This is a genomic window from Blautia sp. OF03-15BH, from assembly GCF_003463065.1.
Lineage (GTDB): Bacteria > Bacillota > Clostridia > Lachnospirales > Lachnospiraceae > Limivivens.
In genome coordinates this window covers 173,015-230,685 of record NZ_QSCM01000005.1, presented here as the reverse complement: position 1 = coordinate 230,685, position 57,671 = coordinate 173,015, and the positions used below count along the sequence as shown (strand labels likewise).

At 49.4% G+C, this 57,671-nt stretch carries 42 protein-coding genes and 1 pseudogene (2 of these 43 running past the window's edge); 8 read left to right on the top strand and 35 right to left on the bottom strand.

Going from position 1 to position 57,671, the window contains the following annotated elements; genetic code table 11:
- Positions 1-1,378 carry the 3' portion of a hypothetical protein gene (locus tag DXA57_RS07975; protein WP_117766346.1) on the top strand. The gene continues 239 nt to the left of window position 1, outside the view, so the window shows 1,378 of its 1,617 coding nt (coding positions 240-1,617); its start codon lies beyond the left edge, outside the window; its stop codon occupies positions 1,376-1,378.
- 69 nt (positions 1,379-1,447) lie between these two features.
- On the top strand, positions 1,448-3,970 hold the full coding sequence (locus DXA57_RS07970; protein WP_117766344.1) for a LuxR C-terminal-related transcriptional regulator: 2,523 nt from the start codon (positions 1,448-1,450) through the stop codon (positions 3,968-3,970).
- Between the two features lie 3 nt (positions 3,971-3,973).
- Here DXA57_RS07970 and DXA57_RS07965 read toward each other — a convergent pair whose 3' ends face one another.
- The 12 genes from DXA57_RS07965 to DXA57_RS07910 form a co-directional block, all read right to left on the bottom strand.
- A complete protein-coding gene (locus DXA57_RS07965; protein WP_117766342.1) occupies positions 3,974-4,774 on the bottom strand; it encodes a hypothetical protein in 801 nt (266 codons plus the stop codon).
- Between the two features lie 96 nt (positions 4,775-4,870).
- A complete protein-coding gene (locus DXA57_RS07960) occupies positions 4,871-7,357 on the bottom strand; it encodes a C40 family peptidase (protein ID WP_117766340.1) in 2,487 nt (828 codons plus the stop codon).
- 200 nt (positions 7,358-7,557) lie between these two features.
- Positions 7,558-7,890: a GNAT family N-acetyltransferase gene (locus DXA57_RS07955; RefSeq protein ID WP_199612699.1), complete on the bottom strand. Its 333-nt coding sequence runs from the start codon at positions 7,888-7,890 to the stop codon at positions 7,558-7,560.
- Positions 7,891-8,910: 1,020 nt separating this feature from the next.
- On the bottom strand, positions 8,911-9,531 hold the full coding sequence (locus tag DXA57_RS07950; RefSeq protein WP_117766336.1) for a V-type ATP synthase subunit D: 621 nt from the start codon (positions 9,529-9,531) through the stop codon (positions 8,911-8,913).
- Positions 9,532-9,546: 15 nt separating this feature from the next.
- Positions 9,547-10,950 carry a V-type ATP synthase subunit B gene (locus DXA57_RS07945; protein ID WP_117766334.1) on the bottom strand — a complete coding sequence of 468 codons (1,404 nt, stop codon included), beginning with the start codon at positions 10,948-10,950 and terminating at the stop codon, positions 9,547-9,549.
- A 16-nt stretch (positions 10,951-10,966) separates the two neighbouring features.
- Positions 10,967-12,733, bottom strand: a complete 1,767-nt coding sequence (locus DXA57_RS07940) for a V-type ATP synthase subunit A (protein WP_117766332.1) — start codon at positions 12,731-12,733, stop codon at positions 10,967-10,969.
- Positions 12,726-13,313, bottom strand: coding sequence for a V-type ATP synthase subunit E (locus tag DXA57_RS07935; protein WP_117766330.1), 588 nt, complete (start codon positions 13,311-13,313; stop codon positions 12,726-12,728). Before DXA57_RS07935 ends, DXA57_RS07940 begins: the two co-directional genes overlap by 8 nt.
- Before the next feature lie 17 nt (positions 13,314-13,330).
- On the bottom strand, positions 13,331-13,639 hold the full coding sequence (locus DXA57_RS07930; protein WP_117766328.1) for a V-type ATP synthase subunit F: 309 nt from the start codon (positions 13,637-13,639) through the stop codon (positions 13,331-13,333).
- 3 nt (positions 13,640-13,642) lie between these two features.
- Positions 13,643-14,083 carry an ATP synthase subunit C gene (locus DXA57_RS07925; protein ID WP_117766326.1) on the bottom strand — a complete coding sequence of 147 codons (441 nt, stop codon included), beginning with the start codon at positions 14,081-14,083 and terminating at the stop codon, positions 13,643-13,645.
- Positions 14,084-14,108: 25 nt separating this feature from the next.
- A complete protein-coding gene (locus DXA57_RS07920; RefSeq protein WP_117766324.1) occupies positions 14,109-16,046 on the bottom strand; it encodes a V-type ATP synthase subunit I in 1,938 nt (645 codons plus the stop codon).
- 16 nt (positions 16,047-16,062) lie between these two features.
- Entirely contained in the window at positions 16,063-17,103 is a 1,041-nt protein-coding gene (locus DXA57_RS07915) for a V-type ATPase subunit (protein WP_117766322.1), read from the bottom strand.
- 3 nt (positions 17,104-17,106) lie between these two features.
- Positions 17,107-17,418 carry a hypothetical protein gene (locus DXA57_RS07910; protein WP_117766320.1) on the bottom strand — a complete coding sequence of 104 codons (312 nt, stop codon included), beginning with the start codon at positions 17,416-17,418 and terminating at the stop codon, positions 17,107-17,109.
- A gap of 340 nt (positions 17,419-17,758) precedes the next feature.
- On the opposite strand from DXA57_RS07910, the gene DXA57_RS07905 reads away from it, so the two are divergent.
- The 3 genes from DXA57_RS07905 (at position 17,759) to DXA57_RS07895 (ending at position 21,560) form a co-directional block, all read left to right on the top strand.
- Positions 17,759-18,655, top strand: coding sequence for a LysR family transcriptional regulator (locus tag DXA57_RS07905; protein ID WP_117766318.1), 897 nt, complete (start codon positions 17,759-17,761; stop codon positions 18,653-18,655).
- Positions 18,656-18,740: 85 nt separating this feature from the next.
- Positions 18,741-19,415, top strand: a complete 675-nt coding sequence (gene trmB / locus DXA57_RS07900; protein WP_117766316.1) for a tRNA (guanosine(46)-N7)-methyltransferase TrmB — start codon at positions 18,741-18,743, stop codon at positions 19,413-19,415.
- A 321-nt stretch (positions 19,416-19,736) separates the two neighbouring features.
- Positions 19,737-21,560, top strand: a complete 1,824-nt coding sequence (locus DXA57_RS07895; protein ID WP_117766314.1) for a DUF885 domain-containing protein — start codon at positions 19,737-19,739, stop codon at positions 21,558-21,560.
- 3 nt (positions 21,561-21,563) lie between these two features.
- Here DXA57_RS07895 and DXA57_RS07890 read toward each other — a convergent pair whose 3' ends face one another.
- The 7 genes from DXA57_RS07890 to DXA57_RS07860 form a co-directional block, all read right to left on the bottom strand.
- Positions 21,564-22,835, bottom strand: coding sequence for an ABC transporter permease (locus DXA57_RS07890; protein ID WP_117766312.1), 1,272 nt, complete (start codon positions 22,833-22,835; stop codon positions 21,564-21,566).
- Positions 22,832-23,749, bottom strand: coding sequence for an ABC transporter ATP-binding protein (locus DXA57_RS07885; protein ID WP_117766310.1), 918 nt, complete (start codon positions 23,747-23,749; stop codon positions 22,832-22,834). Before DXA57_RS07885 ends, DXA57_RS07890 begins: the two co-directional genes overlap by 4 nt.
- Before the next feature lie 12 nt (positions 23,750-23,761).
- Positions 23,762-24,490: a hypothetical protein gene (locus DXA57_RS07880; protein ID WP_117766308.1), complete on the bottom strand. Its 729-nt coding sequence runs from the start codon at positions 24,488-24,490 to the stop codon at positions 23,762-23,764.
- Between the two features lie 13 nt (positions 24,491-24,503).
- Complete coding sequence (locus DXA57_RS07875) at positions 24,504-25,178, bottom strand: hypothetical protein (protein ID WP_117766306.1); 675 nt, start codon at positions 25,176-25,178, stop codon at positions 24,504-24,506.
- Between the two features lies 1 nt (position 25,179).
- Positions 25,180-26,061, bottom strand: coding sequence for an ABC transporter ATP-binding protein (locus tag DXA57_RS07870; protein ID WP_330423229.1), 882 nt, complete (start codon positions 26,059-26,061; stop codon positions 25,180-25,182).
- 26 nt (positions 26,062-26,087) lie between these two features.
- A complete protein-coding gene (locus DXA57_RS07865) occupies positions 26,088-26,480 on the bottom strand; it encodes a GntR family transcriptional regulator (protein ID WP_117766301.1) in 393 nt (130 codons plus the stop codon).
- 314 nt (positions 26,481-26,794) lie between these two features.
- A complete protein-coding gene (locus DXA57_RS07860) occupies positions 26,795-28,108 on the bottom strand; it encodes a M18 family aminopeptidase (RefSeq protein WP_117766299.1) in 1,314 nt (437 codons plus the stop codon).
- 457 nt (positions 28,109-28,565) lie between these two features.
- Between DXA57_RS07860 and DXA57_RS07855 the strand changes: the two genes are divergently transcribed.
- Positions 28,566-29,942 (top strand): MATE family efflux transporter, encoded by a 1,377-nt coding sequence (locus tag DXA57_RS07855; RefSeq protein WP_117766297.1) that lies wholly within the window; start codon positions 28,566-28,568, stop codon positions 29,940-29,942.
- 286 nt (positions 29,943-30,228) lie between these two features.
- Here the strand turns inward: DXA57_RS07855 and DXA57_RS07850 are convergent, their stop codons facing one another.
- The 7 genes and pseudogenes from DXA57_RS07850 to DXA57_RS07825 all read right to left on the bottom strand — a co-directional run bounded on the left by DXA57_RS07850 (position 30,229) and on the right by DXA57_RS07825 (position 39,433).
- Positions 30,229-31,242 carry a glycoside hydrolase family 18 protein gene (locus DXA57_RS07850; protein ID WP_117766295.1) on the bottom strand — a complete coding sequence of 338 codons (1,014 nt, stop codon included), beginning with the start codon at positions 31,240-31,242 and terminating at the stop codon, positions 30,229-30,231.
- 85 nt (positions 31,243-31,327) lie between these two features.
- Complete coding sequence (locus tag DXA57_RS07845; protein WP_117766293.1) at positions 31,328-32,617, bottom strand: alpha-L-fucosidase; 1,290 nt, start codon at positions 32,615-32,617, stop codon at positions 31,328-31,330.
- A 402-nt stretch (positions 32,618-33,019) separates the two neighbouring features.
- Entirely contained in the window at positions 33,020-34,696 is a 1,677-nt protein-coding gene (locus DXA57_RS07840) for an extracellular solute-binding protein (RefSeq protein WP_158571263.1), read from the bottom strand.
- 122 nt (positions 34,697-34,818) lie between these two features.
- Positions 34,819-35,748 (bottom strand): carbohydrate ABC transporter permease, encoded by a 930-nt coding sequence (locus tag DXA57_RS07835; RefSeq protein ID WP_117766289.1) that lies wholly within the window; start codon positions 35,746-35,748, stop codon positions 34,819-34,821.
- A 13-nt stretch (positions 35,749-35,761) separates the two neighbouring features.
- Positions 35,762-36,136: pseudogene (locus DXA57_RS17720) on the bottom strand (ABC transporter permease subunit); the annotation flags it as partial.
- A 15-nt stretch (positions 36,137-36,151) separates the two neighbouring features.
- Entirely contained in the window at positions 36,152-36,697 is a 546-nt protein-coding gene (locus DXA57_RS17715; RefSeq protein ID WP_330423228.1) for a hypothetical protein, read from the bottom strand.
- Positions 36,698-37,153: 456 nt separating this feature from the next.
- Positions 37,154-39,433: a beta-glucosidase family protein gene (locus DXA57_RS07825; RefSeq protein WP_117766287.1), complete on the bottom strand. Its 2,280-nt coding sequence runs from the start codon at positions 39,431-39,433 to the stop codon at positions 37,154-37,156.
- Positions 39,434-39,660: 227 nt separating this feature from the next.
- Here DXA57_RS07825 and DXA57_RS07820 point away from each other — a divergent pair, with 227 nt between their 5' ends.
- Positions 39,661-40,737 carry a carbohydrate-binding family 9-like protein gene (locus DXA57_RS07820; protein ID WP_117766285.1) on the top strand — a complete coding sequence of 359 codons (1,077 nt, stop codon included), beginning with the start codon at positions 39,661-39,663 and terminating at the stop codon, positions 40,735-40,737.
- Positions 40,734-41,756 (top strand): LacI family DNA-binding transcriptional regulator, encoded by a 1,023-nt coding sequence (locus DXA57_RS07815; protein WP_158571262.1) that lies wholly within the window; start codon positions 40,734-40,736, stop codon positions 41,754-41,756. Before DXA57_RS07820 ends, DXA57_RS07815 begins: the two co-directional genes overlap by 4 nt.
- 81 nt (positions 41,757-41,837) lie before the next feature.
- Here the strand turns inward: DXA57_RS07815 and DXA57_RS07810 are convergent, their stop codons facing one another.
- The 9 genes from DXA57_RS07810 to DXA57_RS07770 form a co-directional block, all read right to left on the bottom strand.
- Positions 41,838-44,975, bottom strand: a complete 3,138-nt coding sequence (locus tag DXA57_RS07810; protein ID WP_330423227.1) for an alpha-mannosidase — start codon at positions 44,973-44,975, stop codon at positions 41,838-41,840.
- Between the two features lie 83 nt (positions 44,976-45,058).
- Positions 45,059-46,048, bottom strand: coding sequence for a glycoside hydrolase family 130 protein (locus tag DXA57_RS07805; protein ID WP_117766281.1), 990 nt, complete (start codon positions 46,046-46,048; stop codon positions 45,059-45,061).
- Positions 46,049-46,517: 469 nt separating this feature from the next.
- Complete coding sequence (locus DXA57_RS07800) at positions 46,518-48,926, bottom strand: glycoside hydrolase family 3 protein (RefSeq protein ID WP_117766279.1); 2,409 nt, start codon at positions 48,924-48,926, stop codon at positions 46,518-46,520.
- Positions 48,927-49,147: 221 nt separating this feature from the next.
- Positions 49,148-50,527, bottom strand: a complete 1,380-nt coding sequence (locus tag DXA57_RS07795; RefSeq protein ID WP_117766277.1) for an MATE family efflux transporter — start codon at positions 50,525-50,527, stop codon at positions 49,148-49,150.
- A gap of 377 nt (positions 50,528-50,904) precedes the next feature.
- On the bottom strand, positions 50,905-51,849 hold the full coding sequence (locus DXA57_RS07790; RefSeq protein ID WP_117766275.1) for a MetQ/NlpA family ABC transporter substrate-binding protein: 945 nt from the start codon (positions 51,847-51,849) through the stop codon (positions 50,905-50,907).
- A 34-nt stretch (positions 51,850-51,883) separates the two neighbouring features.
- On the bottom strand, positions 51,884-52,519 hold the full coding sequence (locus DXA57_RS07785; protein ID WP_442857673.1) for a methionine ABC transporter permease: 636 nt from the start codon (positions 52,517-52,519) through the stop codon (positions 51,884-51,886).
- Positions 52,520-52,532: 13 nt separating this feature from the next.
- The gene (locus tag DXA57_RS07780) at positions 52,533-53,552 is read right to left on the bottom strand and encodes a methionine ABC transporter ATP-binding protein (RefSeq protein WP_117766271.1); all 1,020 of its coding nucleotides are present in this window, start codon (positions 53,550-53,552) and stop codon (positions 52,533-52,535) included.
- Between the two features lie 134 nt (positions 53,553-53,686).
- Complete coding sequence (locus tag DXA57_RS07775; RefSeq protein ID WP_117766269.1) at positions 53,687-56,281, bottom strand: glycoside hydrolase family 3 protein; 2,595 nt, start codon at positions 56,279-56,281, stop codon at positions 53,687-53,689.
- 25 nt (positions 56,282-56,306) lie between these two features.
- Positions 56,307-57,671, bottom strand: partial view of a carboxylesterase/lipase family protein gene (locus tag DXA57_RS07770; protein WP_199612698.1) — the 3' portion only. Its footprint extends 180 nt past the window's final position; 1,365 of the gene's 1,545 nt are visible here — the last part of the coding sequence; its start codon lies beyond the right edge, outside the window; its stop codon occupies positions 56,307-56,309.

The following is a 57,671-nucleotide window of genomic DNA, read 5'->3' as shown; positions in this document are numbered from 1 at the left end:
TGTTTACAACAGCATCTGGATCTCTTCCGATGACGAACGGGCGAATCTGGCTGCGGAACCGGCGATCGTAAACCTGATCAACAGCAGGCTCAACGCAAGGATCGATACTTCCACCGGAGGCGAATTTCAGCCGGACTACGGAAGTGACGGCATGATCCGTTCCTTCCGCTATTCCAGGTCTGATCTTCTTTCCGAGGATCTTACTTATGCCAATTTTACGGTCACGCTCCCTGACGAGTACGCCATCGAATCCCTGTTTTACCAGTACGGAGAGGATCTCGAGATCGACGATGTCCAGTACTCTGTGAAATTTAAGGTCAAGGTCTCCATCTATGGAAATGCCCCCGGGATCAAGCTGAAAAAGAAAGTTCTCTACGGTTATATCAATGATATCTGGTATTTTATCGATGTGGCTGAATTAAAAGGCGGCAACGAAAAAATCGTAAAAGCCACCTCCAGCAATCCTTCGGTTGCTGTTGTTTCTGCCTCCACCCAGCGGATCCGCCTGAAAAAGGTCGGCACCAGCAAGATCACCCTGACAAACGGATACGGGCGCTCTGCCACCTTCACCGTCAAAGTCCAGCATTCTACCATCAAGAGACGGGTTTCTTCCGTCAGCTGCATCCTGGGTACGGAAATGGATCTGGACAATAACGGCATCGTCGGGATCCTCGGCACACCCCGGTATACGGTAAAGTCTTCAGACAGCAGCATCATCAGCGTGCGGAAAAGCCTGAACCATCCGATCATCCGCGGTAAAAAAGCCGGTTCTGCCAGAATCTCCTTTACCTGTGGCAAGAAGAAGTTTTCTGTTCTGGTACGGGTGAAAAAGGCTTCCGTGGTCTTCAGCAATTCCATCACACTCACGGAAGGCTCCAGCCGCTCCCTTTCTGCCGCAGGCAGCTCCAGCGGTATCTACATCAGAAAAGCGGTAAGTCTTAACGGTCTTCTCTCCCTGAAACTCTCCGCCGATTCCAAGACTCTGACGCTCACAGCCAACAAAAGTTTTTCCGGCAAGACAGCCACAGAAAAGGTACTCGTGACCTTCAACAACGGAACGAAAAAGACCGTCACTGTAAAGATCAATAAAAAACCGGCCGCCACAAAGCCGTTCTCTCTGAAGGATATCAAGATCAAACTGATCCGCTCCTACTGGAATGGTTCCAAAGCCTGCATTGAATACTCGATCACCAACAATTCTTCCAAGAATCTGAATAAGATCCGGATTTTCTACAGCGGAACCATCAGCGAAACGGTCAGCGGCTATACCACCATCAATAGTTCCATTCCAAAAGGAACCACCAAAACCTTCATCACCAGGGTCGGTGCCTACGATTATCTGGAAGGAGTCACTTTAAAAGTCACCTCCGCTTCCTGAAACCGCGATTGAAAAAAATCCCTGTTCGGAGTATGATAAGAGAAAAGAACCGAACAAGGACGCGATGCCATGAAAACACGACCTCATTTAAACGTCACTTATATTTCAGAGCGCCTCCAGGAGGCGCTCTGTGACATTTTCCAGTATTCTGTTACCACTGTGACTGCCCCGATGGGCTATGGAAAAACTACTGCTGTCTCCGCTTTTCTGAAACAGGCAGAAAAAGACGGGATCCTCATCCGCCGCCAGAGTATTTACAGCAGCAGCACTTCTTCCTTCTGGAAGGGTTTTTGCCGGCTTTTTTCCGGAACGGCCGTCTATGAAGAACTGACAGCACTTCCCTTTCCCGTAGATGAAAACTCTAGGGCTTTTTTTCTCGAACTTCTGGATCAGGGCTTTCAGACCGATGATGCACCCGTCTGCTTTTTCATTGATGACCTGCATCTTCTGAGCGAGCCTTCTGTTTTTGCCCTCCTTCTGGCTCTGGCAAGACTTTCCCTTCCCGGTCTGCATCTGATCCTGGCCAGCCGCAACCCTGTTTTCTCTCCCAGCGAAAAGCTTCTCCTGGGGAAAAATCTGTTGGAGATCGATGCCGGGATCTTAAGTCTCCGGCCGGAAGAGCTGAAAAATTACTGTTCTCTCTGCGATCTGAAGCTGGATACCTCTTCTCTTTCGACTCTCCACCATCTCACGGAGGGCTGGTTTTCCTGTGTTTATCTGAATCTGACAGCCTACCTCTCGGAAGGAAGGTTCATCGAAGACAACGCCAGCATTTATGACATGATCTTTCATATCCTTCTGGATCCGCTTCCTGCCGATCACCGGAAGCTTCTGACGATCCTCGGTCTGGCAGATGAATTTACCGGCAGCCAGGCTGTCTATCTCTGGGGAGATGACAGGGCCAGGGATATGCTGAAGACACTCACGGAAAACAATGCCTTTATCAGCCGCCTTACAGAGGCGGACACCTTCCGCTGTCATCATATGCTGAAAAGCTGTACCAGAAAAATGTTCGCCCAGCTTCCTCCTGCGGAGCAGAACCGTTACAGAGCCCGCATGGGAAAATGGTATCAGAGCAGAGGATACTATGAAGATGCCATCCACTGGCTCTCCCTTTCCGATGATTATGAGGCGCTTCTGGCCGCTGTGGAGGAAAACCGCGGGTATGCGCTGAACATCCAGCATCAGGAAGAAGTGCTGCGGTGGCTGGAGCAGTGCCCGAAGGAAATCCTGGCACGGCATTCCTATGCACTCCTTATCTTTATGCGCCGCCTTTATACCTTCCGTCGAATCCCGGAGATGCTGCAGCTGAAGGAGTTTTTTCTCCGGAGTGTATCGGAAAATCCTTCTCTTTCCGAAGAGGAACGAGGCAATCTTCTGGGGGAATGTGAAGTGATCTTAAGCTTTCTGAGCTACAATGACATTCAGGGCATGAGCCTTCATCACCGGAAAGCACTGGATCTTATGACGAAAAAGACCACCTCCGTGGGCGGCTCCGGCTCCTGGACCTTCGGTTCTCCAAGCGTCCTCACCATGTATTACCGGACTCCGGGCAGTCTTGATCGCATAGTGGCAGATATGAAGGAATGTATGCCTTATTATTACCGTCTCACCGACGGGCACGGAAGCGGTGCCGAAGATCTGACGGAGGCAGAAAGTCTTTTTCTTCAGGGAAATTTTGCAGCTGTCTCTCTTCCGCTCAAACGGGCAGAGCTCGCTGCTCTTGAGAAAAAACAATGGGGCATGCTTCTCTGTAAGGATTTTCTTGAAATGCGGCTGGCTCTTTTTTCCGGAGACCGGGAGCGGATCCGGGAACGGATGGAGGCACAGAAAAAAACTCTGAAACGCGAGCTTCAGAGCATGTTTTTGAATACACTGGACGTATGCAGTGCTTTTCTTTCTGCAATTCTCGGATGTAAAGACAAGATCCCGGAATGGATCGCATCCGGGCGGCTTGACAGTGCTCTGGTGCTCCATCCCGCCACCCCCATGCTTTTTATGACCTATGGGGAGGTTCTTCTGGCAGAGGGGGACTATTCCCGGCTTATTGCCATGGAACAGGAGCTCCGCAGGCGTTTTTCCATCTATCCCAACCTGCTCTGCACCCTTTATCTGGAGATTCAGCTGGCCGGAGCTTTTCATCAGCTGGGAGACAATGACAAAGCCCTCTCCCATCTCCAGGCGGCCTTTGTTATCGGCGAAGAAGACCGCCTGGCCGTTCCCTTTGCAGAAAATGCGGCCTGGATCCGCCCGTTGCTGGGGCAGATCCTTTTCATGGCACACCGGCCTTTTATCGAACAGATCCTGAAGCTTGCAGACGAGCTGGAAGAGACGATGCTTGCCAAAGCAGAAGACACCCAACGGCCGGAAGGCTTCACAGACAACGAGTGGACCGTAGCCCAGTTCGCCGCCTCCCGGCTCAGCAACCGGGAAATTGCTGAAGAAATGGGGTTTTCTGAGGGCACCGTAAAGCAATACCTGAACCGTATCTACGGAAAACTCCATCTGGATGGCGACGCCCGGAATAAGCGCCGCCGTCTGGAAGAGCTTCTGAAACAGAGTCCCCCCGCCGCCGTTTCAAAGCTCCCCTGACTGTCAGCGGTATGCAACACTCTGAAGGCCGGAGATGATGCTTTCCAGAACAGTTATATAGAGTTCTCCCCCGCCGAGAAGGTCAAACGCCAGATAGAGTACACTGTCCCCGGCATCCTGGTCATAGAGGTCATTGATAGCCTGAGCCAGTGTATTTCCGGTGTAACCTCCGGTATCTTCGCCTGCGTTCTCAAGCACTTCCAGGATCTGCTCCGCCAGAGCGATCCTTTCATCATCCGTACGGTCCCCGTACCAGTCATTCTTATACATCAGTGCCATTTCCGGATATTCCGCATCTACCAGAAGGAGTGCTTCTTCATCCAGATTTTCCATCGCCTGCTGCTCAAAAACATGCAGGATCGCCTCCCGGTAAATTTCATAATCATCTCCAAAGCAGACGGAGGCAAGCTCCAGTGTATTTGCGGAGATTCCGGACTCATAGGCCGTATCGATCAGTTCCCGCAGAGTCTCCGCATCCATTTCTTCCGGATCCACGCCTTCGCTTTCATAATAATCCAGTAAGATCTGCGGCAGATCTTCTTTTATATCTTCAAAGTTTTTCTCGTCATTCCAGAAGCTTTTTCCGATAAAAGCAGTCTCCAGGATATCCGTATCACACATTTTTTCGATGAGCTTTTCTTCCTCTGTCCGTTCCCGTTCTGTCTCGTTTTCCTCTTCAACCCTTTCCGGAGCCAGACTGCTGCTTTCCTCCGTCACTTCTTCCATGCTCTCTGCCAGAACCGGAAGCACGGGCTGGCTTCCCATAAGCACTGCCAGAAACATCACAAATATTCTTTTTTTCATAGAAAAATCCCCCTTCTTCTCTGTTGTTTATATCTTTATTCAAACAGAAAAGAAGAGGGATTTCTATTAACCTCTGGTTATCTTTGTAGTTTTGAATCAGTCACTCGTGTACCAGTAGCGCACGCAGCCGTAAATATAGGCAGAATCATAGCTGGAAATCTTGATGCCGCCCTGCGGATAGGGTGCGCGGTTGGAAGCGTGGACGATCTTTCCATCTCCAATATAAATCCCCACATGACTATTACCCGCATAGTAAAAGATCAAGTCACCGGGCTTCAGATCTTCAACCGCAATCTTGACCGGTTTCTTATAACCAGAAGCACCGTCATACTGGGTCCAGGTGGTACGGGGAATATTGATGTTAAAATGTCTCATCACCAGCATGGTAAAGCCGGAGCAGTCCACGCCTTGCGTCAGATCCGTAGCTCCTCCAAAGACATAGGGATAGCCGATAAACTGCTGGGCATAAGCCGCGATCTGTTTTCCCAGTGCGTCATTTTCTGTCAGCGGTGTCTTCGTCGTCATCTGTCCGTTGGCATTGAAGATATAGTAAACGCCATCGATCTGCAGATCGGTGTTCACTGCCATGGCTCCGCCTTTGGACGGATTGAAATAGTAGGTAATGCCATCAATCACCTTAAAGCCTGTCTGCATGGCACCGTTGGTCGTACTGAAATAATATTTGTTTTCATTGTATTCTGCCAGACCACGGGCCTTCGTACCATCTGCCAGGAAGAGGTATGTATCGCTTCCTACCTTCAGAAGAGCACCGGCTGCCCGCTGTCCTTTATCTGTCAGATAATAACCGTCCACCCAGGTCTCTTTTGCCATCACACCGGTAGTCGTATCAAAGTAATACCAGATGTCATCCAGCTCCTGCCAGCCGGTCATCGGCTGATAGGAAGAATCCAGAAAGTAGGTCTTTCCATCCTTATCGGTAAAAAGTCCAGGACTTCTGGTCTCACCGGTCTTCACGCCATCGCTTCCCACATATTCAGAACCGATCCAGGTACTCTTGGCCATGGTCCCGTCAGAGGTGAGATAACACTTGTCCACCCAGGCATCCTTCTGCATGACACCGGATTTATCAAAGTAATACTTCGCTCCGTCAATGGTCTTCCAGCCTTTGGCACGGGCTCCCGTACTGGGATTCAGATAATATTTGTTCTCTCCCACAGTGATCCAGCCGTACTGCCTCTGTCCGTTCTCGTTGACATAGTAGGTATTTCCGACAAAGCGGTTCTTCGCCAGCTGTCCATAAGCATTCAGATAATATTTCTGACCGTCAATGGTCCGCCAGCCTGTCAGCATCCGTCCGGTTTTCGGACTGAAATAATAATCATTGACCCCATAATGGATCCAGCCGGTGAGCATTTCTCCGCTAGCCGGATCAAAATAGTAACGGAGACCGCCGGAGGTCTTACAGATACCGGAAAGCTTCTTCAGAATGCCGTCACTTCCAAAATACCAGACTTTACTGTCGATCCTCTTCCAGCCGGTCACTTTTTTATAATTGACCTTGCTGAAATAATATTTTTTTCCATCGATCTCTTTCCAGCCAACGGCATAAGAACCGTTTTCGTCCAGATACTGTGAGTCGTTGATCCAGGTACCTCTGGCAAGTGTCCCGTCCGCATTGAAATAATAACGTTTGCCATCAATGGTATGCCAGCCGTTTTTCACTGCTTCTCCCGTTTTCGTATCCAGATAATAGGTCTTATCCCCATTTGTATACCAGCCGTAGACCTTTTCTCCCTTGTCGTTCACATAGTAGGTTTTCCCTACCATGCGGTTTTTCGCCAGCTGACCATATTTATTGAAGAAATATTCCTTCCCGCCAATGGTCTGCCAGCCCGTCACGGCCCTGCCGGTCCGGGTGCTGAAATAATAGTCATTGACTCCATAATGGACCCAGCCGGTCGTCATCTCACCACTGGCCGGATCATAATAATAACGGTTGCTTCCGTTTTTTACCAGTCCGGTCATTTTCTTTAAGGTGCCGTCTGTATTGAAACAGTAAACTTTTCCGCCGATCCGCCGCCAGCCCGTCACAGCCGCATAATTGGTGTAACTGAAGTAATAGGTATCACTTCCGATGGTGACCCAGCCTTTGGTCAGGCGGCCTCTTGGTCCCGCATAGTATTTTCCACGGACCAGTGTATTCTTCTGCAGTTCTCCCAGTCCGTTGAAATAATAGCGATAAGAGCCCAGCTTGTAGAGTCCTTTCAGCGCATAGCCTTTTTTACCAAAGTAGTAGGTTTTCCCATTGATCCCGGCCCAGCCAAATACCTGTGTTCCGGTCTTCGGACTGAAGTAATACTTTTTTCCTCGATAGACCACGAAGCCTGTCTGCTGCGCTCCGGTCTTGGTATCAAAAAAATAAGTTTTTCCGGAGATCTTCGTAAAACCGGTGGCTTTCTTTCCATCTGTATAATAATATCTGGCATTTCCCTCTGTTACCCAGCCATCTTTGACCTTCGCCTTCTCCGTAACGGTGTCCGCTCTGGCAGGGACAGTATTTTCTGCCGGAACACACACCAGAAGTCCGGCAAAAAACAATGCCATGAGAAATTTCTTTTTCATACTAATCCCCTTTTATGTACGTTTCTTCAAAACTTCCGAACACAGGCCACAGACCCGCAATTCGAACTATTACAGAATTGTTACATCATTATGAAAAGTTTATCGGATTTTCATGGAAAAGTCAAGAGAAGATGGGATTTTTAAGAAAAAATATGGGATGTTCCCATACACTTCCATCAGGCCGCTAAAAAACAAGAAGCTTACGTCTGACTGGAAGTGCGTAAAATCTTCACCTCAAAATTTTGCTCAAAGATCTTTTCTTCCCGGAGGATTTCAAATTTTTCCGGTTTGAAATCCTTTCTTACTGTAATCGTATTCAGACAGTCATAGCCCAGCTTCCGGTAGAGTTCAATCGCTCTTATATTTCTGGCGGAAGCTTCGATATAGAGCGATTCCGAATATGTCTTTACGATCTCTTCCGTCAGCCGGATCGCTTCTGACCCGATCCCTCTGCCCTGGTATTCCGGCAGGCCAGGGTCTTTTTTTCTTTTTCGTATGGTTCCAGTTTTAAATTCATGATTTATTCTCCTCATTTGTTTATAAAATTTCATCCGTCCGAGCAGCCATTTTCACTATCACTGGCTGCGCTGAGGCTTTTTCAACCGTGCAATCAGATCTGCAGACAAGTCAAAGGTGGCAATTACTTAATATTCGCTGTACTAGACGCTTTTGGGAAAGCATGAGGGGCAGTATGCAAAAGAGGGGTACTTTAGATCTTAGCACTTCGATTTCGTTGACTCTATTTGCATTTTGGGGATTTTCAGGCAACTTATCTCTCCGTTTTCGTTGACTCTATTTGGCTTTTTGAGATTTTCAGGCAACTTATCTCTCCGTTTTCATTGACTCTATTTGCATTTTGGGGATTTTCAGGCAACTTATCTCTCCGTTTTCGTTGACTCTATTTACATTTTGGGGATTTTCAGGCAACTTATCTCTCCGTTTTCGTTGACTCTATTTGGCCTTTTGAGATTTTCAGGCAACTTAGCTCTCCGTTTTCGTTGACTCTATTTAGCTTTTTGGGATTTTCAGGCAATTGACTCCTCTATTTTTGCTTGCTCATTTCGGTATTTTACAATATGCAGTCAAGGCGATTTAGCAGGGTGCGAAAGACAAGGATGAACTCTGCAGGCGTGCTGACGCACGGCAAAGATTTCTGACACAGTATTTCACACTCTGATGAATCGGATTGGATGCAGTATTTTGCAGAATTGCTATAGTACAGTGAACATTAAGTTTCTGCTACATTGACAAAAGATGATTTTTTATATGCATGGCGAGGAATGAGGCGTAGCGGTGGCTATGTCGATTGACGACAACGCAACAGATGAAAAATCAGACAAGTCAATGGTCTGGTTGTTTCAAAAACGCTGTACCAGTCTGACGTAAGCCCCCCTATTTTCTAAAGCGGGCCCAGATGGGGGAGTTTGAGGGGGCCTGCGGGCTCGCGACTCGGAGCGGGCCCCCTCAAATTCAGTTTCATGGCGGCTTTCTAAAGCCCCCATAAATAAAAAAATCCCATGCAATGTATATTCTACACATCGCATGGAACTTTTTTATTTACTGGTCTGCATCCTCTTGATCACTTTCAGCCTCGTGAACTCTTCTCTTTCTTTTTCCTCCAGAGCATTCTGGATATTCTTCGTAAGAGCTTCGTACATCGGAATCGTGATGTTTTTCAGTGCATTGGCCCGTTTCTGGGTTTTCTTGATGTTGGCAGCCAGACGGTAGGCGGAATTTTCGATCATGGAAAGACGGATGGTAAGGTCTTTCACCTTCTCGAAAGCGAGCCTTGCCTGATCCAGCGCCTGCGTGGTGCTGTAATAAGCGTAGGTCGGTTCGTCGGCCTGCGGTTTATACTCCACCAGTGGAATCTCCGTACCCATGACGCTGCGGGTCTTGATCCTTATGGAATCCTCCACGGGGACAGAAAAGGAAATCTCCTCCACCTCATGGATACCCATCTCGATGTTGGCCCGCTGCAGGAGGCTGTAGGCTTCCCGGAATGTGGTATCGATCTCTGTCTGGATCTCCGAAGCCTGACTGATCAGGTTCATGATCTCACGCATCAGAATGTTACGCTTCTTATCCATCAGATCGAAGCCCTGTCTGGCAAGTGCCAGAGAATTCTTGGCCAGGATCAGATTTCCCTTGGTGGGAAAGGTGTTTGGATTCATACGCTCACCTCGAATTTACATTTCTGAAGCTTCTGCCGTCTCCGGCACTTTGTAGTATTTATCAAGGATCTTGGTATCGATACGGTCAAGTTCTTCTCTGGGCAGCATCCGTAAGAGCTCCCAACCCTTGTCCAGTGTTTCTTCGATGGTACGGTTCTCTTCCTCACCCTGTCCGACAAATTCGTGCTCGAATGCTTCACCGAATTTCAGGTAGGTTTTGTCCAGGGGAGAAAGCTCATCCTCACCGATAACGGAAGCCAGGGCTCTGGCATCTCCTACTTTTGCGTAACAGGAGAAGAGCTGGTTTGCCACGTCCTGATGATCCTCTCTGGTATAACCTTTACCGATACCGTCCTTCATCAGTCGGGACAGAGACGGCAGTACATTGATGGGTGGATAAATCGCCTGACCATGAAGCTGACGGTCCAGAACGATCTGACCCTCAGTGATGTATCCGGTCAGGTCAGGGATCGGATGCGTGATATCATCATTCGGCATGGTCAGGATCGGGATCTGTGTTACAGAACCGTCCACACCCTGCACAATACCGGCGCGCTCATAAAGAGTAGCCAATTCACTGTAAAGATAACCCGGATAACCTTTTCTGGAAGGAATCTCTCCTTTGGAGGAAGAAACCTCACGCATAGCCTCTGCAAAGGAGGTCATATCGGTCAGGATGACCAGGATATGCATGCCTTTTTCAAAAGCCAGATACTCGGCGGCGGTCAGTGCCACCTTCGGAGTGATCAGTCGCTCAACAACCGGGTCGTTTGCCAGGTTCAGATACATAACAACGTGATCGGAAACGCCACTCTCCTCAAAGGTCTTGCGGAAGAAGTTTGCCACATCGTATTTTACACCCATGGCTGCGAAAACGATTGCAAATTTCTCATCGGAAGCTGCATCTCCAAGAGAAGCCTGTTTTACGATCTGGGCTGCCAGACGGTCATGGGGAAGTCCGTTTCCGGAGAAGATCGGAAGCTTCTGGCCTCTGATCAGCGTAGTCAGTCCGTCAATAGCGGAAATACCGGTACGGATATAGTTTCTCGGGTATTCACGGGTCACGGGGTTCAGAGGCAGTCCGTTGACGTTTAAACGGCACTCCGCCTTGATGTCTCCCAGTCCGTCGATGGGCTCTCCGATACCATTGAAGGTACGTCCCAGGATATCCGGGGAAAGAGCTACCTCCATGGGATGTCCTGTCAGTTTTGTATGGGTGTTTTTCAGGGACATGCCGTCATTTCCTTCAAACACCTGAATAACAGCTTTATCCTCGTAAAGCTCGATGATACGGCCCAGCTTTTTCTCATTGCCGTTTACCGTGATCTCCACGATCTCCTCAAAGGAGGCATTCTGGACACCCTCCAGAACAACCAGAGGACCATTGATCTGACTGAGTCCTAAATATTCAATTGCCATTTCATCCTACCTCCTTTTATGCGTTTTTGGCAATGACTTCGTCATAGAAGGCATCGATGGCTTTGTAATAGTCGTCAAACATTTCCGACTTGTCGTTCGGCACATCGTATTTGATGGAAACGATACGGTCGAAAATGTTGCTTTCCTTCAGGATCGACATGGGCATGCCCATGGTGACCAGTGCTTTTGCTTTCTTATAAAGATACAGGATCACATCCATCATCAGGAACTGCTTCTTCATGGGTACACAGGTATCATCCGGATGGAAGGCATTCTGCTGCAGGAAGCCCAGACGAACCACACGGGCGATCTCAAGGGTCAGCTTCTGATCATCCGGAAGCACATCGCTACCGATCAGTTTTACGATCTCCATGAGGCTGCTCTCCTGGTTCAGGATAGCCATGAGCTGATTTCTGTGATCCACAAACCGTTTGTCCACGTTGGTCTGGTACCAGGGTGCCAGGTCGTTCAGATACTCACTGTAGCTGGTCAGCCACTGGATCGCCGGGAAATGACGGGCATATGCCAGGGATTTATCCAGTCCCCAGAAGCAGCGGACGAAACGTTTGGTATTCTGCGTAACGGGCTCGGAGAAATCGCCTCCCTGCGGAGATACAGCTCCGATGATGGAAACACTTCCTTCTGCTCCGTTTAAGGTCTGTACATAGCCGGCTCTCTCATAGAATGCAGACAGACGGGATGCCAGATAAGCCGGGAAACCTTCCTCGGCGGGCATTTCCTCCAGTCGTCCGGACAGCTCTCGAAGAGCCTCGGCCCAACGGGAAGTGGAGTCTGCCATGATGGCTACGTCGTAACCCATGTCGCGGTAATACTCCGCCAGAGCCACACCGGTATAAATGGATGCCTCACGGGCAGCCACCGGCATGTTGGAGGTATTGGCGATCAGCGTGGTACGATCCATCAGAGGATTGCCGGACTTCGGATCGATCAGCTCGGAGAACTCCTCCAGAACCTGAGTCATCTCGTTTCCACGCTCTCCGCAGCCAATGTAGATGATGATATCGGCATTGGCCCATTTTGCGATCTGATGCTGGGTCATGGTCTTACCGGTTCCGAATCCTCCCGGGATGGCTGCCGTACCGCCTTTGGCGATCGGGAACATGGTATCCAGGATTCGCTGTCCGGTCACCAGAGGTTCGCTTGACGCGTAGCGGGCTGCACTGGGACGGGGCACACGGATCGGCCATTTCTGAGCCAGTGTCAGGGGAACTTCTTTTCCGTCACTGAGCTGAAGAACCGCGATCTCGTCAAAAATCTTATACTTTCCATCCGGAGATGCCTTCAAGATCGTACCGGAAAGGTTCGGAGGAACCATGGATTTATGAAGGATCGCCGGTGTTTCCTGGGTCTCTGCGATGATGGTTCCGCCGCTGACTTTATCGCCGGCTTTTACGGTGATGTGTACATCCCAGAGCCGCTCGGTGTCCAGAGAATCTACGGAAAGGCCGCGGCTGATGTATTTGCCGGATTTGGCAGCGATCTCACTTAAGGGACGCTCGATACCATCAAAAATGTTGTTCAGGATTCCCGGAGCCAGAAGAACGGAAATGGCATCTCCGCTGGCTTCTACGGTCTCTCCGGGCTTCAGGCCTGTCGTTTCCTCGAAGACCTGTACGGTGGTGGTGTCCTGAGTCAGGGCGATCACCTCGCCGACCAGGCGTTCTTTGCCGACGTAAACCATCTCTGACATCTCAAAACCGGTATTGCCCTTCAAATAAATGACGGGACCGTTGATGCCGTAAATAACACCTGTCTTATTCATGAAGGACACCTCCGTCAAAGGTAAAGTTTTTCTTTGCTGCATCAAATTTGGCAGCAAAGGAATTGTCGATCAGGATATGGCGTCCGGGAATGACTGCCCGGGTGCCGCCGCTGAAGGAATACTCGGAAACCGTCAACGGATGGTTGACAGCAGCGGTGAGGCCGCTTAAGCAGGACTGATCTGCCGGATCAATGTAAATGGTAACTTCCTCATTTCCTGCGAATTTCAGGATCTCACGGATCTGAGAGATCAGAAGCTGCTGGTATTCCGGTGTTGCCATATAGTCGGCCAGTTTTTCCTGTACTTCTACAAAAAGTGTCTCTTTCAACTCTTCCTGTCTTCTTGAAATGTCACGCTTGATCTCCAGGCGCTCCTTGGAAAGAGTGATATTGTTTTCCCGTTTCAGCCGGTCCGTTTCAGTTTTCACTTCGAGGGCAGCCTGACGGTCTTTATCTACGGTATGCTCCTGAAAAAGTTTCTCCAGAGCCCGGCGGTGTTCTTCAATGGCCGCTGTGCTTTCCTGACGTGCCTCCTCAAGAGCTGCAGTTCTAAAGTGTTTCAGCTTTTCTTCTGTTGTCAAAATAGATCACCTTCTTTTTACAGCTTGACGCCGATTGCTTCGTTTACATAGGAAGTGATAAAATCAGCCTTCCGGCCGGTACCGTGGCGGTCCGGAATTTCTACGATGAGGGGCAGACGGCGGTTCAGTTTTACATCGTCAACGATGTCGGGAAACTCCCGGCCGAATTTCTCGGTCAGGAGGATGATCCCGTTCTCTTTGTCAGCAATGGCACGCTCCAGGGCTTCCCGGAGCTCTCCGCGCTCATGAACCACGCAGCCTTCCACACCGGCCAGTCTCATTCCGGTATAAGTATCCACGTTATCACTGATGAGATACATTTTCATGGATTATAATGCACCCAGGATCATGAAGGAGATGATCAGACCGTACAGACAGCATCCTTCGGCCAGACCTACGAAGATAAGAGATTTACCAAGAATGCTCTGATCCTCGCTGATTGCTCCAAGGGCAGCGCTGGCAGCACTGGCAACTGCGATACCACCGCCGATACAGGAAAGACCGGTTACAAGAGCTGCAGCCAGGTAACCAAGACCGGTAGCCAGGCCTGCGGAAGACTCAGAAGCAGCCTCGGCAGCCAGAGCAGAAGCACCGTTTCCAAGAGATACGATACCGGCTACTGCAAAAATTCCAAAGAACAGAAAAGCGTTGATGGCCAGAGAAGTTTTTAAACGTCCTTTGTTTCTCTCACCGATAAGAAAAGCGCTGAAGGGGACGAAAATGCTGAGTACAAGTGCAGCAACGATTAAGATCTGAGTGATAGTAGACATTGATAAAATCCTCCTTAAAATATATTTAGTTTTTTTCTATTTTCCGGAAGGGAACAAATTCCCGGCCGGTACCTTTGTAGAAACGGCTGAACATCTCATAGTATTCCAGACGGAGTACCTGAATTCCGACGATCAGACCTTCCATACCGCAGACGAACAGGTTTCCGAGGATCACAACGATCCAGTTCGGTGAACCGGCTTCCGCGCCTGCCAGCATCAGTACAACCTCCATCATGGCTGCGTGGCTGACTGCGAAGGCACCCACACGGACGAAGGAAATGGTGTTGGAGAAGTAGCTTAAGAGCACCTCAAAGAGTTCAAAAATTGTCTGTACGACGAACATGCCTTTTTCTTTCGGCATCACGTCTGCCTTATGCTCCACCAGCTTTGCCAGAGGCTCTTTAAATGCAATGACAAGAAGGGGAACTACAAACATAATCACAAGCACGATGGCTGCCGGCATTTTTTTACCGGTCATGATAAGAGCGATCACTGCCACAACGGCTCCGTAGAATACCAGACCGGCCAGACCGTTGGTATCAAACCAGGCGCTCTCAGGATCATGGGCTTTGATGCCGTTGATGATATGCATGATCATGGCCACCAGGATCAGGAACATACCGAAACCGACTGCTACGATGAAGACGGTATTCAGTTTTCCGATAAACGGAACGGTCATCATTTGATTCATGGGCTTCAGCCACAGGGCAGGGAGCACATCCTCGAAACCGAAGAAGCTTCCGTACAGGAATCCGAAGATCGTGGAGAAGAAGCCGGCACAGCTGATGATGGCTGCCAGATCGATCTTTTTGAATTTATACAGCAGGAAACCACCGATCAGGAGGCAGAGTCCCTGGCCCGCATCACCGAACATGGCTCCGAAAATCAGAGAATAGGTGATGGCCACAAAGATGGTCGGATCGATCTCATTGTAAGCAGGCAGTCCGTACATCCGGATGTACATCTCGAAGGGTTTGAACAGCTTCGGGTTTTTCAGCTTGGTAGGCGGCTGATTCAGGATGTTGTTTTCATCGTCCTCCAGGATACAGTAAAGATTGATGTCATCCTCAATATCCTTCTGGAAGCGGGCTGCATCCTTTTCGGTCATCCATCCGCAGAGGATGTAGAAGACCTGTTTGTCATTTTTTGCCTTGGTGCAGGCAGCAAGCTTTCTCACATCAAAGTTGGTGGAAAGGCTCTCCAGGGTATTTCTGGCTTTCAGAAGGTCGCTCCGTCTGCTCTCCAGCTTCTTTCCGACCTCTGCCTGACAGTTCTTGAGCTGCTCGTCAATGGAAGCCAGGTCTTTTTTCAGTTTGGAAACGGCTTCCTCGGGGGTTCCCTCATATTCATCGGGAATACGCATTCTCTCAAAATGCAGGGAGCTGTACACAGCGTCTACCTTGACTGCCTGTGTGGCAGGAACAAAGTAAACTCCCCAGACGTACTGTTCATCAGAAGCACATTTGAAAAATACGGTGTCCAGATTGTCATAGACGTATTTTTCAAATTTTTCGTAGTATTCGTGAGCGATCTTTCCAAAACGGTATTTGACAAATTTGAAACCAAACACCTCATGGATGTTGAAGTCGAAATTCAGAAACGGCTCAATCCACTGCAGAGAGGAAAGGAGTTCCTCGTGCTTTTTGGAAAGCTCCGTACGTTTCTCCTGGAAATTTGCAGCATACTCACTCAGTTCCTGAATGGTTTTTACCGCTGTGTCCACATCCATGCTTCCGGTTTCCTCGGAAACCGGCTGGGAAAGCTGGCCGACAAACTCATTTGCCTTGTTCCGAAGCTCCTTATAAGGATTGATCTCCATGAACGGCCGGAGCTCTTCCACCGTTTTCAGCTCGGAAAGGGCATTTTCCAGATGAATCTCATACTTCGATAAGTACTGGTTTACCACACGGTCGATATCGGCCTTTGGTCCCGTGATACTTAAAAATTTCATCTTCTCAATCACGAACCCACCCCCTTTCTTAGTTATTTATATATTTTGCAATTTCCTCCTGGGGCAGTCCGTAACGGACACACTCCAGAATGGTAGTAAGTCTGTCAACCTCATGCTCCTTCTCGTAGAGATAAGAGATCATCGTTGCGACAGAATACGGATTGTTTCTGGATTCCTTACTCTGGATCTTATGGCGGATCTCTGTGTAATACTGATCCAGATTGTGCGGTGTAAGCTCCGGATAACGTTTTCCGTAATAGGTCTTTCTGACTGCGGCAGTCAGCTCATCCTGATTTCCCGCCTCCACCAGATCCTTGATGCTCTGCTGGGTGAGATGGTAAGTCACCGGGATGAGGTGTGCGTAGATGCTGCTGTTTTCCATATGATAATACTTCTTGGAACGGTAGATCCACTGCATGTTCAGAAGATCGATCTTCACGCCATAGGCTTCCATGAAGATTTTCCGGTCTTCCTTGTCCTTGAAGATCTTCTGGCCATTTTTCCAGAACCAGCCGAAATAGAAAAGATCGAGTGCCATTTCATAATCCCAGAGGGTCGGCGATTCAATGTCCGAAAGACGTTTCATAGGCTCGTAATAAATGCTTCCCTTCAGATTCTCGACAAATTCATCGATGGTCTGGCTGGCGGAAAGTTTGTTCAGATCCAGGTCTGAATGATGATTAAAAAAGTCTGTAAAGATCGTCAGATCTGTAGAAACATCCCTGTGGTCAAAAAGCATCCGAAGGGAACGCTTCATGATGGCGATCTCATACCGGCCAAAATAGAGATCCATAAAGGCTCTCTGCTGTACGGTGGAAAAACGATAGATCTTCTGGAAATCCGCATAAACAGAATAGGTGAGGATCTGCTCTACCTGACTCCGGTGCAGGGTACTTTCATCCAGTCCGGCGAAGAGTTCCTGATAGGAGGGCTTCTGTTTCAGATAGGCCAGTGCACCAGTGACTGTCGGCATGGCAGCCAGTGTCTCATAATCCTTCCGGGTCAGAAGACGGCTTTTGATGGCACGGATCTTTGTGGTCGTTCCACTGTAAGATAACAGTTTTCCCATAGCTTATCCCTCGATCATCTGTTTTAATATGCCTGCAGCCAGTGTCTCATGATTCTCTGCATATTCCTTTTCCAGATTCAGGATCGTCCTGGCAGCGGCCTCTTTCAGGGAAGAAAGCTCTGCTTGTTTCTCTTTTTCCAGGCTGGCACGGATATCGGCAAGCTTTGCTTCCGTCTTCTGATCCACGTCAGCATCGTATGCATCCATTCGCTGTTTGGATTCTTCATCCAGTTCTTTCTTTTGAAGGGCGGATTCGTTCATGATCTTGACAGCTGCGGTCTCAATTTCCGAGATCTTGTTAACGATTGTATCCATTCTATACCTCCTTCTCTTTTCTTTCCTGTGTCTGCTTTCAGAAGCTTTTTACACAGTTCTCTATTATCATACCTTTTCTTTTTAAAAATGCAAGGATAATAATAGCTAAAAATCTAAAAATGAATAATGGTCATTCCTATACAAACAGCTAAAACCGGAAAACCGGGACAGATCTCTGCTCTGACGTGGGAAAACAGGAGCCCTGAATGACCCCTGTCCGGTTTTCTGCGCTATTTGCGGTTGTCGTTTTGGACACATTGGATTATACTGAAATCAGTTGCATTTGAAAAATGACTATTTTTTATACCCATAATAAAAAAACTTTATAAAAGGAAGACTCATGGCAGCAAATTTTGAATATTATAAAATCTTTTATTATGTAGCAAAATACCAGAATTTCACCCTGGCCGCCAAGGCACTGCTTTCCAGCCAGCCTTCCGTTTCCCGCTGCATGCAGGCTCTTGAGACCGAACTTGGCTGCCGGCTTTTTATCCGGACCAAGCGCGGCGTATCCCTGACTGCGGAAGGGGAACAGCTCTATCAATATGTCGCTCCCGCCTGCGAGCAGATCTTCAAGGGTGAGGAAAACATCGGCGGTACCCTGGGGTACCAGAACGGCTCCGTCTACATCGGTGTCACAGAAACTGCCCTTCACTGCTTTCTTCTGGAAAAGCTCTCCGCCTTTCACCGGCAATACCCGGGGGTACGTCTGAAGCTCACCAGCGGCACCACTCCAAACACACTGGCAGACTTAAAGGCCGGAAAGACGGATCTGGCCGTCGTAACGACTCCGATCCGCGAGGATCCGCTTTTTCGGGTCACACTGGTCAAAGAATGCCAGGATATCCTGGCCGGCGGACACAACTACTCGTATCTGAAAGGAAAAAAGGTCCCTCTCTCTGAGGTGCAGCAGTATCCTTTTGTCTCTCTGGCAGAAAATACCATGACTTACGCTCTTTATAAGGAGTTTTATGCCGCGCACGGCCTGATCCTCAAGCCGGACATCGAACTTGCCACGGCAGATCTTATGGTTCCTGTCATCCGTCAGGGGCTTGGTGTTGGCTTTATCCCACGGGAACTGGTGGGAAAAGAGCTGGAGACTGGCAGCATTGTGGAAATTGAGATTGAGGAAAAGATCGAAGGACGTCATATCTGTATCGTAGAAGATCGCCAGAAACCCCTAAGTATGGCAGCCCGCCACCTGAGCCGCCTTTTAAAAGGAAAAGAACCTTCATGAAAAGAAGTTTTTGTAGAAAAAAGGCCGGAAATATGCTATGATGCCAAAGTCAAAAGGTCAAACAGACGAAAAAGGAGATATTACCATGCGTTTAAGAAATATACCGGGTGCGGACGAAGCCGTATCCGCAAGCCCCTGGGTCATTCAGGACCCGGCAGCCAAAAAAGGTCACTGGAATGAGGTTTTCGGCAAGGAACAGCCACTCTACATCGAAGTCGGCATGGGAAAAGGTCAGTTTATCACTGAGCTTTCCAGAAGAAATCCGGAGATCAACTATATCGGCATCGAGCGCTACACAAGCGTTCTCTACCGCGCCCTTCAGAAACGGGAGCTTCTCACAGAAGAATGTGGAGAAGAATTTCCTAATCTCCGTTACCTCTGCATAGATGCCAAGGATCTTCCGGAGATTTTCGGAAAAGGGGAGGTAGACCGGATCTACCTGAATTTTTCCGATCCCTGGCCAAAGGAACGTCATGCAAGACGAAGACTCACCTCCCGGGAATTTCTCGCCCGTTATGAAGAGATTCTGGCTGATGACGGTCTTGTGGAATTCAAAACAGATAACCGCAGCCTTTTTGATTTCTCTCTGGAAGAAGTGAAGGAAAGCGGCTGGGAGCTTTTGCTCTGCACGTATGATCTGCATCATGACAAAGAGCTCATGGAAGGCAATGTCATGACCGAATATGAGCGGAAATTCAGTAATCTTCGCAATCCCATCCATAAGCTTGTGATCCGCAAGCCAAAGCGGGAAGCAAAATAAAAACAATCGTTTTTGCGACAGGCTCAGATGTGCATATGCACGTCTGAGCCTGTTTTTTCATATATAATAAGGAAGCTTTCTCTCCGGTGATCTTTTGCGAAGAATCCGTTTTCCGGAATGGCTGGGGCTTCGGATCTACTGTATCCCGAAAGCAGACCGCCAGTTTCTGAGGATAAGAAGGTCTCTTGACCAGGTCAGACAACTGGTGAAGGAGCTTCCCGGTAAGCGTTCCTGCTGATTTCTGCTCCATGCGGCGGGAAACATTCATGTTTCCCGTCTTTTTTTCATAGAATTGTACTAAAAATCCATTCGGAGCTTCTTATGAAAGATCGAAAACTCCCTTCTTTTCTCACCCTTCTGTTTCTCCCTGCTCTTTTTTTCCTGGTCTTTTCCGCCTGCATTTTTTTCAACAACCGTTCCTTCCGGCAGTTTACCGGACAGATCTTCCGGAATGAACTTACCGGAAACACTTTAAATCTTCACTATACCCTGAAACATCCGGAAAATTACGGTCTTTCGGACGTTCCAGTCACACTTGGAAGTGCAGAACCGGAAATCCTGAAAACCTCCGCCCTGGCTCTTGAAAATTACCAGGAGGCCCTTCGCCGTTTCCCCCGTCAGACACTTTCCAGAGAAAACCGGCTGACCTATGACATCCTGGAGCTCTATTTCAAGAATCAGCTCTCCGGTCAGCGATTTATGCTTTATGCCGAGCCGCTGGGTCCCACCATCGGTACACAGGCGCAGCTCCCCGTCCTTCTGGCCGAATATGCTTTTCGCAGCCGCTCCGATGTAGAAACTTATCTGGCGCTTTTGAAGGAAATGGATGAATATTATACGACTTTGCTTCATTTTGAAGAGGCGAAAGCCAAAGAGGGGCTTTTTATGAGCGCCTCCTCGGCACAGGCAGTCATCGACCAGTGCAGTGCCTTTATCCGGGAACCGGCAGAAAATTTCCTCATTACCGGTTTTTCGGCAAAGATCCGGGAAGCCGGTTTTCTGACTCAGGTGGAAAAAAAACAGTTTCTGGAGGAAAACGAGAAAGCCGTTCTCGAACACGTCATCCCCGCTTACCAGCTTCTGATCCGTGGGCTGACCGCCCTGAAAAGCACCGGCAGAAATCAGCAGGGGCTCTCCGGACTTCCCGGCGGAACCGCCTATTACGAATATCTGGTCCGTGATTCTACCGGCTCCTGGGCTTCCGTGGATACCATTCAGAAACGTATTGAAAAACAGCTGAAAGAGGATTTCCGGAAACTCACGGCACTGGCAGGCGCCCACCCGGAGCTTCTCTCCCGGGAGACCCTCGGAAGTGCCATCGCTTTCTCGCTGGATAACTCTCCTTCTTCCATATTAAATGCCGACGGCTGGTATGCCGCTGACCCGTCAGGCCGGGAACTGGAGGAAAAAGCCCTGGCTGAATGGACGCCAAACAGAATCCTTACGGACCTTCAGGAAAAGATCACCGCTGACTTTCCCACCGCACCGGAGGTTTCTTTTTCTGTCAAATACGTTCCGGATTCTCTGGAAGACTACTTAAGCCCTGCTTTTTATCTTACGCCCCCTCTGGATGACCTCACGGAAAATGTGATCTACATCAACCGCGCTTCCACCTACACGGCCCTGGACCTCTATACCACCCTGGCCCATGAGGGATATCCAGGCCATCTTTACCAGACAGTCCTGAGCGGAAAAAGCATCTCAGATCCGGTACGAAGCCTTCTGAATTTTGGCGGCTACATCGAAGGCTGGGCCACCTATGTGGAAATGTATGCCTATGGTCTGTCTGACACAGATCCGAACCTGGCGGAGCTCTATCGCCTGAACCGTTCTCTCACTCTGGGGCTGTCTGCTCTTATGGACATTGCGGTCCATTATCATGGTTTTGCCGAAGAAGATGTCGCAGAAGCACTTGGAAAATTCGGCTTTGAGCCCTCTTCCGCCCGGACACTTTACCAGGTACTTCTGGAAGCTCCTGCCAACTATCTGCGCTATTATGTGGGGTACCTGACCTTCGAAGACCTCCGGGATGCATATAAAGAGAAAAAAGGCAGTGCCTTCTCTCTGAAAACCTTCCATCAGAAGGTCCTCGAGATCGGCCCTGCCCCGTTTCCTGTCGTAAGTCATTATCTTCTCGGGAAGTGATGCTTACTGCTCCCGGAGTTTTTTCAATGCCTGTGTAAATTTGATCGGATTTCCGTACATCAGTGTCCCGAAACGGAAGATCTTTGCTGCCAGCCAGCCCAGGAAAACCACCGTTGCCGCCAGAAGCACTGCGGAAACCACCACTTCCACAGGGGAAACGCTGCCCAGTGCAATCCTGGCAAACATGGCATTTCCGGAAGTGAAGGGGATAAAAGAAGCCACCTTCATCAACAGCATATCACTCTCGTTCATTCCTGTCATGGTAATGATGAAGGATACCACAAAGACCATGGTCACGGGAGTGGCTGATTTACTGATATCTTCTGTCTTTGACACCAGAGCTCCCAGCATGCCGAAAAGGAAAGCATACAAAAGATAACTCAGAAGACCGAAGACGATAAAGGCAGCCCAGACCTCTGCCGGGATGTGAAACAGAAAATCCAGACGGTAATCCCAGCCGGCCCCGCAGAAATGATATGCGATAAGGCCACTTCCCAGGATCACTCCTGCCTGAAAAATACCACTGATGGCTCCCGCGATCACTTTTCCGAAGATCAGGCTGGTGCTGTCTACGGTCGTCACCAGAACCTCAATGGCCCGGTTGCTCTTCTCACTGGTGATGGAGGTGGCGATCATCTGTCCGTAAAAGATCACCAGGAAGTACAGGACAAAAACGAGGATGTATGTATACCAGTAATTGCTGGCTCCGTCTTTTCCAAGGATCTGCATCGTGGAGATGCTGCTCTGGTTCAGGATTTCCTGTACTTTTGATGCGGCAATACCTGCCTCCTCCAGCTCTTTTTCCTGCCAATATGAGGTGTAGATTTCAGAAAATTCCGAATCCAGGCTGTCCAGAAGTGACCGGTCCCGCACCACATAAGTATAGGTGAATTTTCCGGTCAGGAGGAAACCGCCGTCGCCGCCTGCCTCTACAAACTGCTCCAGTTCATCGGCACTGTCGAAAACCTTCCATTGATACCCCGGCATCCGATCCGTCAGCCCGGCAAGATCGCTCACGAAGCCTTCCGGATCAGCGATTCCCAAAAGAGCCGCATCCGGATCATAGTTATCCGCTCCGGAACTGCTTTCTGCAGTTTCTTTGCTGCTTTCCTTTCCACCTCCGAAAACATCGGAAAAACTGCCTTTCATAAACACTGGCGGAAGTGCGACTGCCGCTGCCACCACAAGAGCCAGAAGCACCGTTGTCACCATAAAGCTCCGGCTTTTAAAATAGTTGCCCAGTTCAAATTTCAAAACGTTCAGAAACTGCTTCATGCCTCATCACCTGCACTTTCCACAAAAATATCATTGAGCGACGGCCGGTAGTCTCCAAAGCTTTCCACATCCAGGTCCGCCTGGGCCAGAGCCCTGAAAACATCTGTTTTTTTCGTCTCTCCGATCATTTTCAGTACCACATGATCCGCATGGATCCCGTCAGGCACCACCAGTCCCGCATAGCGTTCCCGCACCAGGGTTTCCGTTTCCTCTCCGCTTTTTCCGTTGAGGGAAAGTACCAGCCGCCCATGGCCGAAGGTTTTCTTAAGTTCCCTGAGATCACCGGCCAAAACGGCATTTCCGTGATTCATGATGACGATATCATGACAGAATTCTTCCACATAGCCCATCTGATGGCTGGAAAAGATCACCAGCTTCTCTTTTTCGATCTGCTCCCGGATCACATCCTTTAATACCTGGGAATTGACAGGATCCAGGCCGGAAAACGGTTCATCCAGAATGATCACCGGCGGATCGTGAAGCAAAGTAGCGGCCAGCTGAACCTTCTGCTGGTTTCCTTTGGACAGAGTCTCCAGCTTCCGGGACGCATAATCTTCCACACCCATCCGTTCCAGCCAGTGTTTTACCGCCTTTGCCGCCTCTGTCCTTTTCATGCCGCGGAGTGCGGCCAGATACATCAGCTGCTCCGTGACTGTTTTTTTCGGATAGAGTCCTCTCTCCTCCGGAAGATAACCGATGCCGATCTTTTTCGGGGAAAACGGGACGCCGTCCAGAAGTACCGTTCCCTCATTTGCCCCAAAGACCTGCATCAGGATCCGGATGGTCGTAGTCTTTCCGGCTCCGTTCCGGCCCAGGAGACCAAGCGCCCGTCCGCTCTCCACGGAAAATGAGATTCCGTGGAGCACTTCTGTTTCTCCAAAGCTTTTGTGAAGATTTTTTACTTCCAGTTTCATAGCTTCTCCTCCTTAATCCGCTGCCTCTTTGCGCAGCATCAGATACATGATACAACAGCCCGCCAGACCGCACACTACCAGGATCGCCATACGGGTTCCCAGAGGAAAACCGGTATACCAGAGCCGGAGCTGATAGCCCCAGAAAGCAAAGCTGTTCATCAGGGAATGTTCTGCCTCTTCATACTCTCCCCAGAAGCCTCCGGAAGACCAGCAGGCCGTTATCCACACGATGATCCAGCAGATGGCTCCCACTTTCCGGTTCTTTTTGAGCATCCCGCCATACAGACAGATGCATCCGGTCTCGAAAATGGCGTAACACAGGATCCAGGCCGGCGTGAGGAACGGTCCGAGATTTCCCATCAGTTCCCTTCCATGATAAAGTGCCCGGTAAAGTTCCCGTTCAGCCCGAAAACCCAGAGCTGCCAGCACATAGATGACAAGTGTCTCAAGAAAGATCACGCAGACCGCCGCCGGAAGATAATGTTTCCTTGTTTTCCCCATGGAAACAGCCAGATCAAAATTATGAGGAACGATATTTGCCAACACAAACAGAGAAAAAATAACGCCAACCCATAAAAGCATCACGGTCCCTATGGGAAAAAGTGCTTCCCCGCTCTTCGTCAGCTGCTGAAAGACCATCATCCCGAGAATGCCGGCCAGCCAGGATACAGTTGAAACTGCTGCCAGAATCCCCATGTTTGACCGGTAAAGATATAATTCCTGCCCTATACTTTTTCGCATATTTTTTCCTCCTTCAGCAGCGTACCTCTGTCCGTCTCAGGATCAGCCGGGAACCGATCAGATCTGCGGTGCAAGACAAAAGCGCTGCAACAACGGCCGCTGTGAGAAATCTCCAGTCTCCAAGGATCATTCCAAAGGTTTCCACCTCCGGTCCGGAAGAAATTTCCATGATCACTCCGACAAAACCACCGGCAAGACCGCTGACAAGCATATAAATGATAAGGACCCATCGCCCGATGATATTAGAAAGAGCGCCTGTCAGATTTCCGATGGATCCGCATGCTGCCAGAACCAGGATTCCGGCCAGAAAAGTGGAGCGCAACCGTTCCTTGTCCACCAAATCCCCTCCCATCACAGACTGCAGCAGCAGAAAGATCCCGAGGACTGCCAGGATCCCGAGTATGTTTAAAAGCTTCAGGATCTGGAAATTCCGGATCACTTCTTTTCTCCTGCAGCCGGTTGCCAGCATCAGCGGAACTGTGGACAGGTACGTACTGAAGGGAACGATCAGAAGACAGACCCCCCCGGCCATCAGGCAATCTACGCCCAAAAGGTACCAGAAGATCTTCCCTGCGATCTCTCTCTGCTGGAACAGGCCAAACAGAACAAGGATCAGACCTGCTGCCAGAGCAGAACCAACCGTGAGACACCAGAGCCGTCCGTAAAACAAAAATTTCTTTCTGTTCATCCTACTCCTCCTCGCCGCAAAGTGCCACAAAGACCTTTTCCAGACTCATGGGCTGAACGGTCACATCGGCTTTTCCGATCTTCTGTCCTTTCTTCAGCCGGACCATCAGGCTCTTGCTGCGGCCAAGCCGTTCTTCCTGATGCTTTTCCAGACCTTCAGCCGCCCGGTCCACTTCTTCTGCTTTTCCGGAAATATGCACACAGGTTTCCAGAAGCTCCTGCGTATTTTCCTTCAAAAGCAGCTTCCCGTTCTTTATCATGACGACCTCCTCAAAGAGGTCTGCAGCCTCCTCCATGATATGAGTGGAGATCACAAAGGTTCTTCCTGTCTCCGTAAATTCATCCAGAAGGATCCTGTAAAACTGCTCCCTGGCCACCACATCCAGACCGGATACGGGCTCATCCAGAAAAGTAAAATCCGCCTTGCTGGCCAGAGCCACGATGATGGTCACCATGGAAACCATGCCCTTACTCAGCCTGCCGATCTTCTGCTTCACATCCAGATGGAATTTCCGGATCAGCTCATCTGCCATCCGCTGATCCCAGTACGGCAGATAAACAGAAGCCGTCCGCAGATAATCCTTTATCTTTATGGCTGAAAGTGACGTATTTTTCCCCACATTCAGTTCCCTGGAAAAACAGATATGGCTCAGCGCCTTTTCGTTTTCCCAGACGGGAAGGCTTTCTCCCTCCGTTTCCAGTACGACTCTTCCTCCGGATGGCGGATTCTGAGCACTCAGGATAGAAAGAAGGGTGGTCTTTCCGGCTCCGTTTCTTCCGATAAGCCCGTAGATCTTCCCTTTCTCCAGGGTGAGGCTCACATCTTGAAGAGCATCCTTTGATTTATAGTTTTTTGAGATATTTTCACAGATCAGCTGTTCCATACGTTCCTCCATTATCCCATCAGCTCTCAGGCGTTTCCCGATGCTTCTTCATCCTGCTCTCCCGCACCGGCGATCATCTCAATCAGTTCCTTTTTGGAAATTCCCAGGGATGCCGCCTCCAGGAGAAGTCCTCTGATGTAATCATCAAAAAAGCATTCTTTTCTCTTTTTCATAATCGCTGCCTTTGCCCCCTCTGCGACAAACATTCCGATTCCCCGTTTCTTGTACAAAATCCCTTCCTCCACCAGAAGATTGATTCCCTTGGCCGCTGTAGCCGGATTGATCGCATACAGTCTGGCCAGCTCATTCGTGCTCGGCACCCGCTCTTCTTCCAGGAGGATATCTCTCAGTATATCCTGTTCAATCATCTCCTTGATCTGCAGATAGATCGACTTCTCCTGGTTTAAGATTTCCTGCAAGTAATTCACTTCCTTTCAACCGGTTATGTGGTTCATTACTTATGTAACTAACCATAGCACCTCTTTTTCCATCTGTCAAGATAATTCCATGATTACAGTGTCAAAAGGTCATTCTCCCACCTGTGCTTGCACAAGGGTGGGAGAATGACCTTGGGACACGCCCCGATATGAGCATAAAAGTGGGATGTTAATCCCACGATATGCGAATAGCGGGAAGGATTGTGGGAGTGCAAAGCACGAAACAATCCGTGTAATCATGATTTTGGATAAAAAAACAGCCCGGCCATATAAATGACTGAGCTGCTTTTTATCTTTTACTGACGGATCTCGTAAATGCCGTTTCCTTTCATCTCTACAGATGAACTGAAAAATTCTTTTGCCACCTCGCAGAAGTAACCGGTATCTTTGGTTCCTGCCGTCTCATAGGGAGAATGCATCGCCAGCTGCGGCAGACCGATATCCACCGTATTTAAGGAAACCTTGGTGTTGGCAATATTTCCAAGAGTGGAGCCGCCTGCCATATCGGAACGGTTGGCAAAGGTCTGGTACGGTACGTTTACCCGCTCGCAGAGCAGCTTGAAAACGGCTGCGGAAACTGCGTCCGTGGTGTACTTCTGGTTGGCATTGTATTTGATGACAATTCCGCCGTTCATGGCCGGACGGTTCGTAGGATCTGCAAGATCTGTGTGGTTCGGATGTACCGCATGGGCATTATCTGCAGAGATCATAAAGCTTCCTGCCACAGCAGAAAGGTATTCCTCCTCTGTTCTTCCCAGAGCTCCGTTTAAGCGGCGCAGTGTGCTTTCCAGGAAGGTCGATGCCGCACCCTGCTTGGTGCTGCTTCCTACTTCTTCATTATCAAAGACAGCACAGACCGGAACGCTCTCTCCCGGCACTGCCGCAAGAAAACCTCTCATGGAAGCAAAGGCACACTGCAGGTCATCCAGACGGCCTGCGGACAGGAATTCTTTCTCCAGTCCCCAGATGGTACCTTTGGCACGGTTGTAGAGGAAGAGATCGGTACTCAGGATATCCTCTTCTTTCACACCGGCATTTTCAGCTACAAGCTTCATCAGTTTTCCTTTGGAAGAAGCCTCTCCTACCACCGGAAGCATATCCTTCTGGAGATTGTATTTGTAGCCGCTGTTGGCCTCCCGGTTCATATGGACTGCCAGATTCGGGATCATGGCAAGATCCTGGTCCAGGTTGACCAGACGGGTTTCGATGCCTTTTTCTGTACGGACAGCGATCCTTCCTGCAACGGAAAGCGGACGGTCAAACCAGGGAGCGCAAAGCATGCCGCCATAGCCCTCCACATTCAGTTTGGTATACTTTCCATCGGCATCCATCTCCGCATTTTCTTTCAGCTTAAAGCTCGGAGAATCCGTATGGCTGCAGATCAGCTGGAAACCGTTGAACTCCTTCTTCGGTACAGAGAAAGCGATGATGGAGGAATCATTTCTTGTGACAAAATACTTTCCTCCCGGAACGATCTCCCATTTTTCACATTCCAGAAGCTCTCCAAAGCCTTCTTTTTTAAGCATGTTTTTTAAATTTTCCACTGCCTGAAAACAGGTGGGGCTGTTGTCCAGGAACTCGATAAGCTCCTGATTCACTGACTGACTCATATTGATCTTCCCTTTCTTACATTTTCACAGCTGTCAGACATTTTTTTCGGCTCTTATGGCTGCCGGAAGCATCCCCTGACCCAACGCTTCGTTCTCTGCGCACTTAAAGCGGGAGGAATGCCTGTTCTGCATACAAAGGCATTCAGCCGTTCGTCTCTCGCAGACAAATAGCCTGTCTGCTCCGGTCAGACAGCTGCTTTTTCAATACCCTCATTTTCCCACGTTTCCACCAGACTGTCAACCGACAGATCCATTTTTCCTTTGCCTGGAAAGTTTTATTGTCAGCTTGACAAACGCCCGCAGATAGGATAGATATATAATTAAGAAAGACTTGGATGACACCCCGTAACAGACCTGTCTGCATGATCGGCCCGGGGATATCAGGCAGGCTGTCCGGAGGCTTATTTTTGTCTTCCAGGAAAAGACATTTCTATTTTTTTCAGGAGGGTTTTACATCATGCAACAAACAGAAAAACCAATAAACCAGATCACCGAGGGCGTCATCTGGAAACAGCTTCTTTATTTCTTCTTTCCTATTCTTCTGGGAACCTTTTTCCAGCAGCTCTACAACACGGCAGATGCCATGGTAGTTGGCCGTTTTGTAGGAAAAGAAGCCCTGGCCTGCGTAGGCGGCTCTTCCAGCCAGATCATCAACCTCATCGTCGGCTTCTTCATAGGACTGTCTTCCGGCGCGACCGTTATCATCGCCCAGTATTACGGCGGCCGTTGTGAAAAGGAGCTGCAGGATACACTTCATACTGCCATGGCTTTTTCTATTATCGGAAGTGTCGTGATCTCCATCCTTGGCATCACCCTGTCTCCGATGATCCTGCGGATGATGAATACACCGGAATATCTGATGAAGGATTCTCTGCTGTACCTTCGGTTTTACTTTGGCGGGATTCTTTTTGTCTTCATCTACAACATCGGTTCCGGTATTTTAAGAGCGGTCGGTGACTCCAAGGGTCCTCTGTATTTCCTGATCTTCTGCTGCTTCTGCAACATTTTCCTGGATCTTTTGCTGGTCATGGTCTTCCGGATGGGTGTCATGGGTGTTGCGCTCGGAACTCTGATCTCTCAGGCTCTCAGCTCTCTTCTGGTCCTCCGCAGCCTGATGCGCACCAGGGATATCTACCGGCTGGAGCTCCGGAAGATCCGCCTTCATTCTGCTCCTCTTTCCATGCTGCTGAAGATCGGCCTTCCTGCCGGCCTTCAGTCCACCATGTACAACCTTGCCAACATGGTGATCCAGGCTGCCTTGAACTCTTTCGGAACAGATACCATGGCCGCCTGGACTGCATTCGGAAAAGTCGATTCCTTCTACTGGATGATCAGCAGTGCCTTTGGCGTGGCCATCACCACCTTTGTTGGCCAGAACTACGGTGCCGGAAAGATCGACCGCATGAAGAAGAGTGTCCGTGTCTGCTTTTGTATGGATCTTGCCACAGCGCTCACCCTGTCAGCGCTCATGTATCTTTTCCTTGGAAAATTCCTGCTGTCGCTCTTTACCACCGATGCAGAGGTTCTTTCGATCGGTGTACGGATCATGCAGATCATTGTCCCTGCCTATGCGCCCTTCGTCTTCATCGAGATCTTCTCCGGAGCACTTCGCGGAGCCGGCAATGTGCTGATCCCCATGCTCCTGACCTGCGGCGGTATCTGCGTCACCCGAATACTCTGGATCTTCTTCTTCGTTCCGAGTCACCGGGCTGTGGAGACGATTATCTTCTCCTACCCCGGATCCTGGGTACTGACAGCGATCCTGTTCGTTCTGTATTTTACCTGGTACGCAAGAAAACACTGGAACCATACTGCTTCCGGGGAATCGCTTTGATTCCCCGGCTTTTTTCAGCCCTTTTCACACTTCTTTGCCTGAGATTTTTTTGGAGCCAGCAATTCGCCTCTTCTCCCAGCAAACACAAACACACCAAAAAACAGAGGATCATGCAACATCCCGGATCACCTCCGTATGTTACACAACCCTCTGTGTCACTTCACACATTTTCTGTCTGACGTAAGCCCCGTATTTTCTAAAGCGGGCCCAGATGGGGGAGTTTGAGGGGGCCTGCGGGATCGCGACTCGGAGCGGGCCCCCTCAAGTATATTTCCTCAACTTTCCATCAAAGCTGCTCTCTAATATACCCGAGCAGTTCCCCTGATGGATCACACTTATATTCCCAGAACATAATGCCGCCCATTCCCATTTCTTTGAGATACTCGATCTTACCGGCCAGAGATTCTTCATCCTCATAGCTCACAAAGGTCTTTCCATCGAAGAGATACGGCACTTTCGCCACATCATCCCAATATCTTTCAAATCCGTTTTTTCCGATCCAGTCTGCTTTGAGCTCTGCATAATCTCCGCCGTAGCCACCCACACTGTCGGCTTCCATGCCAAGACCATGACGGCAGCCTTCTCCCTTGACCCCATTCCACTGTCTGGAATAGAACGGTACACCAAGGATCAGCTTTTCCATGGGAATGCCTGCCTCATGGAAGACCCTCACAGCCTTATCCACGCAGACATCCAGAAGATTTCCTTCGGAATGATAAAGAGCCGCATGGTGACCGGTCACCTTCTGGAAACCGCCCTGAAGGTCATAGGTCATGAGCTGTACATAATCCAGATAACGACCGGCTGCCTCCATATCTGTCTGAAGGGCAAAATACACATCACCGCCTACGGCAACAGAAAGCGTCTTTTCTCCCTCCATATGATCCAGAGATTCCCGGAGTGCTTTCAGAAGCAGCGTATAATTTTCCTTGTCATTTTCATGTGAACCGATACCTGCAAGAGAGGTACCCGGATACTCCCAGTCGATATCAATACCGTCCAGACCGTATGTCTCCACAAGAGAGACCGCACTGACTGCAAAGAGTGCTCTTCCTTCTTCTGTTCTTGCCGCCTGTGAGAAACCATCTGCTCCCCAGCCGCCTACCGACAATACGATCTTGATATCCGGATTGATCTCCCGGATCTTTGGCAGATATTCCTCGTTTCCGCAGGTGTTCCAGACAACCCGATGGCGCTCAATGAGTCCGAATGCAATATTGATGACATCCAGGTTTTTAATATCCTGTTCTTTCAGTATTCCAAGGTCTTTTGTACTTACATAGCCGATTACTTTTTTCATGTTTTATCCCTTCTGTTGTTATTCCTGCCTCTTGTTCTTCCGGCAGGCTTTTCATCCGTTTCCTGTCTTGCACACGGATGACTCCTCAATCATTGCAGGTCACGACTTCCCCATGTCCCAGATTGTAGGTAATCTCACCTTCCAGTTCTACTTTCAGAACCGTTGCAAAGGGATGTTCCTTCATTCCCTCCGCCCAGATCCATAAAGTTCCGGGAATGCCGCTCCACGGAAGGGCTCCCGTATAGGAGAAACGAAGTTCCTCGCCGGTATGGAGAACCGTTACTTTTTTCACCGGAGTCTTCACACCTTTCACACAGAGAGCCTCTCTCGGTGTGTCATAAACAAAGAGGTAGATCGTCTTCTTGTCTGCAGAAAGAGTGCTTCCGCCCAGGAACTGTGCATAATTCAAACCTTTTTCCGTGCCGTGTACCGCTTCTTCATGGTCGGAGATCCAGGTTCCCAGATCCTCCAGAACTTTTTCCTGTCTTTCATCCAGCGTGCCATCCTCCTTCGGTCCTACGTCAAGAAGCATCCTTCCCCCCAGAGTGATGCAGTCGCAGAACATCCGGATGATCTGACCGCTGGTCTTGTAATCGTTGTCGGACGGACGATAGCCCCAGGAATCGTTGATCGTCGTACAGAATTCCCATTCCCCTTCCGGTCCGTAAAGAGGAATTCCCTGCTCCGGCGTCTCATAATCGCCATACCCCTGCATGCGGGAGTTCAGGATCACATGGGGATTCAGAGAGTGAAGATACTCACGGAACTCCTTCATATGCCACTGGCTTGCGCTGCGCTCCCAGTCTCCGTCAAACCACAGAAGATCCACGGTGCCATAATTGGTCATAAGCTCACCCAGCTGATCGTTGTTGAATTTCAGGAACTCTTCCCATTTTTTCGGATCTTCTTCACCACCTGCCGGTGAACCGTAAATGTCGTTCAGACAATCCTCTTTTTTCATTCCCTCCGGATAAACACTCCGATATCTGGGATCTGACCAGTCAATAAGAGAATAATAAATACCCACCTTCATTCCGGCCTCACGGACTGCTTCCACGTACTCTTTCACCAGATCACGGCCGGCCGGCGTCTTTTTCAGTACATTCAGATCACTGTATTTCGTGTCAAAAAGTGCAACACCGTCGTGATGTTTGGATGTCATTACCACATAGTCGGCTCCGGCTTTCTTAAAGAGAGCCGCCCATTTTTTCGGATCATATCTGGAAGCGGTGAAACCCTCACACTGCTTCATATAATCTTCATAAGAAATGTTTCCGTTGTGGAAGGACCAGGATTCTGATACATCCCCCACTGCATAAATACCATAATGAATAAAAATCCCAAGTTTTGCTTCTCTGAACCAGTCCTGCATCATAATGTGCGCTCTCCTTTCTCATGTGACATGCTCCCACCACTTAAATCACTGATTTTGAAGTGGAGGCTTCTTGCTCAATGGCTCTACTGAGCCAAGTATCTACAAGCTATCCTCGCGTGCCCCGCGATTCTTTTGCCCGGACAAGGGCATTCCTTCCAACCCAAAATGGAAACACAACCGATTGCAGACAAGTCTGCATCGTTTTCCTTTTCATTTTATTGCTGCTCTTAACTTCATGGAAAAAGGCATATTACACGTCAAAGTATAATATGCCTTTTTATTCCGGACTTCCTCGTCCGTTTGATAAATCCCGGATCAGTCCTCACTTACCGGAAAATGACCGGCCATCCCCCGCGCAGGAGGCCGGTCCAACGGGCTTACGCCCGGTTGTTGCTGTTACAATTACTCAGCGATGGTGTCGATACCCTGAATGGACAGCCAGTCCTCAAGACCCAGAGCATACATGCCATCTACATATGCCTGCCAGGTAGCGTCATCATTGATATCCTGCTCGCCTGCTACGAACATAGCCTGCTGCTGCTCAAAGTAGTCTTTGATAGCGGTGCTGATATCTGCATAAGTATCGATGCTGTCCATATCGATCCAGTTTTCCTCGATCACACCCTCAGTCAGGTTCGGCTCATAAATCTTCTCTACGGCATCTTTCTCATCGTAGTCCGGATTTGCCTCTACCAGACGGAAGCCAGCCGGCATATATTTGGAAACTGCCTGCGGCCACAGGTTTGCCCAGGAATATTTCTCCTGATCCTCTTCGGACAGAGTGGATTTATCGATTACATGATAGCCGTCATCCTCTTTGGTAACGATGGTGCCAACCGGGCCGGTGGAAATTCCGATACCGTTCTCAAGAGAGAATGCATTGTCGAACCAGCGGCAGATCAGTTCCGGATCCTCTGCATTATCGGTTACAACAACCTGGGTTCTGTATACGCTGAATCCAGTGGTATCACGCAGCCAGATACCGCCATTCTCGGTATTCAGTACCGGCAGAACATCCCATACACTCTTCTCCGGACCCCGTGCAATACCGGAGAACTCGTTGCTTCCGTAAGCGATGGATACGCCGTACAGATCTCTACTTCCTTTTCCTTCCCAGGTAGAGCTGTCCTGTGTATAAAGTTCGGTATCAATCAGGCCTTTCTGATACATGCCGCTGAACCAGGAAAGGAACTCACGGTATTTGGAGCTGACACCGCCGTATACGGTCTCACCGTCAACAATTGCCAGACCATTTTTGTTCATCGGCATTCCGAAGTAACCAGCCATTGCCTCGATGTGTTTGTTGTTCGGGTCTGTGGAGAACGGGATCTCATCGGTAGTGTCTCCGTTTCCATTGGCATCCTGATCTTTGAAGGCCTGAAGAACTGCCTCAAACTCATCGGTGGTGGTGGGCATCTCAAGACCCAGGTTTTCCAGCCACTGACCGTTGATGTACGGTGTATAACCAACAAGATCATCCTCTACTACATAAGGAATGCTGTAGATATGTCCGTCCGGAGCAGTCATTTTCTCTCTGACACCCTTAAGGTTCAGGATCTCGGTGATCTTCGGGCAGGACTTCTCGAAGTACTCTTCCAGCGGAACAAATACACCCTGGTTTACGCCGTAGTTCAGGATCAGGTTGTCACTTAAGGTCCAGCCGGCGATAACGTCTGCGTAATCACCGGAGTTCAGATCCAGGTTCAGTCTCTCGGTAGCGGTCTCGTACGGGAACAGACGAAGTTCAACGTCTACATTGGTCTGTTTCTTCAGCTCATCCATCATTACGAACTCACCGGTAGCACTGGAATCATCTACGAACATGGAGAAGCTTGCATCTCCCTCATTCGCTACCAGCGGAAGCTCCTGGGTGGTCTCAGCAGTAGTTGCTGCGATAGTCGGATCCAGGTCTTCTGCCTTGGTGATCGGCTGACTCGCATCTGCCTCAGCTGCTGCTTCTGTAGCTGCTTCAGTAGTAACTTCTGTGGTTTCCTCGGTGGAATCACTTGCTGCTGCGGGCATTGCCATGCTTAAGATCATGGAAGCTGCCAGTAAAGCGACAACGGTTTTTCTTTTCATTGTTTTGTCCTCCTCATAATAAAATGTTCCATTTATCATACCGCCCGACGTCCTTTATGGGATGACCGGGTTTGTACTGTCAGACGCCGGCGGAAAATAAATCGTTAAAAGTTTCCGGTGTATCAGCCCTTTACGGAACCGATCATAACACCTTTTACAAAATGCTTCTGTACCAGCGGATACATGATCAGGACCGGCACACTACTGATGATGATCAGAGAATATTTCATAACATCGATGAGCTGCTGCTGTTCCTGCAGGGCTGCACGGGCTGCAGCGGTGGTAGCCGTCTGTGAAAGAGCCGTCTGGTTGGTGATCAGGATGTTTCTCAGTACCAGCTGTAAGGGGTACTTATCCTGATCGGAAATATAAAGCAGAGCTGAGAAATAGCTGTTCCAGTGGCCAACTCCATAATAGAGAACCATGATCGCGATGATCGCTTTGGACAGCGGCAGTGCGATCTGGAAGAAGAATCTGGACTGCGTACAGCCATCGATCTCACCCGCCTCATAAAGCTCCTCGGAAATATTGGATTTGAAGAAAGTTCTTGCCACGATCATGTTGTAAACGCTTAAGCAGCCCGGAAGCACCAGAGCCCAAATTGTATTCAGCAGCTGCATGTTTTTAACAACCAGGTAGGTCGGGATCATTCCGCCGCCGAAGAACATGGTGATCATGTAAAATACGGTAATCGGTTTCTTTCCGGAGAAATTGTCACGGGAAAGCGCATAAGCGGTGGGAAGGGTAACTGCCAGGTTTACACAGACACCAACGAAGGTGATCACGATGGAGTTGAAAAAGCCCCGCATAACCTGACTGTTTTTGAATACCTCTGCATATCCCTTCAGGGTGAAACCCATGGGACGGAGCAGAACCTTACCGGCAGATACGGCTGTCGGATCGCTGAAGGAAGAAATAATAACCCAATAAAGTGGATAGGCCACAACAAACAGGATCAGCGTCAGGATGATGAAGATGACCGTATCGAAGATCACATCTTCCCTGCAGCGCTTTACAGGTTTTGTTTTCATATTGTAATTTTCTTTTTTCATGTTCAGTTTCCTCCTACCACAGACTGTTTCCTGACATCTTGTCGGATGCCTTGTTCACAATGATCAGCAGCACCAGGTTTACAACGGTGTTGAAAAGACCAATGGCTGTGGAGTATGACATATCATTGTTTACCAGACCGACCTTATATACATAAGTGGAAATGATCTCGGATACACTTCCGTTCAGGCTGTTCTGCAGAAGGTAAGCCTTCTCAAATCCGATGGAAAGGATGCTTCCGCAGTTCATGATCAGAAGGATCGTTGCTGTCGGAAGGATAGACGGAAGATCGATATAACGGATCAGCTGGAACTTGGTCGCTCCGTCAACCTTTGCCGCCTCATGAAGCTCCGGACTAATACCTGCGAGAGCTGCAAAGTAGATAACGGAACTCCATCCGGTACTCTACCATACGCCGGTCCATACATAAATATGTCTCCAGTACTCTTTCTTCGCCATGAAGTTCACGGCATCGATGCCCATGGATTTCATGATCTGGTTGATGACACCGATCGACGGTGAAAGGAACAGGGTGATCATACCACACATAACTACGGTAGAAATGAAGTTCGGCGCGTAGGTTACGGTCTGAATAACTTTACGGTATTTTTTGAACCGGAGAGAGTTCAGCATCAGAGCCAGGATGATCGGAAGCGGGAAAGATACGAGCAGTCCATACAGACTCAGGATCAGCGTGTTCTTGATCGTCGTTCCGAAATACGGGGATGAGAAAAACCTCTGGAAGTAGTAAAGACCTACCCACGGGCTTCCCAGGATACCGGCTTTCGCATTGTACCTCCGGAAGGCCAGCTGAATACCGTACATGGGGATGTAGCTGAAAATAAAGGTCAGCACCACACCCGGCACACAGAACAGCCAGAGCGACAGATCTCTCTTGAAAGCTCTGACCGTACGGCCTTTCTTTTTCACTTTGGTTTGATTTGCTTTCATGTGTTTCTCCTCCTTTATGGATTTGTGTTGCTTTTGTTACTGCCCTCCGGCATCGTACTCCGTTAAGTGAACATTATGAACGTTTTTATATTGCATTTTCTTGAGTGAATCGATTGTTTTGTATAATGTTACCAATCCATTTTACATTTTTCGTGGATTACTAGGGCTTTTGTTGTTTTCATTTTAAGTTTTAGTTCACTTTTTGTCAACTATATTTTATCATCATTTAATACTTTTTGATATTTTTCACAAATTCAGTTATCCCTTTTTCACTATATTGCCCAAAGAAAAAAGTAAAAAATAAGGCGCAAAGAAGTTTTTACGCTTCTTTGCGCCCGTTTTTCCTGATGTTTTAACAATTTCAGCTGTTTTGTTCACTTATTGTTTTCTATATTACCGCATTGTTTTGAACGTGTCAACTGGAAATTTAAGCAAATGCTATGGTATCTGCACACGTCAAAGTATCACTTCTTCCTTCCAGCACTCCTTCTTTCCTTCCGTGAGCATCAGAAGTACCCGGTCTGCCCGGTCTGCTCTCCGCCCCGGCACCTTTACCGGATCAAGCGCACTTCTCTTTACCGTCAGGGAAACTTCTTTTTCTTCTCCTGCCTTCAGTTTTACTCTGGTGAAAGCCTTCAGCTCCTTCACTCTGGGAACAGGACTTCCCTGCAGCCGGCGGCTGAAAAGCATGGGAACTGCCGTCCCTTCCTGGTCTCCGGTATTTTTTATCCGAAAACTTACCCGCATCCCGGCATCCGCATCCAAATGCTTTTCTTCTGTTTCCGCAAAAGCAGTCCTGATATCAGAAACAGAAAATTCCGTATAGCTCAAGCCCTCGCCGAAGGTGTGGAGAGGCTGGCTTTCCATATCCCGGTAAGCTGCGGAGGAGGAAGACCTGGAATTGTAATAGACAGGAAGCTGTCCGACATGGCGCGGAAGAGAAGCCGGCAGTCTGCCGGAAGGACAGCAGTTTCCATAAACCAGGTCCGCCAGGGCTTTTCCTCCCATAGGTCCGGGATAAAAAGAATAAAGCACCGCATCGGAAGCTTTTTCAATCTCTTCGATACAGTAAGGTCTTCCCGCGATCAGAAGCACCACCAGAGGTTTTCCCAGTCTGGAAAGCTCCAGGATCAGCTCCTCCTGGGCAGCCGGGATATGACACATGGCACTGTCCATCCCTTCTCCACAGTCCATGGAAAGACTGCCGCTCTCTTTGGCGACCGCTCCGTTTCCATCAAAGACTGCCCCGCCGAAACGGGAAGAAGAGCCTCCGGCCGCCACAACGATAACATCACTTTTTTCTGCCAGCTCCAGCGCTTTTTTCCGTTCCTCCTCATCAGAAGAATTGAAACCGGAGCCCATGGCATATTCTACAGAAACGCCGGCGGGTGCCTGTTTTTTCATACCGGAAAGGATCGTCACACAGGAATCTTCGGATACCGGCGGCGTATAGTCTCCAAGCATGGCATACCGGTCTGCCGCATGATAGCCGATCAGGGCGATCTTCGGATAACGGTCTTTCAGCGGAAGAACAGGTGCTGCTGTTCCCCGGGCCTCATTTTTCAGGAGAACCGCCGATTCTTCCGCAAGCCTTAAGGAAGCCTCAGGAATCCCTGCCTCATCTGCCTCCAGCATATCCTCCTCCATATAAGGATGTTCAAAAAGACCTCGTTTAAACTTCAGCTCCAGCACGCGCAGGACTGCTTCATCCAGAAGTTTTTCCTTCACCAGTCCTTTTTCCACTGCTTCCTCCAGTCTGGAAAAAGACTGATCCCAAAGTCCTACATCCACACCGGCTTTGAGTGCCGCAGCTCCTGCATGAAGGGTGTCACCTTCTGTATTTTTCAGGAAATCCACAGCCAGGCCATCGGCCATGACAATGCCCTGAAAGCCCATCTCTTCCCGGAGTACATCTCTTAAAAGCCAGGGGTTGCTGTGACAGTAAACGCCGTCGATCTCATTATAAGCAGCCATAACACCATCCACACCGGCATCGCAGCAGGCCTGCATAGCGGGAAAATGGATCTCCCGAAGCTCCTGTTCTCCAATTCTCGCCGCACTGGCATTGACTCCTCCGGTGGTCTCTCCCTGACCGCAGAAATGTTTGGCAACACAGCTGACTCCTTCCGACTGCATACCGGCCACTGCTGCTGCCGCCATCTGAGAGGAAAGATACGGGTCTTCGGAATAACATTCCTCACTCCTGCCCCATCTCGGATCGCGCAACACATCCAGTGCAGACATCAGTGCCAGTTCCACATGGCCGGATCTCAGCTGCCGGCCGCAGGCTTCATAGCCTCTTTTCAAAGCCTCCGGATCAAAGGTTGCTCCGGCTGCCAGGTTGACCGGAAGCAGGCCGCCGCCCAGAGCCTGATGGCCATGCGGACACTCACTGCTCATCATCACCGGAATGTGCAGGCGGGAATGCTCCAGCACATATTTCTGAAGGGAATTGTAGGCTTTTTTCGCAAGTGCCGGTGTGATTCCGGTCTTCTCATCCTTGTCCGCCCAGGGATCCGCCCGGTAGAAACCATATAAAACGCCAAGGCCTCCCATTTTTTCCACTTCCTCATAGAACTCGTCGGTAAACGTGATCTTCTCGCCGTCTCTCTCATAGATACGGAAGCCGTAAAGCCGCTGGTTCAGCTGGCCGACTTTTTCCTTCCTTGTCATTTTTCCAAGAAGATCCTCTGCTCTTTCCCGTGGTGAAAGAGCTGCATTCTGATATTTTTCCATGCTTCCTCCTCTTTCTGCGCTTCAGGCGCTCACATGATGGTGTCATCATACCTTTTTTTTGAAATTATGTCCACAAAAAATTTTTTTTCGTTCATTTTGTTGTTTTTCCGGCAACAAAATGTTATGATAGCATTATAGAAACACACGGGAGATATGCGGTTTTTCCCACTCTGCAAAACCGCCTGCACTTCTGAACATCTACAGAAAACAAAGAGAGGTATTTCACTATGAGTCAGATTCGAATCCCCATCCCGGCAGTAGATTTTAAGCCGCCGGTTTACATCTGCCGCAGGGCAGAAAAGCCCTTCCAGCTGGACGGAAACATCAATAAACCCTTCTGGGAGGACGCTCCTTTTACGGATGCTTTTCTCGATATCGAGGGCAGCCACATGCCGGTTCCCCGTTTTCTTACCCGGGCAAAAATGCTCTGGGATGATGAAAATTTCTACTTTGCTGCCCAGCTGGACGGCAATGAGATCTGGGGTACAGTAACCAAAAGAGATGATGTCATTTTCCAGGATAACGATTTCGAGATCTTCATTGACCCGGATTCTGATACCGCCCAGTATTATGAATTTGAAATGAACGTGCTGAATACGGTCTGGGATCTTTTCCTGCCTGTAGCTTACCGTGACAACGGCGATGCCCTGAACGGTTATGATATCCACGGTCTTCAGACGGCTGTTCATGTAGAAGGTTTCATTAATGATCCGGACGCAGACAACAAAACCTGGAGCGTGGAGGTCGTGATCCCCTTCGCAGCCATCACAGAATGTCTGAAGGACCGCCGTGCTCCGAAAGACGGCGAGTATTACCGCGTAAACTTCTCCCGTGTCCAGTGGAAGACCGACGTGAAAGATCATTCCTATCAGAAGCGCACCGACGAAAACGGCAAGGTCCTTCCCGAAGACAACTGGGTATGGGCTCCTACCGGTGTGATCAACATCCATTATCCGGAGCAGTGGGGCTTTGTCTTCTTCTCTGAAGATCCCGGCCGCAGCGATTACGCCATTCCCGAAGATGAATACCGGAAATGGGAGCTTCGAAAATGCTACTATGCCGAGCAGATCCTTCTGGATACAAAAGGAAGCTTCAGCAATGACTTAAACGAACTGAAGGAAACACTGAAGAACTTTGCGCCCAACGAAGCAAATACTTCTCTTCGTGAAGATCTTCCCATCACCGTGGAGACCACCAGCCGTACCTTCCTGCTCTCCTGTCCTGCAGCTAATGATAACCATGTGCTTCTTCTCCATTCCAACGGAAAAGTGGAATGTGTACCGAAAGGATCTGTTACCGCATGAAAAAAGTAACGCTTCAGGAAGTTGCCACTTCCCTTGGCATTTCCAGAACAACCGTATGGAAGGTCTTCAGCGGACACGAAGGTGTTTCCGACTCCCTCAAAAGCCGGATCATCGCCAAAGCCCAGGAGCTCGGCTATGAATTTCCAGAGGATTTCCCTCTAGATCCTCTTCCGGAGGATGAGCCTCCGGTAAATATCGCCGTGGCTGTCTGCCGTCCGGAGACTTCCCTCTTCTGGATGAATATCATCCATCAGATCGCAAAGGAATTTTCTTCCCGGAACATCAACCTGGTATATGTATATCTTCCTACCTCCATTGATGAATCCTACATACTTCCGCCCGCACTCACCGGCGGTACGGTTCACGGAATGATCGTGCTCAATGTATACAATCCTAGACTTCTCCATCTTCTGGCAGATGCCCGGATCCCCAAAGTCTTTCTGGATACGGCAGATTCCGTACCGCCGGAAGAACTGAACGGTGACATGATCCTCATGGAAAACAAGAACAGTGTATACAAGATCACCAGCCACATGATCGAGCAGGGACGCAAATCCTTTGGCTTCATTGGCGATGTCTCCTATGCAAAATCCAACCACCAGCGTTATGACGGATTTCTGAAGGCCCTGGATGATCATGGCATCCCTCTGGATCCTTCCATGACCCTGACCACCCCCATCGGTATCGATACTTACCGGGAAGAGATCGAGAGCTTTCTGGAAAGCCTTTCCAAAATGCCAGATGCTTTTGTCTGCGCCAACGACCACGTAGGCTGTATTCTGCTTCAGCTTCTGGAAAAGCGCGGACTTCGAGTTCCGCAGGATGTCGCAGTCTCCGGTTTTGATAAAAATATTGAAAATCCCCTCTCGGAAAGCCTCACCACCGCAGAGGTTCCAACCATGGGACTGGGTCTCCGTCTGGCCACCCAGATCCTTTTCCGGATCCAGCATCCCGATGAACCCTTTGAGGTCATTTATCTGGCCACCAAGGTACTCTTCTGTTCTTCCACAGAATCATAAGATGATGCCAATGGATTTTTCCCGTTACCAAAAACAGCTGCTTTCCCGATGCTCACTGAGGCATCGGGAAGCAGCTGTTTTTTATTCCTGAGATCCTTTCATCTGCAGACGCAGAGTCAGTATCTCATAAGGTTTGATGGTAAAGGAAACAGTATGATCCGTCATCTCCAGTTTTCTTTCTTCTACCGGATTTTCCAGAAGATCTGTCTCCCGGGCTTCGGAAAGTGTTCCGTCAGAGGCCAGAGTCACCGAAGTTCTGGAATTATTCACTTCATAAAGGCGGACGATGATTCCGTTTCCGTCCTCAGCCTTCTTCACAGTTTCCAGGATCACATTTTCCTTATCCACACTTAAGAAGGACCAGTTTTCTTTTTCTGCGGCTCCCTTTACGGCTCTTGCTTTCACATTCAGGTTCAGTGCCTCCCGGACCGTACCACCGGTTTTCCAGGTTCCTTTATGAGGATAAAGGGAATACGTGAAGAAATGCTCTTCCTGGTCGGTGTGCGGATTGGGCTCGGTACCGGATTTGATAAGCGTCTGCGTCATGACACGATGTTTCATGGAGAAACCGTATTTGCAGTCGTTCATCAGGCTGACTCCATAATCTCCCTCGGAAAGATCGGCCCACTTATGGCCACAGACCTCGAATTTCGCCAGATCCCAGCTGGTATTCTCATGGATCTTTCTTGTGAGGTTACCAAACTGGATATCATAAGTGGCTTCATCCGTATGTACATCGACAGGGAAATGAACTTTCAGAAGATGCTCACTGAATTTCCAGTCCACATAAGTCTCAAAATCAATTCTTCTGTCCTCACCATAGAAATGGATCTTCTGACGGATCACGGTGCCCATAAGTTCTCTCTCCACCTGAAGAGTTGCCCGTACCGGACCATTTTCCAGCCACTCCATGGAACGCACATTTTCCACACGCCAGGATTTTTCCTGATGGAAAATATCGGTGTTCCAGTTGCTGTAGCAGAGCGGTTTGTCCTCGTAGATCCGAAGCTCATTTCCGGCCTTGCCGTCCTGAAGCACCTGCCGGTCATTCTCTTTATCAAACAGAGAGGTGAACTCACCCTGATCATTGATAATGATCTCATAAAACGGAGTTTCCAGACAGAATCCGCCTTCCGGACGTTCGTCGATCCAGAACGTTTCTTTTTCCGGAGCCGCCTCTGCACTACGAAGAACCACATACCCCTTGGAAGGAATGCCCTTCACATAGGCAACTGCCCCGTCTGCTGTCTTCTGGACCGGATAAACGTCCGCACCGTCTGTCAGTGCACTGCCGTTGAAAGCAGGAAGCTCTACCAGATCGTTTCTCTCATGGCCCAGGGTATTCCATACCGTAATGGCCTCTTCCTTCTCATCGGTAAGACTGGCCAGACGCTCGTCGATCAGCTCCCCGGAGCTCTTCTCGATATCGGCGTATTCTTTTTTCGTCTGGTCGTATACTTCTTTAATAGAAGAACCAGGCAGGATGTCGTGGAACTGGTTGGTCAGGATCAGCTCCCACATACGATCCAGTTCGCTCTTTGGATAAGCAGGAGCCTCTTTTCCGGTCATCTCTGCCAGAACAGAGAGAAGCTCCAGTTCCATCATGGCATACTCACTCTTACGATTGGAGCGCTTGTTTCTCGCCATGGAGGTATAAGTTCCACGATGGTATTCAAAGTACAGTTCACCGACCCATTCCGGCAGTCTTTTGTTATCCTTTACCCGCTCCCAGAGCTCGTCAAAATATTGACCGGCAAAGGCCTGACGGACCTTGGGAATACCCTTGATCCCCTTATCCATACGGCCGGACATTTCCATCATGTCTCTGGTCGGGCCGCCGCCTCCGTCACCGTAACCAAAGCAGACCAGAATATCGTTGTTGATATCCTTATTCTGATAACGGTTCCAGCCGCCCATGATGGCATCCGGGTGGAGCATGCCGTTATAGGTCGTAAAGAAGCTGCTTTCTGACTGACCCACACCAAGCGTTGTGATCAGATGGGTAAAGATCCGGCTTCCGTCGATGCCTTCCCACAGAAAACTGTCATAGGGATGCTTATCAAACTCGTTCCAGGCAAGCTTGGTGGTCATGAAATACTCGATGCCGCATTTTTTCATGATCTGCGGAAGAGCTGCGCTGTAGCCGAACACATCCGGCAGCCAGAGGATCTTGTTCTCCACGCCGAATTCTTCTTTGAAAAATCTCTTACCAAACTGGAACTGGCGGACCAGGGATTCTCCGGAAGTCAGGTTACAGTCTGCTTCCACCCACATGCCGCCTTCCGGTTCCCAGCGTCCCTCTTTGACACGCTCCTTGATCCGCTGGTACATCTCGGGATGACGCTCTTTTACGAAGGAATAAAGCTTTGGCTGGCTGGACATGAAATGATAATCCGGATACTCTTCCATGAGTTTTAAAACAGTAGCAAAACTTCTGCAGGATTTCTGACGGACCTGATCGACCGTCCAGAGCCAGGCCACATCGATGTGCGTGTGTCCGATACAGGTGGCAATGACTTCCTCATAACCGCCCATTTTCTCATAAATGACTTCCTGGATATGTGCCTCTGCCGCTTCCACAGACGCATAAAATTCTTTGCTGTAAGGCATCCGAAGATCCAGAAGGTTGATCGTATCGGTAAGTGCCGTCTCCAGATCCAGACGGACTTTATCATCCTCCTTCATCCGGTTGAGTCCATACATGGGAACGGCAATATCATAATAAGCCTTGCGAAGCTTCCGGTCATGCTCCTCCAGCTCCACGATCAGATGAAACTCCTTATGAATGGTTCCTGTATAAGACTGAAGATCCATCCGGAAGCTTTCTCCAGCTTTGGCATCCGCCTTTACAAAAACCTCCCGGTGATTGATGTCCAGTCCCTGGATCACCTGCCCGTTGATAAAAAGAAGGAACTGGGGATTCCGTCCATCATCCCAGTCATCCAGACCGGTATGGATCCGAAGCCAGAGTTCTTTTCCGTCAAAGCTCTCAGGAACCGTCACCTCTGTCCGGAACCAGTAATGACGGTCCAGGCCATACCAGTGATCTCTTCCCATATCAAAATTTTTCCACTCACCCGGGGCAGCATCCGCCTCCTCCGGAGTGATAAAACATCCTTCTTTGACCTGCATGTACTCCAGAGGCACCTTCTGCACGACAGACCAGCCTTTTAACTGGCTGCAGATCAGATTTACCCGTTCTTTGGCAAATTTTATCATATCCATCTCCTGTTTTAAAAAAGACCGCCTATGTACACCTGTACACAGGCAACCTTATCACGGTCTCATGTTTTCAGTCGTTTTTATAAGCTGTTCTCTTTCATATAGCTGATGAGCTCGTCTACGGTGGTAAATGCCAGACCGGTCACGGTATCGGCACAGCCGTAGTAGATCGCAATCCTTCCGGTATCCGCATCAGCCAGGGTAGCACAGGGGAATACCACATTGGGAACATCGCCCATGCACTCATAAGGCATCGTCGGAGCCATGATGTAATCCTTGGAACGGTATTTCACTTTCCAGGGCTCATCGATATCCAGCAGTGCGCAGCCCATACGGTATACATAACCGTTACAGGTGGTCAGTACGCCGTGGTAGATCAGAAGCCATCCCTCATCTGTCTCGATGGGAACCGGACCTGCACCGATCTTGGTGCTCTGCCATGCGGAAGCATCTCCCTTGTAAGCTCCCATCATATAACGATGGCGTCCCCAGAACTCCATATCCTTACTCTGGCTGACGAAGATATCACCGAACGGTGTATGACCGGTATCACTCGGACGGCTCATCATCATGTAGTAGCCGTTGATCTTTCTCGGGAAAAGAACGCCGTTACGGTTGAAGGGAATAAACGCATTCTCCAGCTGAACGAATTTCTTGAAATCATAGGTGTAAGCCACACCGATGGTCGGACCATGATAGCCGTTACACCAGGTCACATAGTAACGGTCATCGATCTTGCAGACTCTGGGATCGTAGCGATATTCACGGTTCAGGATCTCCGGATCTGCTCCTTCAAATTTTACCGGTTCATCTTCGATGGTCCAGTTGATTCCGTCTTTACTTCTTCCAACAAAGATATCCATGCTGATGGAACGGCTGTCGCAGCGGAACACACCGATATAGCCATCTTCAAAGGGAACAACTGCACTGTTGAAAATGCTGTTGGAGCGTTTCTGCTCATAGCGGCCGATGATCGGGTTTGCGTCATAACGCCATACCGGCATGATCTCTCCGGCCGGCTTGTCCTGCCAGGGCATGTTCGGCAGGCTGTTGCCAATAATCTTAGTCATAAGTATTTTCCTCCGTTTGGTTGTTATAAGGTAATATTTATACTTTTTTCCGAAAAAGTCAAGTACTTTTGTTCAATCTTGTAAACTTTTTTCTTCTCATGTTCACATCGTTTTTCATACAGGCATGCTATACACTTTCCAAAAATCCCAAAAAAGCTTGAGAAATTCAAGGATTTTTAGCGGTTCAGAGATGTTGACTTTTTTGTTCATAAAAAAAGGCTGTTGTTTTTCCTGACATGTTTGTAAAGCGGACATTCGCAATCCGTTCTCGCTACTTGCTCATGAACGCAGTCGCTTCGCGACTGTCAGCTGGAGCTTTTAACTCCTGTTGGCATAAGTCCCCTACTCCACCACTTAGTGCTCCGTGCACTTGAAACGGGGGAATGCTTCTTCTGTATTATAAAAAGAAAGGCTGCCGCAAAATCATCAAAATAGATGATTAAACGGCAGCTCCTTCTCATTTTCTATCTTATTCAGCTCGCATTAGTACCTTCAGTACGCGCTCCACGCAGATCTCCAGATCTTTTCTGGTAAGGAGTCCTTTCTCCAGAGCCTCCATCAGGCGCTCCGGATAGCCGGTTCCCATCTTGATATCGTTTCCGGCGAGAGTCTCTTTGTAGTGCTCGCCCTTGGTCCACCAGTCAGTGGTCACAAGACCATTGAAGCCCCACTCGTCACGAAGGATTCCGGTGAGAAGATCTTTGTTCTCGGAAGCCCGGTGGCCGTTGATCAGGTTATAAGAGGACATGATCGCCCAGGGATCTGCCTTTTTCACGATGATCTCAAATGCTTTCAGATAGATTTCACGGATCGCACGCTCGGAAACGCGGGAGTCGCTGTTTTTCCGGTTGGTTTCTTTGTTGTTGCAGGCAAAATGCTTCACAGTGGCTCCGATCTTCTGAGACTGGATACCGGTCACCATAGCGGAAGCCATCTCTCCGGCAAGATAAGGATCCTCAGAATAATACTCAAAGTTACGGCCGCAGAGCGGACTTCTGTGAATATTTACGGCCGGTGTCAGCCAGAAAGAAATATTGTTCTCTTTTACTTCTCTGGCTGCTGCCGCTCCGACCTCCTCTACAAGGCTGCGGTTCCAGGTGCAGGCAAGCATGGTGGAACAGGGCCATGCAGTGGTGCAGACGCCGCACTGGGGAGCAATACGAAGACCCGCAGGACCATCGGCTGTCATCAGATTCGGCACACCATACTCCGGCAGATTTCCGAAGCCGAAGGTATTGGCCACACCGGTGTTCGGCTGTCCGCCCAAAAGCTCTGCCAGCTCAAGATCCGTCAGCTGAGCCATGAATTCATCCAGAGAGGCACGACCTTCCGCCACATCGATGAGCATGATCTTTTTTACTGTTTCCTGCCCCCAGAGCTTATAACGGGCTCTTGCGCGGACTGCAGGAGCATCTCCTTCCACCTCATACTCCGGCCAGCCAAGACCATTCTCCATGAAATCATTCGGCGTTCTCTGTGGAAGCTCTTCAAAGCTTCCGTCAGCCAGCATTCTTTTCGTCAACTGGGAGGGAGCCATTTTTTCCGTAAGCTGAAGCGTCACCTGATCCTCATCGAGGGTCCAGACAAAATCCAGCAGACCTGCATCACGGACGGAATTTCCCAGATAGAAATGATACTCTCCTTTTTCCAGGACATATGCCGATTTCTGTACCTTGCCAAGGTCATCGTAGGAAGCCATGGCTGCCGTCGGGAGCGTAAGGACAAGCGTCTCTGTCTCACCGGGCTTCAGCTCCTTTGTTTTCTCAAAAGCCCCAAGGACACGGGCCGGCTTTCCGAGAAGCCCCTGCGGTGCGCCGTAGTAAAGCTGAACCACCTCTTTACCCGGGAAAGCGCCAGTGTTTGTGATTTCGGCGGTTACATAGATCGTGCCGTCTTTTTCACCGCTCCAGATGGGCTCGATCGAAAACTCGGTGTAAGAAAGACCGTAACCGAAGGGGTAGTTAACCTTCTCCTTCGCCCCCTTAAGGGTCTCAAAATAACGGTAGCCCACATAAATATCATCGGTGTACTCCACATAATCGGGAGACTCGTGGAAATTTGCTGTGGAAGGATAATCATCCAGGCTTCCTGCAAAGGTATCGGATAGCTTTCCGGAAGGACTTACTTTTCCCATAAGAATGTCTGCCATGGCAAGACCGCCCTCCATGCCTCCCTGCCATGCCAGAAGCACAGCTGGAAGTTTCTCATCGTCGATAAACCAGGAGGTATCCACCATACCGCCCACATTCAATACCACAACGATCCGTTCAAAGCGTTCTTTTACTTTTGCAACAAGTGCTGCTTCTTCATGCGTCAGACAGAAATCACTGTCCTGAAAGATTTTTTCACTGAGTTCCGACTGGCGTCCCTCATCAGAGACCTGTCCTTCATAACGGACACTCTTTCTGTCCCAGCCCTCGCCGGAAAAACGGCTGATCACGATCAGAGCCGTATCCGTAAACTCTGCCGCACCGTCAAAAAGCTCTGCCGGAACGGCCGGTTCCACGGTCATCCCCGGAACAGCTCCGCCGGCGTACTGCTCCTTTACATTTTCCCGGTAAAAATCTGCCAGCGGCTGATAAACCTCAGCCAGTCCTGCCTCCTCTGTAAGACCGTCATAAAGATTTCTCACATGAGAAACCGTCACATCGCCGCTTCCGCCGCCTCCTTTTACATAATCAAAAACACCTTTGCCAAAAAGTGCCAGTCTGGAGCCTTTTGCCAGAGGAAGAAGCTTCCCTGCATTTTTCAGAAGCACCATGCCTTCCGTTCCGGCTTTTCTCGCCAGAGCCAGATGCTCCGCACAGGCTGTCACCTTTCTGCCGTCTCCTCCCAGTGGAAGATTCGGCTGATAGTTTGCTCTTGTCCATTTTTCCATTGCTGTGATTCCTCCTTGTAAGTCTATGATGATATGGATCGTTTCCTTCGATAAAGCAGGCATTCGCAATCCGCTGCCCCGTCGCTTAGTGCTCTGCGCATTTGAAGCGGTGGAATGCTTATTCTATGTTCAGATTACCACAATCCCGCATGAAAAAACAGTGTCTTTTTTTGCGTATCTCATGACTTTTTTTGCACTTTTGCAAGAAGTATCCTGTCTGCTTATGCCGTATGCGTCACCTTCGCCAGCATCTCTTTGGAAAGGATCTTCCGGATGTTCAGAAGGAACAGCGTGGAAGCGATTGCCACGGAGATCAGGTCAGCCACAGGCTCTGCATAGTACACGCCCATCACACCGAAAAAATGCGGCAGGAGCAAAGCCAGCGGGATCAGCAGAATCACTTTTCTGAGAAGTGCAATGCAAAGAGAGATCTTCGCCTGGCCAAGCCCCAAAAAGGAACTCTGGATACCGCTCTGGATACCAAAGACGGACATTCCGCACAGGTAGACCGGCAAAACCTTTTTTACCAGGGCGATGAGTTCCTCATCTGTGGTAAACAAGCCTGCAAAGACGCCGGGACGGAGCATGGCAAAAACCACATACAGAAAGGCTGCCAGGAAGGTAACGGAGATCATCCGGCGGATGGTCATTTTTACACGGTCAAAGGAGCCTGCACCGAAGTTATAGCTGATGATAGGCTGTACACCGGTGGTAAAGCCGTTGATCGGTACAAAAACCAGCTGCAGGACGCTCTGAAGGATCGTCATGGATCCGACGTAAAGATCTCCTCCGTAAACCTGCAGGCCATGGTTCATCACAATGGTGATTGCACTTTCCGTAGCCGCCATGATAAAGGGAGAAACGCCAAGCGCCATCACCTGACGGAGCAGAGCAAAGTCCGGCCGCATACCGGACAGCCTCAGGCGGATGCCGGATTTCTCAGAGCAGAGGAACTTCAGGACCCAGGCAGCACTGAGAGCCTGGGAAAGAATGGTTGCCACAGCGGCTCCGGCCACGCCCATATGAAAAACAAAGATAAAAAGCGGATCCAGTGCAATGTTTACAACTGCACCGATCAGCACGGAACACATAGCCGTCCTGGCATGTCCCTGACAGCTGATGAAGGTGTTCAGGCCTACCGCCAGCTGTACAAAAACCGTACCCAGAAGATAAATACTGATGTAGGTCGAGGAATAGCCGATGGTATTGTCACTGGCTCCGAAAAGATACAGCAACGGTTTTTGAAAAACAAAGAAAAACAGCATCAGAAGTGCAGAAAAGAACAGAAGCAGCGATGCGGCATTTCCAAGGATCCTTTCTGCCCGTTTCCGGTCGCCCTGTCCCAGGGCAATGGATGCCAACGGTGCGCCTCCTCCGCTGGCAAAGCTGGAAAAGGCAGAGATGATGGTGATGATCGGGAAAGTGACTCCCACACCGGTAAGCGCCGCAGCCCCGACACCGGGGATCCGGCCGATATAGATCCGGTCTACAATGTTATAAAGTACGTTTACGATCTGTGCCAGCACAGCCGGAATCGCCAGCGAGATCATCAGCTTCGTGATGTTCTCTGTTCCCAGCCTGCTGTCTTGATTTTTCTGCATGAAATATGCCTCCTGGTTTTATAGCAATTCTGCAAAAGACTGCATCCAATCCGATTCATCAGAGTGTGAAATACTGTGTCAGAAATCTTTGCCGTGCGTCAGCACGCCTGCAGATTTCATCCTTGTCTTTCGCACCCTGCTAAATCGCCTTGACTGCATTATTTTATTGAATTGCTATAGATTTTCTTCGATTTCCTCCACTACAGCTTTCCGGTTTGCTCCGCTCTTCTTCCCTCTTTACTGTATGCTTTGAAAATCCTGTTTTTCAGCTATGGCTATTATAGCCCACAATCCACCAAAAAGCTATGCTTATACAAAAAAGCCCGTGCATCCTTTTTCCGATGCACGGGCGGTAAATCTTATCTTCTGTTTTTTGCTTACTCAGCTGCGGTCTCCGTTTCTGTCTCGGTCTCTGCTACAGTTTCGCTGTCTGCCTCAGAACCGGTCTCTGTCTCGCTCTCAGCCTCAGCGTCGCTGTCATCGTAGGGAATAACGGCTCCGTCGTAGGTCTCGTTGATGTAATTTCTGATCTCATCGGATTTCAGAACGTCTACCAGAGCCTGAACGCCCGGGTTCTCTTCATTGCCTTCTTTTACGGCGATGATGTTTACATAGGTCTTGGCTGCCTCAGAATCAGATTTCTCATAAGCCAGAGCATCTTTTGCTACGGAGAAGCCTGCTGCCAGAGCGTAGTTTCCGTTCAGTACCACATAAGCGGTCTCATCAACCACACGGGCTACCTGTGCTGCCTCCAGCTCTACGATATCCAGGTTGTACGGATTCTCTTCAATATCGGTTACGGTAGCGGTAAGACCTGCACCGTCTTTCAGTTTGATCAGACCGTTATCCTGAAGAAGCAGAAGGGCTCTTGCCTCATTGGTGGTATCGTTCGGAACTGCAACGGAATCGCCGTCAGCCACATCATCAAGGCTGGTTTTTGTTCCCGGGTAGATTCCAAAGGGCTCATAGTGGATGCCGCCTACACTTACCAGATGGCTGCCTTTCTCCTCGTTGTACTGCTCCAGATAAGGAAGATGCTGGAAGTAGTTGGCGTCCATATCACTGCTCTCTACTACCTCATTGGGCATGATATAATCATCAAATACGGTTACCTGAAGATCATAACCTTCCTCTGCCAGGATCGGTTTTGCCTGCTCCAGGATCTCTGCATGTGGGGTTGCAGATGCTGCTACTTTGATCGGAGTGAGTTCACCTGTGGTCTCTGTCTCAGTCTCTGCTGCCTTTGTGGAAAGACCGGTACCGCCAAGGATAATGCCTGCGGTCAGAACACCGCTTAATGCTGCTGCAAGTAATTTTTTCATAATAGTTTCCTCCTCTATATTATCTTTTTTATAACTATCTTCTCTTGTCCAGCCGGTTGGCCAGAGTGGTTCCGACCATCTGGAAAATCTGTACCAGAATGACCAGAAGTACGACCGTAACGATCATGATATCTGCCTGGTACCTGTGATAGCCATATCGGATCGCAATATCTCCCAGTCCGCCTCCTCCGATGGTTCCTGCCATTGCGGAGTAACCCAGGATGGTTCCCACTGCAATGGTAGCTCCATTGATGAGGGAAGTTCTTGCCTCCACCAGAAGCACCTTCATGATGATCCGGAAATTACCTGCTCCCATGGAACGGGCTGCCTCGATCACACCCTCATCCACCTCTTTCAGAGAAGACTCTACCATTCGGGCGATGAAAGGACCGGCTGCAATGACCAGCGGTACGACCGTTGCTGTGGAACCGTAGCTTTTTCCTACCACCAGACGGGTAAACGGGATCAGAAGGATCAGCAGGATCAGAAACGGAATACTCCGTACAATGTTGGCGATCACATCCAGGATGCGGTACAGCACCCGGTTCGGCTTCAGTCCGTCCTTATCAGACACAGCCAGAAGCACGCCCATGGGAAGTCCGATGATGTAGCCCATTAACGTGGACAAAAGCGTCATATACACCGTTTCCTGAATTCCCTTCAGGATCATATCCACTACTTCTTTAGTCCACACTGTCCGTCACCTCCCCAATGGCAAGTCCGCGTTCCCTTAAGTACTGCTTCATAGCTTCCGCCTTTTCGCTGTCACCTGGGAATTGCAGGATCATTTCGCCTTTTGCAACGCCGCCCACGTTTTTCGTGTCGGCCTTTAAAATGTTGACCGGTTCATGGAATTTCAGGATCATATTTGCGATCACCGGCTCAAATGCCGAGTTTTCGGAAAATACGATCCGGACTTTATCTCCGCTCTGGATCAGAGGCTTCAGGTCTGTTTCCTGACTTCCGTCGGTGAGGATCAGTTCCTTCGCCACCTGGGACTTGGGATGATTGAAGATATCTTCTACAGAACCTTCCTCTACCACCTCGCCGTCTTTTAAGATGGCAACCTTGGTACAGATCTCACGGACTACGGACATCTGATGCGTAATGATGACGATCGTGATCTGAAGGTTCCGGTTGATCTCCTCCAGAAGCTTCAGGATAGATGAGGTCGTCTGGGGATCCAGTGCGCTGGTGGCCTCATCACAGAGCAGGATCTTCGGGTCGGATGCCAGTGCTCTTGCAATGGCTACCCTCTGCTTCTGTCCTCCGGAGAGCTGTGCCGGATAAGCCTTCGCCTTGTCCTCAAGTCCTACGATCCTGAGAAGCTCCATCGCCCTTTTCCGGGCCTCCCCTTTTCGTTTTCCCTGAATATATAACGGAAAACAAATATTCTCCAGAACGGATTTCTGCATCAGCAGATTGAAATGCTGAAAGATCATTCCGATCTTTTCCCGTTCTTTACGGAGTTCCTTTTCCGACAGGTCACTTAACGCTTTTCCCCGGATGGAAACCGTACCCTCCGTGGGCACCTCCAGGAAGTTCATACAACGGACCAGGGTACTTTTTCCTGCTCCTGACATTCCGATGATTCCGAAAATATCTCCCGACTCGATGGCCAGATTTACATTTTTCAGAGCCTGTACCGAGCCGTCTTTTGAAACATAGGATTTTGAAACGTTCTCGATTAAAATCTCTGCCATTTCTTTTCTTTCCTTTCTTCGATGGAATCTACTATAACACTTTTCTGGAAAATGTGTTAATCCGAAAAAATTACAGCCAGTTATAGTTTAACACTATAACTGGCTGTCTGTAAACACTCAAATCCTAAGGAAGGTTATTTCATCACTTTTGCAACCACACGGAGCAGGTTCGTAACGCAGAACTGTACATCACCAAGCGTCAGACGATAGCCGTCCAGCTCTTTTCCAGTCTTTACTGCTTCTACGATATCATCCACATTCTTCTGGCAGCCCGGCATCTGCAGGTCATTTCCCGCATAAACACAGCCGGTGGAAGCAGAGATCGGATAAATATGACCTGTTCCGGAAATGGCAGGCACATCCTGGGAGGTGAACCAGTCCGTCATCACAACTCCCTCAAAGCCCCACTCATCACGGGCAGCCGCCTGAATGAGATCGTGGCTGTTTGCCGTGTGAAGACCATTGATCAGATTATAAGAGGTCATGATGGAAAGTGGCTGAGATTCTTTGACTGCGATCTCAAAACCTTTCAGATAGATCTCACGGAGTGCTCTTTCACTCATATGATTGTTGGAGAACATCCGGTTATCCTCCAGATTGTTCGCTGCGAAATGCTTGATGGTCGTACCACCCTTGCCGTCCTTTTGTACGCCAAGCGTCATGGCAGCCGCACATTTTCCAGCGATCAGCGGATCTTCCGAATAATACTCAAAATTTCTTCCGCAGAGCGGATTCCGGTGGATGTTCAGAGCCGGAGCCAGCCAGAGATCCACATGGAACTCCTGCATTTCTTTTCCCACCATATAGCCGATCTCCTCGATCAGTTCCGGATTCCAGGTCTGAGCCAGTTCTGTTCCGATGGGGATGGCCGTGCAGTACTGATAATGGTCCACAGCGTCTGCCGGGATCTTGCTTTCATCAAAAGGAGCAATAATATCTCCCATTCCTTCTCCGCCCGGAAGGAGTTCTCCCTCTTTGGTTGTCTTAAAGAGAGGCTGGAGACGAAGCCCTGCAGGACCGTCTGCCAGGATCAGATTCTTCACACCGCGGCTCTCCCAGATAATGGAGGAGGTATCGCCTGCTGCTCCCGGAACGGTAGCGGATGCATTTCCGACCACATTGTCTTTTCCTTCTGAATCACCGCCCATACCGGAACGAAGAGTTCCGACACAGAGATCTGCCAGTTCTTCCACGGTAAGCTGTGCAGCCAGCTCTTCCACGGTTGCTTTTCCGTCAATCACATCCTGGATTGTCAGTTTTTCTGTCTTAGCCGTAGTCAGGATGGGACGTGCTTCCTGATAGACCACCGTGCGGGTCTCAACAGCGTCAGCTGGAACAGTGATACGCTCTGCATATTTCACTTCTTCCGCTTCTGTTTCATAAGTATAGGCTTTCCGGCCTTTTCCGGAAATCTCGTTCAGCTCTTTGTCCCCGTTGAAGAGATTTTTCAGCTGCTCGGTCCGCTTCTCTTCCTCCACAATCAGAACTGCCGCAACATGCGTATTTCTGGAGCTGTTGCCCACACGGATGAGATACTCGCCGGGTTCCAGGATCCAGGCGGCTTTTTCTTCGGAATAAGAAGCCATATCTTTCAGTGCGAAGGTAATTTCTGCTGTTTCACTTTCACCAGGAGCAAGAAGAGCGGTCTTTTTGTATGCCTTCAGCTCCTGATACGGTTTTTCCAGAGCCCCCTCCGGAGCGGAAATATATACCTGGACAACTTCTTTTCCGGCATATTCTTTTCCGGTATTGGTGACCTTAGCTGTTACTTTTACCCCGGAACCTTCGACAACTGCTTTTACATGTTCGATGGCAAAATCCGTGTAGCCTTTTCCGTAACCGAAGCAGTAATGCGGCTCAATGCCAAAGGTATCAAAATAACGATAACCCACATAGATGCCGTCGGTATAGTATTCATCATCAATATTTCCGTTGTTGTGACTGAAGCCCTCGGAGGATGGATAGTCGGCATATGCTTTGGCCCAAGTATCGGTAAGCTTTCCGGAAGGAACCTGTTTTCCCGTAAGCACATCTGCCACGCTCAGGCCGCCGGAATTTCCCAGCTGACCGGTGAGCAGAACCGCATTGAGACCTGCCGTCTCTTTGAGGGCTGTAGCATCGATGATTCCGCCGATGTTCAGAAGTACGATGGTTTTCTCATAATGAGCACCCAGGAATTCCAGAGCCTTTCCCTCGCCGTCGTTGAGCAGATAATCCCCTTTTTTATTCCAGCGGTCTGCTCCTTCTCCGGAGTTTCTGGAAATTACCAGAACAGCCGTATCCGTATCGGAGTCTTTCACATCCTCCTCCGTGATGGCCTGAAGATCCGGTTCTTTGAAGGGAAGTTCAAACTCGATGATGAACGGCGGCTGCTGTCTTTCCTCTGCCAGACGGTTTACTTCTGCCTGATGAGCCGTTTTTGCCTCTTTGAGGAGCTCATCATAGGCCGTCAGCCAACGGTCTGTCGTAATGGTAAAACCGGCATCTTTCAGTCCCTGCTCAATATTGATCACTTCACGGGAGTTGACATCACCGGAACCGGTGCCGCCCTTGATGGTATGTCTTGCTCCTGCACCGTAAAGAGCGATCTTTCCGATCTTTTTTAAAGGCAGAACACCGTCATTTTCCAGAAGTACCATGCATTCGCCGGCTCCTTTTCTCACCAGCTGCATGTTTTTTTCTTCACGCTCCGTTTTTTCCGGAGTCAGTGTTCCATAAAACTGTGTCATTTTAAAAAATCCTCCTTTATCTCTGTCAGTGCTGGATATTTTCTGAATCCACCCACGTCATTTTTCCATATTTTTCTACCAGCGGAACCAGCTCATGATCCACGTTATGACGGATTTCACAATCGACATCAAGGATCATCACCGGTTCATCTCCCTCCGTACAGGCAGGCCAGTCAACGCCCTCGATCACCGGTTTTCCGGTCTTTGCAAAGCTTATCCAAGCTCCGAAGATCGCTTCTTCCAGTTTATCGGTTTCTCCTTCTTTATTAAAAAGAGGTGCCAGCTCCGTATTATGGAAAACGAACGGAATCTCCGAACAATGCCATGCAATCTTACCGTCCAGAAGCGGAAACTCATATGTCAGCTGATAGGAATAAGTGACGCTTTCCGGTGTTCTGCAACGCTCTTTGATAAATTCTATGGTAGGCAGGCGGAAAATGGTATCCACCGACAGGAGATCCACCGGAGATTTTCCCGGATACGCTTTTTCGTAAAGAGCCAGCAGTTCTTCCGTGTGTTCTCCATACTTTTTCTCCAGCATCTGCATAGCCTCTTCTCTTGGAATGCTGTGTTTTCCCGGAATAGCCGGATCGAAATCAAACTCGCCCAGTGCTGTTCCGATCAGAAGCGGGATCGTCTTCGCATGCTCCGTAAAGCCATGCTGCACCGGATCGCCCAGATATTCTTTTCCGACATGAGGCATATTTCCTATATAACCGCCTGCTGCCGCAACAGCCGGAGAGGTCTTCAGATAGGCTTCGGCAAGCTTTGCATAGGGAATCGTCTCCAGTTCTTCCACCTGGTCTTCCGAAAGACCAAGTTCTTTCAGCATAGCTGTCACGATCTCTCTGCCATCCTGTTCTTCCGCATCCCGCTGAAGCCAGTACACGCCGCTCTCAATAATTCCTTTGTGGAAAAGACCGTCTGCCTCAGGCATCTGCATGAGCGTCCAGACCTTTGCTCCACCGCCGGACTGACCGAAAATGGTCACATTGTCCGGATCTCCGCCAAAGCCGCGGATGTTGTCACGTACCCATTGAAGAGCCGCAATGATATCCAGATTTCCTGCATTGGCAGAGGCTTCATACTTTTCTCCAAAGGGAGAGAGATCCAGATAGCCCAGCACATTCAACCGGTGGTTTAAAGACACCACGACCACATCTCCGTGTTTTGCCATATTGGCACCTTCATATGTGATATGTTCAATAGAGGAACCGGCAGAAAAACCGCCTCCGTGGAGCCAGACCATAACCGGACGTTTTGCCTCCGGGTCGATAGAAGGCGTCCAGATATTCAGTGACTGGCAGTTTTCATCCATAGGCCAGTACATATGGGGAACAAGGAGTTCGCTGTTAGGCCGGTCCTGCGTCATCAGCGGGCAGACCATTCC

Bases quoted from the DNA above. Each gene is read 5' to 3' on its own strand.
- DXA57_RS07890 (WP_117766312.1), bottom strand. From the start codon at position 22,835: ATGAAGCAGTTTCTGAACGTTTTGAAATTTGAACTGGGCAACTATTTT.
- DXA57_RS07775 (WP_117766269.1), bottom strand. From the start codon at position 56,281: ATGACACAGTTTTATGGAACACTGACTCCGGAAAAAACGGAGCGTGAA.
- DXA57_RS07780 (WP_117766271.1), bottom strand. From the start codon at position 53,552: ATGGCAGAGATTTTAATCGAGAACGTTTCAAAATCCTATGTTTCAAAA.
- DXA57_RS07960 (WP_117766340.1), bottom strand. From the start codon at position 7,357: ATGAAAAAGAAATTTCTCATGGCATTGTTTTTTGCCGGACTTCTGGTG.
- DXA57_RS07810 (WP_330423227.1), bottom strand. From the start codon at position 44,975: ATGATAAAATTTGCCAAAGAACGGGTAAATCTGATCTGCAGCCAGTTA.
- DXA57_RS07820 (WP_117766285.1), top strand. From the start codon at position 39,661: ATGAGTCAGATTCGAATCCCCATCCCGGCAGTAGATTTTAAGCCGCCG.
- DXA57_RS07955 (WP_199612699.1), bottom strand. From the start codon at position 7,890: ATGAGGAGAATAAATCATGAATTTAAAACTGGAACCATACGAAAAAGA.
- DXA57_RS07855 (WP_117766297.1), top strand. From the start codon at position 28,566: ATGCAACAAACAGAAAAACCAATAAACCAGATCACCGAGGGCGTCATC.
- DXA57_RS07895 (WP_117766314.1), top strand. From the start codon at position 19,737: ATGAAAGATCGAAAACTCCCTTCTTTTCTCACCCTTCTGTTTCTCCCT.
- DXA57_RS17715 (WP_330423228.1), bottom strand. From the start codon at position 36,697: ATGAAAGCAAATCAAACCAAAGTGAAAAAGAAAGGCCGTACGGTCAGA.
- DXA57_RS07965 (WP_117766342.1), bottom strand. From the start codon at position 4,774: ATGAAAAAAAGAATATTTGTGATGTTTCTGGCAGTGCTTATGGGAAGC.
- DXA57_RS07910 (WP_117766320.1), bottom strand. From the start codon at position 17,418: ATGGATACAATCGTTAACAAGATCTCGGAAATTGAGACCGCAGCTGTC.
- DXA57_RS07915 (WP_117766322.1), bottom strand. From the start codon at position 17,103: ATGGGAAAACTGTTATCTTACAGTGGAACGACCACAAAGATCCGTGCC.
- DXA57_RS07875 (WP_117766306.1), bottom strand. From the start codon at position 25,178: ATGAACAGAAAGAAATTTTTGTTTTACGGACGGCTCTGGTGTCTCACG.
- DXA57_RS07925 (WP_117766326.1), bottom strand. From the start codon at position 14,083: ATGTCTACTATCACTCAGATCTTAATCGTTGCTGCACTTGTACTCAGC.
- DXA57_RS07845 (WP_117766293.1), bottom strand. From the start codon at position 32,617: ATGATGCAGGACTGGTTCAGAGAAGCAAAACTTGGGATTTTTATTCAT.
- DXA57_RS07795 (WP_117766277.1), bottom strand. From the start codon at position 50,527: ATGCAGAAAAATCAAGACAGCAGGCTGGGAACAGAGAACATCACGAAG.
- DXA57_RS07815 (WP_158571262.1), top strand. From the start codon at position 40,734: ATGAAAAAAGTAACGCTTCAGGAAGTTGCCACTTCCCTTGGCATTTCC.
- DXA57_RS07785 (WP_442857673.1), bottom strand. From the start codon at position 52,519: ATGATCCTGAAGGGAATTCAGGAAACGGTGTATATGACGCTTTTGTCC.
- DXA57_RS07880 (WP_117766308.1), bottom strand. From the start codon at position 24,490: ATGCGAAAAAGTATAGGGCAGGAATTATATCTTTACCGGTCAAACATG.
- DXA57_RS07850 (WP_117766295.1), bottom strand. From the start codon at position 31,242: ATGAAAAAAGTAATCGGCTATGTAAGTACAAAAGACCTTGGAATACTG.
- DXA57_RS07950 (WP_117766336.1), bottom strand. From the start codon at position 9,531: ATGAATCCAAACACCTTTCCCACCAAGGGAAATCTGATCCTGGCCAAG.
- DXA57_RS07825 (WP_117766287.1), bottom strand. From the start codon at position 39,433: ATGGAAAAATATCAGAATGCAGCTCTTTCACCACGGGAAAGAGCAGAG.
- DXA57_RS07840 (WP_158571263.1), bottom strand. From the start codon at position 34,696: ATGAAAAGAAAAACCGTTGTCGCTTTACTGGCAGCTTCCATGATCTTA.
- DXA57_RS07860 (WP_117766299.1), bottom strand. From the start codon at position 28,108: ATGAGTCAGTCAGTGAATCAGGAGCTTATCGAGTTCCTGGACAACAGC.
- DXA57_RS07945 (WP_117766334.1), bottom strand. From the start codon at position 10,950: ATGGCAATTGAATATTTAGGACTCAGTCAGATCAATGGTCCTCTGGTT.
- DXA57_RS07930 (WP_117766328.1), bottom strand. From the start codon at position 13,639: ATGAAAATGTATCTCATCAGTGATAACGTGGATACTTATACCGGAATG.
- DXA57_RS07835 (WP_117766289.1), bottom strand. From the start codon at position 35,748: ATGAAAAAAGAAAATTACAATATGAAAACAAAACCTGTAAAGCGCTGC.
- DXA57_RS07790 (WP_117766275.1), bottom strand. From the start codon at position 51,849: ATGAAAAAATTACTTGCAGCAGCATTAAGCGGTGTTCTGACCGCAGGC.
- DXA57_RS07940 (WP_117766332.1), bottom strand. From the start codon at position 12,733: ATGAATAAGACAGGTGTTATTTACGGCATCAACGGTCCCGTCATTTAT.
- trmB (WP_117766316.1), top strand. From the start codon at position 18,741: ATGCGTTTAAGAAATATACCGGGTGCGGACGAAGCCGTATCCGCAAGC.
- DXA57_RS07800 (WP_117766279.1), bottom strand. From the start codon at position 48,926: ATGGAAAAATGGACAAGAGCAAACTATCAGCCGAATCTTCCACTGGGA.
- DXA57_RS07805 (WP_117766281.1), bottom strand. From the start codon at position 46,048: ATGACTAAGATTATTGGCAACAGCCTGCCGAACATGCCCTGGCAGGAC.
- DXA57_RS07970 (WP_117766344.1), top strand. From the start codon at position 1,448: ATGAAAACACGACCTCATTTAAACGTCACTTATATTTCAGAGCGCCTC.
- DXA57_RS07885 (WP_117766310.1), bottom strand. From the start codon at position 23,749: ATGAAACTGGAAGTAAAAAATCTTCACAAAAGCTTTGGAGAAACAGAA.
- DXA57_RS07905 (WP_117766318.1), top strand. From the start codon at position 17,759: ATGGCAGCAAATTTTGAATATTATAAAATCTTTTATTATGTAGCAAAA.
- DXA57_RS07870 (WP_330423229.1), bottom strand. From the start codon at position 26,061: ATGGAACAGCTGATCTGTGAAAATATCTCAAAAAACTATAAATCAAAG.